This is a genomic window from Lysinibacillus sp. UBA6686 (genome assembly GCF_002455205.1).
Classification (GTDB): domain Bacteria; phylum Bacillota; class Bacilli; order Bacillales_A; family Planococcaceae; genus Lysinibacillus; species Lysinibacillus pakistanensis.
On the sequence record NZ_DKJS01000045.1, the window covers coordinates 16,081 to 73,751 of the forward strand.

58 protein-coding genes (1 of these 58 running past the window's edge) are annotated in these 57,671 nt (G+C 38.0%); 55 read left to right on the forward strand and 3 right to left on the reverse strand.

Translation table 11 applies throughout. The annotated features are described in order from the left end of the window. The first annotated feature begins 180 nt into the window (after positions 1-180). The 48 genes from B2R82_RS11435 (at position 181) to B2R82_RS11670 (ending at position 46,188) form a co-directional block, all read left to right on the forward strand. Positions 181-1,035, forward strand: coding sequence for a class II fructose-bisphosphate aldolase (locus B2R82_RS11435; protein ID WP_054770253.1), 855 nt, complete (start codon positions 181-183; stop codon positions 1,033-1,035). 184 nt (positions 1,036-1,219) lie between these two features. Then, the gene (fsa, locus tag B2R82_RS11440) at positions 1,220-1,870 is read left to right on the forward strand and encodes a fructose-6-phosphate aldolase (protein ID WP_283870710.1); all 651 of its coding nucleotides are present in this window, start codon (positions 1,220-1,222) and stop codon (positions 1,868-1,870) included. Positions 1,871-1,930: 60 nt separating this feature from the next. Continuing rightward, positions 1,931-3,217, forward strand: a complete 1,287-nt coding sequence (locus B2R82_RS11445) for a UDP-N-acetylglucosamine 1-carboxyvinyltransferase (protein WP_286924976.1) — start codon at positions 1,931-1,933, stop codon at positions 3,215-3,217. Positions 3,218-3,312: 95 nt separating this feature from the next. Then, entirely contained in the window at positions 3,313-4,272 is a 960-nt protein-coding gene (gene glpX, locus B2R82_RS11450) for a class II fructose-bisphosphatase (RefSeq protein ID WP_286924977.1), read from the forward strand. A 257-nt stretch (positions 4,273-4,529) separates the two neighbouring features. Then, entirely contained in the window at positions 4,530-5,813 is a 1,284-nt protein-coding gene (gene rho, locus B2R82_RS11455) for a transcription termination factor Rho (RefSeq protein WP_283870713.1), read from the forward strand. A 188-nt stretch (positions 5,814-6,001) separates the two neighbouring features. Next, the gene (locus B2R82_RS11460; protein ID WP_286924978.1) at positions 6,002-7,882 is read left to right on the forward strand and encodes an AraC family transcriptional regulator; all 1,881 of its coding nucleotides are present in this window, start codon (positions 6,002-6,004) and stop codon (positions 7,880-7,882) included. A gap of 200 nt (positions 7,883-8,082) precedes the next feature. Then, the gene (locus B2R82_RS11465; protein ID WP_286924979.1) at positions 8,083-9,807 is read left to right on the forward strand and encodes an ABC transporter ATP-binding protein; all 1,725 of its coding nucleotides are present in this window, start codon (positions 8,083-8,085) and stop codon (positions 9,805-9,807) included. A 92-nt stretch (positions 9,808-9,899) separates the two neighbouring features. Further along, positions 9,900-10,694 (forward strand): ABC transporter ATP-binding protein, encoded by a 795-nt coding sequence (locus B2R82_RS11470; RefSeq protein WP_286924980.1) that lies wholly within the window; start codon positions 9,900-9,902, stop codon positions 10,692-10,694. Positions 10,695-10,932: 238 nt separating this feature from the next. Continuing rightward, on the forward strand, positions 10,933-11,988 hold the full coding sequence (locus B2R82_RS11475; protein ID WP_286924982.1) for a FecCD family ABC transporter permease: 1,056 nt from the start codon (positions 10,933-10,935) through the stop codon (positions 11,986-11,988). Continuing rightward, positions 11,985-13,022: a FecCD family ABC transporter permease gene (locus tag B2R82_RS11480; RefSeq protein ID WP_286924983.1), complete on the forward strand. Its 1,038-nt coding sequence runs from the start codon at positions 11,985-11,987 to the stop codon at positions 13,020-13,022. Before B2R82_RS11475 ends, B2R82_RS11480 begins: the two co-directional genes overlap by 4 nt. A gap of 46 nt (positions 13,023-13,068) precedes the next feature. Then, positions 13,069-14,118, forward strand: a complete 1,050-nt coding sequence (locus B2R82_RS11485; RefSeq protein ID WP_286925098.1) for an NAD(P)/FAD-dependent oxidoreductase — start codon at positions 13,069-13,071, stop codon at positions 14,116-14,118. A gap of 170 nt (positions 14,119-14,288) precedes the next feature. Further along, entirely contained in the window at positions 14,289-14,492 is a 204-nt protein-coding gene (gene rpmE / locus B2R82_RS11490) for a 50S ribosomal protein L31 (RefSeq protein ID WP_004269457.1), read from the forward strand. A gap of 120 nt (positions 14,493-14,612) precedes the next feature. Further along, complete coding sequence (locus tag B2R82_RS11495) at positions 14,613-15,185, forward strand: thymidine kinase (RefSeq protein WP_286924986.1); 573 nt, start codon at positions 14,613-14,615, stop codon at positions 15,183-15,185. Positions 15,186-15,611: 426 nt separating this feature from the next. Next, complete coding sequence (gene prfA / locus B2R82_RS11500) at positions 15,612-16,688, forward strand: peptide chain release factor 1 (RefSeq protein WP_286924987.1); 1,077 nt, start codon at positions 15,612-15,614, stop codon at positions 16,686-16,688. Continuing rightward, positions 16,675-17,535, forward strand: coding sequence for a peptide chain release factor N(5)-glutamine methyltransferase (gene prmC, locus B2R82_RS11505; protein ID WP_286924988.1), 861 nt, complete (start codon positions 16,675-16,677; stop codon positions 17,533-17,535). Before prfA ends, prmC begins: the two co-directional genes overlap by 14 nt. A 44-nt stretch (positions 17,536-17,579) precedes the next feature. After that, entirely contained in the window at positions 17,580-18,161 is a 582-nt protein-coding gene (locus B2R82_RS11510; RefSeq protein ID WP_286924990.1) for a stage II sporulation protein R, read from the forward strand. A gap of 100 nt (positions 18,162-18,261) precedes the next feature. Beyond that, entirely contained in the window at positions 18,262-19,296 is a 1,035-nt protein-coding gene (locus B2R82_RS11515; protein ID WP_286924991.1) for an L-threonylcarbamoyladenylate synthase, read from the forward strand. A 168-nt stretch (positions 19,297-19,464) separates the two neighbouring features. Continuing rightward, entirely contained in the window at positions 19,465-19,962 is a 498-nt protein-coding gene (locus B2R82_RS11520) for a manganese efflux pump MntP family protein (RefSeq protein WP_286924992.1), read from the forward strand. Positions 19,963-19,988: 26 nt separating this feature from the next. Continuing rightward, complete coding sequence (locus B2R82_RS11525) at positions 19,989-20,429, forward strand: low molecular weight protein arginine phosphatase (protein ID WP_286924993.1); 441 nt, start codon at positions 19,989-19,991, stop codon at positions 20,427-20,429. A gap of 8 nt (positions 20,430-20,437) precedes the next feature. Further along, complete coding sequence (locus tag B2R82_RS11530; RefSeq protein ID WP_286924994.1) at positions 20,438-21,721, forward strand: methyl-accepting chemotaxis protein; 1,284 nt, start codon at positions 20,438-20,440, stop codon at positions 21,719-21,721. A 463-nt stretch (positions 21,722-22,184) separates the two neighbouring features. Further along, a complete protein-coding gene (rpiB, locus tag B2R82_RS11535; protein WP_286924995.1) occupies positions 22,185-22,622 on the forward strand; it encodes a ribose 5-phosphate isomerase B in 438 nt (145 codons plus the stop codon). An 80-nt stretch (positions 22,623-22,702) separates the two neighbouring features. Next, positions 22,703-23,245 (forward strand): TIGR01440 family protein, encoded by a 543-nt coding sequence (locus B2R82_RS11540; RefSeq protein ID WP_283870725.1) that lies wholly within the window; start codon positions 22,703-22,705, stop codon positions 23,243-23,245. Between the two features lie 61 nt (positions 23,246-23,306). Next, positions 23,307-24,548: a serine hydroxymethyltransferase gene (gene glyA, locus B2R82_RS11545; protein ID WP_286924996.1), complete on the forward strand. Its 1,242-nt coding sequence runs from the start codon at positions 23,307-23,309 to the stop codon at positions 24,546-24,548. A gap of 287 nt (positions 24,549-24,835) precedes the next feature. Next, entirely contained in the window at positions 24,836-26,995 is a 2,160-nt protein-coding gene (locus B2R82_RS11550; RefSeq protein ID WP_286924997.1) for an EAL domain-containing protein, read from the forward strand. Between the two features lie 120 nt (positions 26,996-27,115). After that, complete coding sequence (gene upp, locus B2R82_RS11555) at positions 27,116-27,745, forward strand: uracil phosphoribosyltransferase (RefSeq protein WP_008180557.1); 630 nt, start codon at positions 27,116-27,118, stop codon at positions 27,743-27,745. Between the two features lie 245 nt (positions 27,746-27,990). Next, positions 27,991-29,112: a non-hydrolyzing UDP-N-acetylglucosamine 2-epimerase gene (gene wecB / locus B2R82_RS11560; protein WP_286924998.1), complete on the forward strand. Its 1,122-nt coding sequence runs from the start codon at positions 27,991-27,993 to the stop codon at positions 29,110-29,112. Positions 29,113-29,649: 537 nt separating this feature from the next. Next, positions 29,650-30,021 carry an ATP synthase subunit I gene (locus B2R82_RS11565; RefSeq protein WP_283870730.1) on the forward strand — a complete coding sequence of 124 codons (372 nt, stop codon included), beginning with the start codon at positions 29,650-29,652 and terminating at the stop codon, positions 30,019-30,021. A gap of 37 nt (positions 30,022-30,058) precedes the next feature. After that, a complete protein-coding gene (gene atpB / locus B2R82_RS11570) occupies positions 30,059-30,781 on the forward strand; it encodes a F0F1 ATP synthase subunit A (RefSeq protein WP_286924999.1) in 723 nt (240 codons plus the stop codon). A 63-nt stretch (positions 30,782-30,844) separates the two neighbouring features. After that, entirely contained in the window at positions 30,845-31,069 is a 225-nt protein-coding gene (gene atpE / locus B2R82_RS11575; RefSeq protein WP_132360362.1) for a F0F1 ATP synthase subunit C, read from the forward strand. Between the two features lie 170 nt (positions 31,070-31,239). Then, complete coding sequence (gene atpF, locus B2R82_RS11580) at positions 31,240-31,764, forward strand: F0F1 ATP synthase subunit B (RefSeq protein ID WP_054770242.1); 525 nt, start codon at positions 31,240-31,242, stop codon at positions 31,762-31,764. After that, the gene (locus B2R82_RS11585) at positions 31,761-32,297 is read left to right on the forward strand and encodes a F0F1 ATP synthase subunit delta (protein WP_286925000.1); all 537 of its coding nucleotides are present in this window, start codon (positions 31,761-31,763) and stop codon (positions 32,295-32,297) included. The genes atpF and B2R82_RS11585 overlap by 4 nt, the downstream gene beginning before the upstream one ends. Positions 32,298-32,325: 28 nt before the next feature. Further along, a complete protein-coding gene (gene atpA, locus B2R82_RS11590; protein ID WP_283870733.1) occupies positions 32,326-33,834 on the forward strand; it encodes a F0F1 ATP synthase subunit alpha in 1,509 nt (502 codons plus the stop codon). Positions 33,835-33,881: 47 nt separating this feature from the next. Continuing rightward, entirely contained in the window at positions 33,882-34,739 is an 858-nt protein-coding gene (atpG, locus tag B2R82_RS11595; RefSeq protein ID WP_286925001.1) for an ATP synthase F1 subunit gamma, read from the forward strand. Between the two features lie 48 nt (positions 34,740-34,787). After that, positions 34,788-36,203, forward strand: coding sequence for a F0F1 ATP synthase subunit beta (atpD, locus tag B2R82_RS11600; RefSeq protein WP_054770241.1), 1,416 nt, complete (start codon positions 34,788-34,790; stop codon positions 36,201-36,203). A gap of 24 nt (positions 36,204-36,227) precedes the next feature. Further along, on the forward strand, positions 36,228-36,635 hold the full coding sequence (locus B2R82_RS11605; RefSeq protein WP_286925002.1) for a F0F1 ATP synthase subunit epsilon: 408 nt from the start codon (positions 36,228-36,230) through the stop codon (positions 36,633-36,635). Positions 36,636-36,739: 104 nt separating this feature from the next. Then, complete coding sequence (locus tag B2R82_RS11610) at positions 36,740-36,979, forward strand: DUF1146 family protein (RefSeq protein ID WP_286925003.1); 240 nt, start codon at positions 36,740-36,742, stop codon at positions 36,977-36,979. 628 nt (positions 36,980-37,607) lie between these two features. After that, entirely contained in the window at positions 37,608-38,921 is a 1,314-nt protein-coding gene (murA, locus tag B2R82_RS11615) for a UDP-N-acetylglucosamine 1-carboxyvinyltransferase (RefSeq protein WP_286925004.1), read from the forward strand. Positions 38,922-39,098: 177 nt separating this feature from the next. After that, the gene (spoIID, locus tag B2R82_RS11620) at positions 39,099-40,034 is read left to right on the forward strand and encodes a stage II sporulation protein D (protein WP_286925005.1); all 936 of its coding nucleotides are present in this window, start codon (positions 39,099-39,101) and stop codon (positions 40,032-40,034) included. Positions 40,035-40,071: 37 nt separating this feature from the next. Continuing rightward, complete coding sequence (locus B2R82_RS11625; RefSeq protein ID WP_286925006.1) at positions 40,072-40,737, forward strand: M23 family metallopeptidase; 666 nt, start codon at positions 40,072-40,074, stop codon at positions 40,735-40,737. Between the two features lie 214 nt (positions 40,738-40,951). Then, positions 40,952-41,212 (forward strand): sporulation transcriptional regulator SpoIIID, encoded by a 261-nt coding sequence (locus B2R82_RS11630; RefSeq protein WP_010858004.1) that lies wholly within the window; start codon positions 40,952-40,954, stop codon positions 41,210-41,212. A 222-nt stretch (positions 41,213-41,434) separates the two neighbouring features. Continuing rightward, positions 41,435-41,581 (forward strand): hypothetical protein, encoded by a 147-nt coding sequence (locus tag B2R82_RS11635; RefSeq protein WP_286925007.1) that lies wholly within the window; start codon positions 41,435-41,437, stop codon positions 41,579-41,581. 1 nt (position 41,582) lies between these two features. After that, positions 41,583-42,578, forward strand: a complete 996-nt coding sequence (locus B2R82_RS11640; protein ID WP_286925008.1) for a rod shape-determining protein — start codon at positions 41,583-41,585, stop codon at positions 42,576-42,578. Between the two features lie 21 nt (positions 42,579-42,599). Next, a complete protein-coding gene (locus B2R82_RS11645) occupies positions 42,600-43,433 on the forward strand; it encodes a flagellar hook-basal body protein (protein ID WP_286925009.1) in 834 nt (277 codons plus the stop codon). A 24-nt stretch (positions 43,434-43,457) separates the two neighbouring features. Continuing rightward, positions 43,458-44,297, forward strand: a complete 840-nt coding sequence (locus tag B2R82_RS11650; RefSeq protein ID WP_286925010.1) for a flagellar hook-basal body protein — start codon at positions 43,458-43,460, stop codon at positions 44,295-44,297. A 46-nt stretch (positions 44,298-44,343) separates the two neighbouring features. Further along, positions 44,344-44,628, forward strand: coding sequence for a DNA-directed RNA polymerase subunit beta (locus tag B2R82_RS11655; RefSeq protein ID WP_286925011.1), 285 nt, complete (start codon positions 44,344-44,346; stop codon positions 44,626-44,628). Between the two features lie 61 nt (positions 44,629-44,689). Beyond that, on the forward strand, positions 44,690-45,127 hold the full coding sequence (gene fabZ, locus B2R82_RS11660; protein WP_286925013.1) for a 3-hydroxyacyl-ACP dehydratase FabZ: 438 nt from the start codon (positions 44,690-44,692) through the stop codon (positions 45,125-45,127). A 173-nt stretch (positions 45,128-45,300) separates the two neighbouring features. After that, positions 45,301-45,684, forward strand: a complete 384-nt coding sequence (locus tag B2R82_RS11665) for a hypothetical protein (protein ID WP_286925014.1) — start codon at positions 45,301-45,303, stop codon at positions 45,682-45,684. 108 nt (positions 45,685-45,792) lie between these two features. Continuing rightward, positions 45,793-46,188: a hypothetical protein gene (locus B2R82_RS11670; RefSeq protein ID WP_286925015.1), complete on the forward strand. Its 396-nt coding sequence runs from the start codon at positions 45,793-45,795 to the stop codon at positions 46,186-46,188. Between the two features lie 93 nt (positions 46,189-46,281). Here the strand turns inward: B2R82_RS11670 and B2R82_RS11675 are convergent, their stop codons facing one another. Next, the gene (locus B2R82_RS11675) at positions 46,282-46,707 is read right to left on the reverse strand and encodes a YwpF family protein (RefSeq protein ID WP_283870744.1); all 426 of its coding nucleotides are present in this window, start codon (positions 46,705-46,707) and stop codon (positions 46,282-46,284) included. 316 nt (positions 46,708-47,023) lie between these two features. Here B2R82_RS11675 and B2R82_RS11680 point away from each other — a divergent pair, with 316 nt between their 5' ends. Then, positions 47,024-47,446, forward strand: a complete 423-nt coding sequence (locus tag B2R82_RS11680) for a single-stranded DNA-binding protein (protein ID WP_286925016.1) — start codon at positions 47,024-47,026, stop codon at positions 47,444-47,446. Between the two features lie 269 nt (positions 47,447-47,715). On the opposite strand, the gene B2R82_RS11685 is transcribed toward B2R82_RS11680, so the two are convergent. Continuing rightward, entirely contained in the window at positions 47,716-50,478 is a 2,763-nt protein-coding gene (locus B2R82_RS11685) for a DEAD/DEAH box helicase (RefSeq protein WP_286925017.1), read from the reverse strand. After that, positions 50,475-52,049: a hypothetical protein gene (locus B2R82_RS11690; RefSeq protein WP_286925018.1), complete on the reverse strand. Its 1,575-nt coding sequence runs from the start codon at positions 52,047-52,049 to the stop codon at positions 50,475-50,477. The genes B2R82_RS11685 and B2R82_RS11690 overlap by 4 nt, the downstream gene beginning before the upstream one ends. Positions 52,050-52,260: 211 nt before the next feature. On the opposite strand from B2R82_RS11690, the gene B2R82_RS11695 reads away from it, so the two are divergent. From B2R82_RS11695 to B2R82_RS11720, 6 genes are all read left to right on the forward strand, one after another. Then, positions 52,261-52,734 (forward strand): transcriptional regulator, encoded by a 474-nt coding sequence (locus B2R82_RS11695; RefSeq protein ID WP_283870748.1) that lies wholly within the window; start codon positions 52,261-52,263, stop codon positions 52,732-52,734. Positions 52,735-52,973: 239 nt separating this feature from the next. Then, positions 52,974-53,819 (forward strand): flagellin, encoded by an 846-nt coding sequence (locus B2R82_RS11700; protein ID WP_286925020.1) that lies wholly within the window; start codon positions 52,974-52,976, stop codon positions 53,817-53,819. Between the two features lie 77 nt (positions 53,820-53,896). Further along, positions 53,897-54,850, forward strand: coding sequence for a nuclease-related domain-containing protein (locus tag B2R82_RS11705; protein WP_286925021.1), 954 nt, complete (start codon positions 53,897-53,899; stop codon positions 54,848-54,850). Between the two features lie 270 nt (positions 54,851-55,120). Then, complete coding sequence (locus tag B2R82_RS11710) at positions 55,121-56,392, forward strand: nucleotide sugar dehydrogenase (protein ID WP_286925022.1); 1,272 nt, start codon at positions 55,121-55,123, stop codon at positions 56,390-56,392. Then, positions 56,389-57,102 carry a WecB/TagA/CpsF family glycosyltransferase gene (locus B2R82_RS11715; RefSeq protein WP_286925023.1) on the forward strand — a complete coding sequence of 238 codons (714 nt, stop codon included), beginning with the start codon at positions 56,389-56,391 and terminating at the stop codon, positions 57,100-57,102. The genes B2R82_RS11710 and B2R82_RS11715 overlap by 4 nt, the downstream gene beginning before the upstream one ends. A gap of 444 nt (positions 57,103-57,546) precedes the next feature. Continuing rightward, positions 57,547-57,671, forward strand: partial view of an S-layer homology domain-containing protein gene (locus B2R82_RS11720; protein ID WP_286925024.1) — the start only. 3,835 nt of this gene lie beyond the right edge of the window; only the first 125 of its 3,960 coding nucleotides appear in the window; the start codon lies at positions 57,547-57,549; the stop codon falls past the right edge of the window.

The window sequence follows — 57,671 nt, forward strand, 5'->3', positions numbered from 1 at the left end:
AAGCCCCTGCTTTTCAGGGGCAGACCTTCGTTGCGTTGCACTGCACTACGGTGGCACTGCCGCTTCGCTTTCGTGCAGAAAACAAAGTAACCTGAAATGCTTTTCAGGTTACTTTGTTTTTGCTATGATTAAATAGCATATTTATGTAGAAAGAATAGTCCTAAGAGGAGGATTTTTAGTATGGCATTAGTATCTATGAAAGAGATGTTAATTAAAGCAAAAGCAGAAGGTTATGCGGTTGGTCAATTCAACATCAACAACCTTGAGTGGACTCAAGCAATTTTACAAGCAGCAGAAGAAGAAAAATCTCCAGTTATTCTAGGTGTTTCTGAAGGCGCAGGTAAATATATGGGTGGATTTATCTCAGTTGTTCACATGGTAAAGGGATTAATGGAATCTTATGGTACAACAGTTCCTGTAGCAATTCACCTAGACCATGGTTCAAGCTTTGAAAAGTGTAAGGAAGCTATTGATGCTGGCTTTACTTCTGTTATGATCGATGCTTCTCATCATCCATTTGAAGAAAATATTGAGATTACTTCAAAAGTGGTTGAATATGCACATTCAAAAGGAGTTTCTGTTGAAGCAGAGCTTGGAACAGTTGGTGGTGATGAGGATGGTGTCATCGGTGGTATCATGTATGCTGATCCAGAGGAATGCCGCAAGATGGTTGAATTAACTGATATCGATTGTCTAGCACCAGCACTTGGCTCTGTGCATGGTCCTTACAAAGGTGAACCAAACTTAGGCTTTAAGGAAATGGAAGAAATCTCGAAATTAGCTGACCTTCCATTAGTTTTACATGGAGGTACAGGTATCCCTACAAAAGATATTCAACGCTCCATTTCATTAGGTACAGCAAAAATTAACGTCAATACTGAAAATCAAATTGCTGCAACAAAAGTAATCCGTGAAATTCTTGATAACGATAAAGTTGTTTATGACCCTCGTAAATTCCTTGGGCCAGCTCGTGAAGCGATTAAAGCAACGGTTATTGGAAAGATCCGTGAATTTGGCAGTGCAAAAAAAGCATAATTTTTGCATCTAATATGTTACAAAAGCATAGATGAATACACATAATATAAGAGAAGTGTTGATGCAACTATCGACCTTCTCTTGTTTTTGAAATAATGGTATTTTGGTAAAAATTCAATTATATGGCTCCGATAAAACAATATAAATCAATACATTTTGATATCGAGCCCAGGAGGAAATAATTATGAAATTTTTCATTGATACAGCAAACTTTGAAGAGATTAAAGAAGCACATGCATGGGGGATTTTATCTGGTGTTACAACAAATCCGTCATTAGTAGCTAAAGAAGAGAATGTTTCTTTCCATGATCGTCTTCGTGAAATTGCAGAGCTTGTAGATGGCTCGGTAAGTGGGGAAGTCATTGCACTAGATGCAGAAGGTATGATCAAAGAAGGATTAGAATTGGCTGCTATTGCTCCAAACATAACAGTTAAACTACCAATGACGCCCGCTGGATTAGAAGCGTGTCGCTATTTTGCTGATAAAGGTATTAAAACGAACGTAACCTTAATTTTTAGTGCAAATCAAGCATTAATGGCTGCTCGTGCAGGTGCTACATATGTATCACCATTCATCGGTCGCCTTGATGATATTGGACAAAATGGTGTAGAACTAATTGAAACAATTGCAGATATATTCACTATTCACAATATCGAAACACAAATTATTGCTGCATCTGTTCGTCATCCTCAGCATGTAACAGCAGCAGCACTTGCAGGTGCACATATTTCCACTACTCCTTATAAAGTATTAAAGCAACTTTTTAACCATCCATTAACGGAAAAAGGAATTGAAGGATTTTTAGCGGATTGGAATAAGAGAAAAGGCGAATAATAAGATTATAGAGTGAGCAAACCGCAAAAATTACTTTCCAATCATGAGGGAGAACGCAAAATGGATGTTTATAAAATTACAGGCGAAAATCGTCTAAAAGGTACAATTAAAGTTAGTGGTGCAAAAAATAGTGCAGTCGCCTTAATTCCAGCATCAATTTTGGCGAACTCTCCAGTGACAATTGGAGGGATACCAGAAATTTCAGATGCATGGACATTAAAGGCTTTATTAGAGGAAATTGGTGGGGAAGTTACATTTGAGGATGGTAAAATGACCATTGATCCAACTGATATGATCGCCCTTCCATTACCAAATGGCAATGTGAAAAAGCTTCGTGCTTCTTATTATTTAATGGGAGCGATGCTTGGACGCTTTAAAAAGGCTGTTATTGGTTTACCTGGTGGTTGCTTCTTAGGACCACGCCCTATAGACCAACATATAAAAGGTTTTGAGGCATTAGGAGCAAGGATTACAAATGAGCATGGAGCTATTTATTTACGTGCAGAAGAATTAATTGGCGCAAAAATTTATCTAGATGTTGCAAGTGTTGGTGCTACGATAAATATTATGCTGGCCGCTGTCCTTGCAAAAGGGCGTACAGTTATTGAAAATGCAGCAAAAGAACCTGAAATTATTGATGTGGCGACACTGCTAACGAATATGGGTGCTAATATTAAAGGCGCAGGTACAAGTGTTATTCGGATTGATGGTGTTGAGGAGCTTCATGGTACGGAACATACAATTATTCCAGATCGAATTGAAGCAGCTACTTTTATGATTATGGCCGCAGCAGTTGGTGAGGGCATTACTATTGATAATGTGATTCCATTGCATTTAGAGGCAATCATTGCCAAGCTACGTGAAATGGGTGTCAAGATTGATATCGGAGAGGAAAGTATTTTTGTCCCTAAAACTGACCTCAATACGTTACATGCTGTTGATGTAAAAACATTAGTGTATCCTGGATTCCCAACAGATATTCAGCAGCCACTTGCTGTTTTAATGTCTCAGGCGTTCGGCTCTTCAAAGGTGACAGATACAATCTATACAGCTCGATTTAAGCATATCGATGAACTTCGACGTATGAATGCCAATGCCCGTGTAGAGGGAAATACAGCTATTATTACAGGTCCTAGTAAATTACATGGCTCAACTGTAACTGCCACAGATCTTCGAGCAGGTGCTGCGCTCGTATTAGCGGGTCTTTTAGCTGAAGGTGAAACGGAAATTCAAGAGATCTATCATATTGAACGTGGTTATAGCTCACTTATTGAAAAATTACGTGATTTAGGCGCTGATATTCGACGTGAAACAAATGTAGCACGCGTAGCAGAAACAAAGGAATAATGAGAGCTAAAAGTTTCGAACCAAATATGTTACAATAGAGATAATTTGAATGTTTCGGCGAAAGATCGATGCCGATAACGGGAGGCAAAACAATCATGGAACGTAGTTTATCGATGGAAGTAGTACGAGTAACAGAGGCAGCAGCAATAGCATCTGGTAAATGGATGGGTCGCGGTTTGAAAATTGAGGCAGATGATGCAGCAACAACTGCGATGCGCTCCATGTTCGATACAATTCCAATGCATGCTACAGTAGTAATAGGTGAAGGCGAAATGGACGAAGCACCAATGCTTTATATTGGTGAGGAACTTGGCTTACGTAATGGAGGTCCTCAAGTAGATATTGCGGTCGACCCATTAGAAGGGACAAATATTGTGGCAAAAGGTACAAATGGTGCTATGACAGTACTGGCGATTGCTGATAAAGGTAATTTGTTAAATGCACCAGATATGTATATGGAGAAAATTGCTGTAGGACCAGAAGCAGCGGGTAAAGTCGATATTAACGCTTCTGTTACTTATAATTTATTACAAGTAGCTAAAGCTAAAAATAAAGATATTTCAGACGTGGTAGCTACACTTTTAGATCGACCACGCCACCAAGCAATAGTAGATGAGATTCGAGAAGCTGGTGCACGTATTAAATTTATTCAAGATGGTGATGTTGGCGCTGCAATTAATACTGCTTTTGATGAAACTGGTATTGATATTATGTTTGGTACAGGCGGTGCCCCTGAGGGTGTTATTGCGGCTGTAGCATTAAAATGTCTAGGCGGAGACTTCCAAGCGAAGCTAGTACCAGAGGACGAAGAACAGTTAGAACGTTGCAAAAAAATGGGTGTTGACGTAGAAAAAGTGCTATACTTAGATGACCTAGTTAAAGGCGATGATGCTATTTTTGCAGCAACAGCAGTAACAGATTGTGAGCTGTTAAAGGGTGTTCAATATAAAGGTGCCTACGCTTTAACGCATTCAGTTGTTATGCGAGCTAAATCGGGAACTGTGCGTTTTGTAGAAGGTCGTCACGCACTTGATAAAAAACCTAGCTATAAATAAAGATTTCTTCTAAAATATACCTAGTGCATCTTTTGCGCTAGGTACCTTCTTCTAAATTTTAAACCATCCCTTAGTTTCATAAGGCTATGTTATGCTTCATTGTTTTACAATTGAAGTAATATCCGTAGTTTTGATTTTAGTAAAAAACGCTGATAGCTATGGAAAATAATAACTTGAAAACAAAGCCTTTCGTAAAAATAACTTCCATGATAACCCCATTAAAGTATTATATTTTGAAAAAGACTGGAGTTGTGCATATGTCTGCATTGACAATCGCTCAATTAGAAAACATGACGTTAAAAGAGCTTTACGCCCTTGCACGCCAATATAAAATTTCATATTATAGCAAGCTAACGAAAAAGGAATTGATATTTGCTATTTTGAAAACGCGTTCAGAGCAAGAGGGCTACTTCTTTATGGAAGGCGTACTTGAAATTGTTTCGCAAGAAGGCTTTGGCTTCCTTCGACCAATTAACTACTCTCCTAGTAAAGAGGATATTTATATTTCGGCATCACAAATTCGCCGCTTTGACCTACGTAATGGGGACAAGGTGTCGGGTAAGGTACGTCCACCTAAAGAAAATGAACGCTATTACGGGCTATTACAAGTGGATGCGGTGAATGGTGAAGATCCTGAAGTAGCAAAAGAACGTGTGCATTTCCCTGCTCTCACACCATTATATCCAGATCGACAAATTAAGCTTGAGACAACACAACGTAATTTATCGACGCGTATTATGGATTTAGTAGCACCAGTAGGCTTTGGTCAGCGTGGATTAATCGTTGCACCACCAAAAGCAGGGAAAACATCATTATTAAAAGAAATAGCCAATGCCATTACAACCAATTATCCAGAGGCTGAGTTAATTGTTTTACTTATTGATGAACGTCCTGAGGAAGTGACAGATATTGAACGTTCTGTGAATGCAGATGTCGTAAGCTCTACTTTTGATGAGGTTCCTGAAAATCATGTGAAAGTTGCAGAAATAGTATTAGAACGAGCACGTCGTTTAGTTGAACATAAACGTGATGTAATTATTTTAATGGACTCTATTACTCGTTTAGCCCGAGCTTATAACTTAGTTATTCCGCCAAGTGGTCGTACGTTATCAGGGGGGATTGATCCTGCTGCCTTCCATAGACCAAAACGCTTCTTTGGTTCCGCGCGTAATATTGAAGAAGGCGGCAGTTTAACGATTTTAGCAACAGCTTTAGTGGATACTGGATCGCGAATGGATGAAGTAATCTACGAGGAATTTAAAGGGACAGGCAATCTAGAGCTTCATTTAGATCGTCAATTAGCAGAGCGACGCATTTTCCCTGCGTTAGATATACGTCGTTCAGGTACACGAAAAGAGGAGCTTCTTCTTGAGCCTGAGCAGCTTGAAAAACTATGGGCAATTCGTAAAACATTCTCAGACGCACCTGATTTTGCAGAGCGTTTTTTAAAGAAATTACGAACAACCAAATCAAATGAAGAATTCTTTGAAAAATTAAACGAAGATATGAAAAAGGCTACTAAAGGTAAAGGGTTGCTATAAAGGGAAACCTTCATAGATTGTTAGTTATACCATTAGTTTAAATATAAAATCATCATTAACTAAAAAATAGTTGATGGTGATTTTTTTTTGCAATTAGTCAGGAATCATGATGTATGATATATGTATTGAAATTGATAATCGTTATCAATATAATGATAGCATATAATTCTGAATTTGAGGAGAGAGATATGAATTATGAGGCCTATATGCTGCTATGGCAAAATGCATATATCAAGTTAAAGCAAATTGACTATGTACAGAATACTCCTGTACGAATGACGAAAGTAATGAAATATAGCACATTATTAATAATTACTGAAGGTGCTGCAGAAATAATGATTGATGATCAACCTTATTTTGTACAGCGCTTTACTATTTTTCATATTGGAAAATCGCAATCCTTACATATTACAGCTCAAGATAAATTGAGTTATTATCTCATCTACTATAGAGGGGATATTGTTTACACAGATGCATTTATGCAGCACTTACAGATGCAATATCAACCATTCCAAACGTCTTTTTCATGTATATCAGCAAATCCTATCGCTATTCATTCTTTGCTGCAAGATATGTATATCAAATGGCAGTCCGGTTCTATTCAAGAGCATTTATCAGTAAAGGCTTCTTTTTATGAGCTTATTTATCGTGTTTTTCAAGAACTTGTGGAGGGATATGGAGAGCCTCACGAAATTGATAAAGCTGAAGTAGCCCGCCTATATATTGAGCAACACATTAATGAATCTTTATCCATTCAAAAACTTGCGGATTTACTCAACATTAGTACACGGCATTTATTACGAATTTTTAAGGCTCGTTTTGAAATTGGTCCACAAGTTTACTTACAGCAATTGAGAATAGAACACGCAAAAAAATATCTTCTTGCCAATCAATTTAGTATTAAAGAAATCGCTGTTTCATTGGGATTTGAGGATGAATACTATTTTAGTCGAGCCTTTAAAAAAGTGACGAATATGGCTCCAAGTAATTACAGGCTGAATTATCCATCCGATATGTCCGAAATCACCATTACAATTGAGAACAGTTTTCAATACAATGAGAATCAGCTAGCGCAAGCAAATCGATTCAAAAATGAAGAAATGATAACAAATAGAATCCAACATCTAAAGCTACCTTTTTTACTTAAATTATTGGTTTTACTTTCGGCATATGGTGGAGAAAGTAAACACCATACCCGTAGACTTACAACAAATGAAGCGATGACAAAAACGGTCATAGATGATAGTGGACGTGAGGTAGTTATACCCATGAAAGCAGAACGTATTGTAACAGACTGGTACCTTGGTCAAATTCTAGCGTTAGATGTAGTACCAGTAGGAGCTGTAACAGCAAATTTAGACTTTGCAGCATTCTTGAAACCATATTACAAAAATAAAGATATTTTAAATGTTGGAACAGATGGTAATGTGTCGATAGAAAAAACGGCAAAATTAAAGCCTGATTTAATTGTTACGTGGAATCCAGAAGATGTAGGGAAGTATGAAAAAATTGCACCAACTATTGTATTCTCTGATACAGCCTATAAAACAGCTACAGATGAAATTAAGGCAATGGGGGAATATTTAGGAAGACAGCAGGAAGCGGATGCCTTTATCAACGATTTCGAGAGTCGGATAGCCAAGGCACAAGAGAAAGTAAATGCTGTTGTATCAGAAGATTCCACATTTACTATATTTGATTTATTCGCAAAGAAAGCTACAGTTGTGGGGAATAAAAGCGTGTTGGGTGGAAGGGCGTTATATCAAATTCTTGGTGTAAAACCTCAGGAAATGGTGCAAAATCTTTTCGATACAAAAGATCCTAGTCTTGGGCGTTATGAAATTCCCTATGAAGTCGTGGGAGACTATGTTGGGGATTATGTTTTTGTGATAAATTTCTTCAATAAAGAAGGAGAGTTTCCATCAACCTGGACCAATCTAGATGTTGTAAAGAAAAGGAAGACGCTTCAGTTAGCATCAGAATTTTATTTTGCCTCTGATCCACTTTCTGGATTACATCAAGCTGAAGATTTAGCTGACAAAATTATAGAATTTACACTAGCAAAATAATCATTAGGGGATTCCTTGTAAGGATACTCATTGCGAAGCTGACAAAAAATTAGGGAGGTAAGCTACCTGTTGTAATCAGGTAGCTTATTTACTAGATTTCATAACTAATGAAATTGATAATCATTATCATTTGAGTTACAATTATCTTTAATCATTGATTCTTTAGAGCTTGCGGACATTAAAAATAGGAGGATGCATCCATGTTATTACAGCGTTTCTTTTCTTATTACAAACCTTACAAGGGATTATTTATACTGGACTTTTCCTGCGCAATTTTGGTGGCGCTCATAGAATTGGCTTTTCCAATTGTGCTAAACAAGGTAATCGATGATGTTCTTCCAGATGGAGAATTAAAGTGGATTATAATGGCAAGCTCATTGCTATTTGGGCTCTATATTTTAAACTCTATTCTGCACTTTATTGTTTCTTATTGGGGGCATATGTTAGGCATTAATATTGAAACTGACATGCGAAAGGAAGCTTTCAGCCATGTACAGAAGCTGTCATTCCGATATTTTGATAATAACAAAACAGGGCATCTTGTTTCACGTCTAACAAATGATTTAATGGATATCGGAGAGCTAGCCCATCACGGACCAGAAGATATATTCATTGCTATTATGACAATTATTGGGACGTTTGGCGTTATGTTTTATATTGATCCAACCTTTACAATTCTTATATTCCTGCTTGTGCCAATTATTTTAATCCTAACGATTATTTTTGGAAAGCTTATGTCAAAGGCATTTCGTCAAATGTTTGGGGATATTGCTGACTTTAATGCACGGGTTGAAAATAATGTTAGCGGTATTCGTGTTGTACAAGCCTTTACAAATGAAGAGCATGAAATTAATCGCTTTAAGGTAAATAATGAAAGATTCCGCATGACGAAGCTATTTTCTTATAAAGTGATGGCTTGGAATGAAGCTATCTCAGGAATTTTAACGAAGGTTTTATCATTGTTTACATTATTCATTGGTGCGTATTTTGTGTTAAATGGTTATTTAACAAATGGTGAATTTATCGCATTTATCTTATTATCTAATATTCTATTAGGCCCTATTAATAAAATTAATATGTTTATTGAAAGCTATCCTAAAGGCATGGCAGGCTTTAAGCGCTATGTTGATTTTCTTGAAACAGAGCCTGAAATTGCTGATCGTCCACAAGCGAAGGCAATTAAGGGCATTGAAGGGGAAATTACATTTAACAATGTATCTTTTGGCTATACCGAGGACAAGAGAGCTTTAAACCAAATTAATTTAAAGGTTCGTCCTGGCGAAACGGTTGCACTTGTTGGACCATCAGGCGCTGGGAAATCAACAATATGTAGTTTGCTGCCACGTTTTTATGAGGTGAATGAAGGGTCTATTACAGTTGATGGAATAGATATAAGAGATTTCAAGCTTCACTCTCTACGCTCTCATATTGGGATTGTACAACAGGATGTATTTTTATTTGATGGCACAATAAGAGAAAACATTGCTTATGGTGATTTAAATGCAAGTGAAGAAGACATATGGTATGCAGCGCGACGAGCACAACTAGAAGATGTTATCAAAGCTTTACCAGAAGGAATGGATACATTGATAGGTGAGCGTGGTGTGAAATTATCAGGTGGACAGAAACAAAGATTATCAATTGCAAGGATTTTCTTAAAAAATCCTAAAATATTGATTTTAGATGAGGCGACATCAGCCTTGGATACAGAAACAGAGCAAGCAATCCAACAAGCATTAAACGAGCTTTCAGTAGGACGTACAACCCTAGTAATAGCCCATCGTTTAGCAACCATTAAGGATGCTGATCGTATTGTTGTTGTGTCGAAGAAGGGCATTATTGAAGAAGGCCCGCACGATGAATTGATGAATAGCAAAAAAGCATACTATGGACTGTATACAGCACAATTCGGTCTACAAATATAGAATTCAAATTGAAGAAATGACTTATCTATCATTATGAAAAAACTGTATGCTTTGAATTTATAACTTCATACCTAAAGGAGAGAAATTTTTATATGGCAGTCCTTGAAATAGAACATATTGCTATTGGTTATTCTTCTACTTTAATTGTAGATGATTTAAGTGTAGAAATTCCAAAAGGGCAAATTTCAACAATTATAGGTCCAAATGGATGTGGGAAATCTACTTTATTAAAGGCTGTGGCACGTATGCTAAGAACGCAAAGCGGTGCAGTTTATTTGGATGGGAAGGCAATCCATCAGTTAAAAACTAAGGAGGTTGCGAAAAGAATGGCGATATTGCCTCAAACAGCAACAGCACCAGGAGGTTTAACTGTTTTTGAATTAATATCCTATGGTCGTTTCCCACATCAAACAGGTTTTGGCACTCTACGCAAAGAGGATTATGAATATATTCATTGGGCAATAGATGTTACTGGTTTACGTGAATTTAGTGATCGTCCTATTGAAGCCTTGTCTGGAGGACAGCGTCAGCGTGTTTGGATTGCCATGGCATTGGCACAAGGGACAGATATCCTAGTATTGGATGAGCCTACTACTTATTTAGATTTAGCCCATCAACTTGATATTCTGCTGTTATTACAAAAGCTGAATAAAGAAGAGGGACGTACAATTGTGATGGTCTTACACGATTTAAACCACGCTTCCCGTTTTTCTCATTTTATGATTGCGATGAGAAATGGACAATTAATTGTAAATGGAAGCCCTGATGAGGTCATGACTAAAGAAAATCTACAAAAGGTATTTAGTATCGATGCAGAAATGGCTACTTGTCCTTTTAGCGAGAATCCGATTTGTTTATCTTACCAATTATATGGAAGGGAAAAGTAGTGGTCAATAATTCCAGTAGGAAGAAATAGTAGGATTTATCTTGATTCAGCAGAATACTCCCACCTCTATAGGTGGCGAGATAAATGCATTTTTTCTATTTAGCGGGCGTACAAACACCCGCTGAATCAAGATAAAGCCCCCGGCGGATGTCAACGGATTTTGAAGAGGAGCTTTTCGAGCGAGCTCGAAAAAATCCGGACGCCATTACGCTGGGGCGTAATTGATAAGGAGGAAACACATGGCTACGTCAGCAGAAGGACTAGAAGGACTCGAAAAATTAGAGGAGCTACAAAAACGTTCTCATCCAATACGTGCTGTAGTGGCACTTGTTGTAGGACTTGTTGGACTAGTATTTGCAATAGCTTTATCAATCTCTTTTGGGGCGGCAGATATTTCGCTAAGTACTGTATGGAAGGCAGTCTTTAATTTTTCATCTGATTTAACTGAACATCAGATTATTCATGAGATACGCTTGCCGCGAGTATTAGGTGCTGCATTAGTAGGTGCGTGCTTTGCAGTATCTGGTGCTATTATGCAAGGAATGACTCGCAACCCATTAGCGGATTCAGGTTTGTTAGGGTTAAACGCTGGGGCAGCATTTATGCTTGCAGTCTGCTTTGCATTTTTTCCAGGTCTATCATATATGTATATCATTATGTGGTCATTTTTAGGTGCAGGATTAGGGGTAGCTATTGTTTATGGAGTCGGCTCCATAGCTAAAGGTGGCTTAACACCGATGAGACTAGTACTTGCAGGGGCTGCAGTAAGTGCACTTTTAGGGGCATTAGGTGAAGGAATTGCTCTTTATTTTCGTATTGGACAAGATTTAGCCTTTTGGTATGCAGGTGGGGTTTCAGGGACTAAGTGGAGTCATCTACAAATCATGGGACCTTGGATACTTGCAGCTATGATTGGGGCACTAATTCTGTCACGTTCAATTACGTTATTAAGTTTAGGAGAGGAAATTGCAATCGGCTTGGGACAGCGAACAGGTATCATTAAGGTATGGGGTATGATTATCGTGCTTGTTTTAGCGGGTGCGGCTGTTTCTGTTGTCGGTGCAGTTGGCTTTGTAGGACTAATTGTTCCGCATTTAACAAGATACATAGTAGGACATGATTATCGTTGGATTATTTCCTGTTCAGTAGTGTATGGTGCACTACTTGTTGTACTGGCTGATTTTATTGCCCGTATCATCAATCCTCCATATGAATCACCGATTGGGGCATTAATTGCCTTTATAGGCGTACCATTCTTCCTATACTTAGCACGTAAAGGAGGAAAAGAGCTATGAGTCATTATAGTTATTTAACAGCTAGTCAGCAAAAGACGAGGAAAAAGAATCTTTTCATTTTAAGCATCTTAACGATATTAATTATTATTACTTTTATTATTAGTATGAATACAGGGGTTATTAAACTAACACCTATGGAGGTTCTAAGTACTTTATTTGGTCAGGGCGACGCGCAGCAGCAGCTTATTTTATTTGAATTTAGGCTTCCACGTATCATAGTTGCTGTGTTAGTAGGGATGGGACTAGCAATCTCTGGTGCTATTTTACAAGGGATTTCAAGGAATGCTTTGGCGGATCCTGGTATTCTTGGTATCAATGCCGGTGCTGGTCTTATGGTAATGTTATTTATTTCCTTCTTTCCGGCTACAGCAGCAGCTCCTGTTTTCCTGCTCCCAGTATTAGCCTTTATTGGATCGGGTATGACTGCAATTCTTATTTATGCACTTTCCTATAAACGTCATGAGGGTATCACACCGATGCGCTTGCTTCTTACCGGGATTGCTGTAGCAGCCGGGATTAGTTCAGCAATGATTGTGCTAACGCTCCGCCTTTCACCTGAAAATTATCAATTTGTGGCAACTTGGCTTGCAGGTAGTATTTGGGGCTCGAATTGGAAATTTGTTTTAGCATTATTGCCATGGATTGTAGTACTGCTTCCTTTTGTTTATTCAAAATCACGTGTATTAAATGTCTTGAATTTAGGTGAGTTAACGGCAGTTGGTTTAGGTGCTTCGATTGAAAAAGAACGTCGCTGGCTATTAGCAGCATCTGTCGGTTTAGCAGGAGCAAGTGTTTCAGTCAGCGGAGGAATTGGCTTCGTTGGACTAATTGCTCCACATTTAGCACGGCAACTAGTAGGAGCAAAACATCAAATTTTACTTCCTGCTTCAGCATTAGTTGGTGGTTTACTTGTACTGATGGCAGATACCATTGGTCGTTCCTTACTAGAGCCTTCTGAAATACCTGCTGGGATAGTTGTTGCTGTTTTAGGAGCCCCATATTTCCTATACTTATTAGCTCGATTAAAACAATAAATAATAAAAAAACATAAGAGTAGATTGAATGGAGGAATATAGAAAAATGAAGGAAGAACTGTATGATGTGACGATTGTTGGTGGTGGTCCAGCGGGGCTCTATACGGCTTTTTATAGTGGAATGCGGGATTTAAAGACGAAAATTATTGAATATAGCTCTCAGCTTGGGGGTCGTATGTTAATCTATCCTGAGAAAATGATATGGGACGTCGGTGGGGTGCCACCAATTTTAGGCGGTCAGCTAATCGAGCATTTAATCGAGCAGGCGAAAACGTTTGATCCAACAATTGTGTTCAATCAGAAAGTCGAGCAATTAGAAAAGCAAAGTGATGGTACATTTATTTTGACGTCAACCACAGGTGAAAAGCATTATTCGAAAACAGTTATTTTGGCTGTTGGGTATGGTGTCCTTTCGATGCAAAAGCTTGAAATAGAGGGTGCTGATAAATATGAAGTAACGAACTTGCATTATACTGTGCAGGAATTAGAAATATTCCGCGATAAGCATGTTTTAATTTCTGGCGGCGGTAATTCTGCTGTGGACTGGGCAAATGAATTAGAGTCAATTGCTGCTAGTGTAACAGTTGTTCATCGACGAGATGAATTTGGCGGACATGAAAAAAGTGTCTTAAAAATGAGGAAATCCTCAGTATGTTTAAAAACACCCTATGAAATAGTTCAGCTACATGGGGATGGTGAATTAATACAATCTGTTTCAATAGAAAATAAGGAAACTAGCGTAATTGAACGTATTGAATTAGATGCGATCATTGTGAATCATGGCTTAAAATGTGATTATGGTGCACTTGAAAAATGGGGATTAAACATTGAGGATGGCGTTGCAATTGTCAATGAAAAACGTGAAACGAACATTGAAGGGATTTATGGAGCAGGCGATTTTGTAGATCATCCTAGTAAGGTTCGATATATAGCAGGTGCATTTACGGATGGTATATTAGCGTTAAATAGCGCTAAATTGTATTTAGAACCAGATGCACCAAAAGTAGCGTATGTTTCATCTCACAATATTCGTTTTAAAGAACGTAATAAAAAAATAGGTTTAGTAGATAATGATTATCGGGAAGTACAAGGATAATGAGATAAGATACATTTTTTACTTGAAAAAATTTAAAAGAATATGCTATACTTCAAAAGTATGCAACGTGTACATATATAGCTGATGGTTTCACTCATATTCGGGCTATGTAAGGTACAGTTCGATAATACTCTGTTCCAGATGGTTCAGGGCGAGAGGAGAAAACGAATATGAAACAAGGAATTCATCCAGACTACAAAGAAGCAACAGTAACTTGCTCTTGTGGGAACACTTTCAAAACTGGTTCAGTAAAAGAAAACATCGTTGTCGAGTTCTGCAACGAATGTCACCCATTCTATACTGGCCGTCAAAAATTCGCGTCTGCTGATGGTCGCGTGGATCGTTTCAACAAAAAATACGGTCTTAAAAACTAATGTTAGTTTAATACCTGCCAAGCATGTGCTTGGCAGGTATTTTTTTCAGTATATGAATGAACACGTTGATGCAAGTCTTTTCAACAATCCAGATCGACAAGTAGAAAGGGAGAAGACAACATGGCACAGCTATATTTTAAGCATGGCGCGATGAATAGTGGAAAATCCATTGAAATTTTGAAAGTTGCACATAACTATGAAGAACAACAAAAACCTGTCATGATATTTACATCAGGCTTAGATACACGAGATGAAGTAGGCTTTGTTTCAAGTAGAGTAGGCTTACGTCAAGAAGCTATACCTGTTTATGATGATACAAATATATTTAATCTCGTGGAAAAAAATGCAGTTAAACCATACTGTGTTCTTGTTGATGAAGTACAATTTTTAAAAAAGGCACATGTTTTACAGCTAGCAAATATTGTGGATGAATTGGATATACCTGTTATGGGCTTTGGTTTGAAAAATGATTTTCAAAATGAGTTATTTGAAGGCAGTCAGTACATGCTTACATATGCAGATAAAATTGAAGAAATGAAGACCATTTGCTGGTTCTGCCATAAAAAGGCAACGATGAATTTACGTGTTGATGAAAGTGGAAAGCCTGTGTATACAGGTGATCAAATTCAAATTGGTGGTAATGATTCCTACTATCCCGTTTGCAGAAAATGTCACGCGCATCCACCACTATAACACAATCAAGCGTAGAGCTAAGAAAAAGTAGCGTACATGTGAAAATTTCCTTATACTAAGTAGTGGAAATCAATTACGTCCCAGTATAATTGTGCCCGGATTTTTTCGAGCTGACCATCGCTGAATAGGGAACTCGCATTCAGCTCACAACATACAGATGTGTGTAAGTATTCTGAACCTGACGCTTTGCTATCGGGGGACAAAAAATCTGTTGCTGTCGCACAGTTTTTGGGGTCAGATCACAGCGCGAGTGAAGCGGCTCATCGGACGCCCCCTGGAAAGCACACTGGCGGAGCGGAAGTCAACCACAAGTTATGCTGAAGAGCTATTTTTGCTAAACAAGATAAAGAATGGTAATTACGCTAAGTTTCTTTTTGACTTGAGAAAAGAAGAAACTTCTTAAAAAACTAAATAGAGGTGAAATTCATGTTTGATCGATTGCAGGCAGTGGAGGATCGTTATGAAAGGCTAACAGAGCTTTTAAGTGATCCTGATATTGTGAATGATAGTAAAAAATTACGAGAATATTCCAAAGAGCAATCAGATATCCAGGAAACTGTAGATACTTATCGTGAATATAAAAATGTAAAAGAGCAATTAGCTGATGCTCGTGAAATGCTAGACAGCGAAAAAGATCCTGATATGCATGAAATGGTGAAAGAGGAATTTAATCTATTAAAAGCACAGCAGGAAGAATTTGAAGAACGTTTACGTATTTTACTAATTCCAAAAGACCCGAACGATAATAAAAACGTTATTATGGAAATTCGTGGTGCAGCAGGTGGGGATGAGGCAAATATTTTTGCGGGAGATTTATTCCGTATGTATTCTCGCTATGCAGAGACACAGGGCTGGAAAATTGATATTATGGAGGCTACTCCAAACCCAATGGGCGGTTATAAAGAAGTGATCTTTATGATTAATGGACAAGGTGCCTATTCTAAATTCAAATTTGAAAATGGCGCGCACCGTGTACAACGAGTTCCTGCTACAGAATCTCAGGGCCGTATCCATACATCAACTGCAACAGTAGCATGTTTACCTGAGGTAGAAGAAGTAGATGTTGAAATTCATGAAAAAGATATTCGTGTAGATACATTCGCATCTTCTGGTGCGGGTGGTCAATCTGTTAATACAACGATGTCTGCCGTTCGTATGACCCATTTACCAACAGGTGTTGTAGTATCGATGCAGGATGAGCGTTCCCAAATCAAAAACCGTGAAAAGGCAATGAAGATTCTTCGTGCTCGTGTTGCTGATATGTATATGCAAGAAGCACAAAAGGAAATCGATGCCACACGTAAATCAGCTGTAGGTTCAGGAGATCGCTCTGAGCGTATTCGTACTTACAATTATCCACAAAACCGTGTAACAGACCACCGTATTGGATTAACGATTCAAAAGCTAGATCAAATCGTCGAAGGTAGACTTGACGAAATTATTGATGCCCTTATTTTAGAGGAGCAAGCATCAAAGTTAGAGCGTTTAAATGATGATTTATAAAAATGTGATGGAGGCCCTTGCATGGGCTTCTTCTTTTTTAGTGGATAATGGTCGGGAGGAAACTGCTGCACGTATTGTTATGCAGCATATATTAGGGATTAGCTACTCAGGAGTAATGCTGCATCTTCAGGATATGCTAACGATAGAACAACAAATGAAATTTAAGGAGCTTATTGAGGAGCATGCGAGTGGTCGCCCTGTACAGTATTGTGTGGGTAGTGAGGAATTTTATGGTCGTTCATTTATTGTGGATGAGTCAGTGTTAATTCCTAGACCTGAAACAGAGGAGTTAGTACTTGGAACAATTAATCGCTTAGACAAACTGTTTAATAAGCAAACATTAAAGCTAGCTGATATTGGAACAGGGAGTGGAGCAATTGCTATTTCTATGAAGCTAGAATGTCCAGAGCTTTCAGTTGTAGCTACTGATTTATCCAAGAAGGCGCTAATGACTGCCCAAAAGAATGCAGAAAATTTAGCAGCTACTATTGATTTCAGACTGGGCGATTTAACGGCACCACTTGTAGGCGAGCGATTCGATATCATTTTATCCAACCCTCCTTATATTGCCTTTAATGAAGCAAAGGAGATGTCGAGCATTGTGCTTGAACATGAACCACATAGTGCGCTTTTTGCGGAGGAAGAGGGACTTATTTTATATAGAAAGTTGGCTGAACAGCTGCCAGCCATTGTGAATAAACCCGCACTTATTGGACTAGAGATTGGTTATACACAGGGAGAGCAGGTTGCAAAGTTCTTTAAAAATAGTTTTCCACAGTCTATAATTTCGATAGAAAAAGATATTAATGGTAGGCCTCGAATGATTTTTTGTGAAATACATGTATAAAGTATCTCCTTCTTGCCAACAATGTTGAGCAAGGAGGGATTTTTATGTTAAATGAATACAAGATTATAAGATTACCAAAACAGAATATCTTACTAGCTTTTGCTAGACTAGTATTAATAGCCATTGCTTTACAACTATGTATTTTATATATTCCTTCATTAGTAGGATTGGCTAAGGAAAATATGAGTCAACAACAAGAACAAGATTTTCGTATAAGAGTAATTGCAAATAGTAATACAGCACAGGATCAGCTTGAAAAGGAGCTTCTTGTTAAAGATTTAAAGCCATATTTTATGCAAGTATCTGCTGCTACAATTGTGGATAATGAGCAAATACAGTTATTAAAGCGGGAAATTGAAACACAAATAAACGAAAATTATCCACAGCTTGATACACAGGTTCAGCTTGGGGATCATTTATTTCCACCTAAGAGACAGAATGCTGTTCTTTATCCACAAAGCATGTATCATTCAATTGTTGTAAAGATTGGTAATGCGCGTGGTGATAACTGGTGGTGTAGCATATTTCCATCAATTTGTGAACCAGACAAGAACGAAGAGCCAGAAGAAGAAAAGGAAGAGGTTACATTTTTTATTTGGGAATGGATAAAGGGTTTTTTTGAATGAATTGTGCACAAATTCAGATAACTTATACACAATTTTTATAAAGTTATTAACAATATGTGGATAATTCAATGAAAATGATAATTGAAGGAAGGTTTTAATCATGGAAACCGTTTACAAAGTTGTGGACAGTAATGTGAATAATCAGTTAAATTATGCACAGGCTGTGGATATCTTAAATGCAGGAGAAGTGGTAGCTTTTCCAACTGAAACGGTTTATGGCTTGGGTGCAGTTGCAACAAATGACGAGGCAGTTAAAAAAATATTTGAAGCAAAAGGTCGCCCATCAGATAATCCATTAATCGTCCACATCGGTACGAAAGAGGAAGTTGGGCTTTATATTAAACATATTCCGGAAGTAGCCAAAATATGTATGGAGCTATTCTGGCCTGGTCCACTGACACTTGTTATGCAAGTAAAGCCAAATATATTGGCAAAAAGTGTGACAGCTGGGCTTGACACAGTGGGCATTCGTATGCCAGATCATCCAGTTGCGCTCGCGTTACTTCAACAATTAAAAAAACCACTCGCTGCACCTAGCGCTAATCGTAGTGGAAAGCCAAGTCCTACGGAAGCAGTACATGTTCAGGATGATTTGGGTGGGTACATACCTTATATATTAGATGGTGGTTCTACAGGAATTGGACTAGAATCCACAGTATTGGATGTAACACATGAGCCACCGGTTATTTTACGTCCAGGTGGAATTACAAAGGAAATGCTAGAGTTTGAGATTGGACCTGTTATTCAGCCAACCAAAAATGAGCAAAACTTAGTATCAACACCAAAAGCGCCTGGTATGAAATATACACATTATGCCCCGAATGCCCCTGTGTTATTAATAGACTGTGATGTAGAAAAAGTTAAGAAGGCTGTACAACAATTACAAGCACAACAGCAAAAGGTAGCACTACTTGCTCCTGATAATTTTAGGGATATAAAGGCAGATTTTTATTTCTCAATTGGAGTGGCACATCGGAAAGAAGAGATGGGTGCTACATTATACCATGCATTAAGAGCATGCGATAAAACAACGGCTACCATTATATTAGCAACTACTACATCATCTGAAGGAATGGGTGCCGCCATTATGAATCGATTAGAAAAGGCTGCTGGTGGGAAATGGTATACACCATAAAAATGAATGAATAAGCATACTAGTTATTATTACTGGCATGCTTATTTTTTATGAAGAAGAATAGTAAAAAACATATCTTTAGACAAGGAAATGTCTATTGAATAACGATGATAATAATGTATTTTCGAGCATAAAATGATAAAATATTAGTGAAGAAGGAGTGCTTTCTTGCAGGTCATACTTGCAGGTATCTTAACGTCTATTGATGTAATAGGTCTATATGTCTTAATTCCGAATGTCCGATATAAGTTCTTTTTATCAGTGTGGACGGCTGCTTTGCATATGCTTTTCCCGTTACTAGGCTTTGAATTAGGAAGCTATTTAACTCATTTCCTGTTAGAATGGGGACAATGGGTTTCAAGTATTTTATTATTCGGGATTGGAATGCATTTGCTCCTGTTCTCACAAAAAAATGAAAAAGTAACAATTTCACCGGTACTTTTAGCTGTGACTGCAAGCCTAGATACCTTTTCAGTAAGTGTCTCTTTTGGTATGCTAAACTTAGAAGAAACAATATTTATTGTCAGTGCAGGTGCAAGTGCCCTAATTTGCTCTTATGGGTCTTTGGTCATTGCTAATAAAAGTCAGTTGTTATTAGGTAGTAAAATTCAAATGATTGCAGGTATTATTTTTATTATAATGAGTATTTTAGCTATTCAACAATAGAAAAAAGAGATTGGAAGGTGATAAGTGTGAAAATACTATTTGTTTGTACTGGGAATACTTGTCGCAGTCCAATGGCAGAGGCTATTTTAAAACATCAACAGCTGGCTAATGTTGAAGTTCAATCAGCGGGTATTTTTGCAATGCCCTATGCTGAAATGTCCGCACATGCGCAACAAGTAGTCAATGAAGCGAATATGAGACATCAACATTCAGCTACACAACTATCTATTTCTGAAATAGAATGGGCAGATTTAATTTTAACAATGACAACAGCTCATAAAGATACAATCATTGCTCAATATCCAAATACAGAACACAAGGTTTTTACTTTTAAAGAATATATAATTGAAGGTAGTGTGGAAAATGTTGTAGATCCTTATGGTGGGAATAAAGAAATATATGAAGCAACATTTGCAGAATTAAAAGAATTGGTAGAACGATTAGTAAAAAAACTTGAAAAGAATTGAGGGTCGCTATGAAAAAACAGTTTGGCTTACGACTTAAACTAGCATTATTTGTCGGTATTCTTGCACTAATCACCTACAGCATTAGCTTTATATTTATCGAATTTTTACAACCTACCTTCTTTCCAGAGATTAATCGTAAACTGTTTGAAATAGTTACTTATCTATTAGGTATAGTGTGGTCAGGCATTTTAGCTTGGGGATTCTGCGGAGTCTTAATCAAACCACTACAGCAGCTAGAATTATCAGCATCACGTGTCGCAGAAGGAAAGATAGGACAAGATGTAGAGTTGCCGAAAACAAATGATGAGATTCGTTCTGTTGCAGAGGCATTCCAGCAAATGGTATTAAACTTACGACAAATGGTTGAAAGTATAGACCATAATTTCCAGCAAACAAATCAATCGATTATTCAATTATCGGATGAGGCAGCTATTGCTACGAAAAAAGCAGAAGGTATTGCTTCTACAGTAAAGCATATTTCTACTGGAGCAGAGGCCTCTGCTATAGCAGTACAAGATACAGCTGAAGCTATTGAAGATGTACGGGCACTTGCCACAGAAGTAAATAGTAGAGCCGAAGCATCGGCAACCCAAACGAAAGAGATTTTACATAATCTCACGAACACAACAATGGCTATTGAAACATTAGTTAATAGTATTCAACAAATCGCTACTGGTAACAATGAAGCATTGGAGAGCATTCGTGCATTAGAGGATAATGCTGGACAAGTGGAGCGTATCATTAGTTTAGTAGGAGATATTGCAGCACAGACAAATTTACTAGCATTAAATGCTTCCATTGAGGCAGCTCGTGCCGGTGAGCATGGTAAGGGATTTGCTGTTGTTGCTGAAGAGGTTCGTGGTTTGGCTGATGAAAGCGCCAAAGCGGTACAAGGCATTACAAGCTTAATACAATCCATGCAACAAAATGTGGAGATTGTTGTTAGACAAATGAATCAACAAGTAGCTTTTGCAACGAAGGAAGCTGCCCGTGTGTCAGAAACAACTACGGCTGTAGAGGGAATGTCTTCGAGCGTACACGAAATGGCGACAGCGATTGTAGAAATATCTTCATTAATAGAACAACAAATGCACAATATTGAAACAACTGCTCGCCAATCTCAAGAAGTTGCTGCTATTGCACAAGAAACATCAGCGGGTGCCGAAGAAGTACGCGGAGCAGCAGAAGAACAAGCTTATGCTATGGAACAGGTGGAGCAATTAGCACAGGGATTAAAGAAGCAATCGGAAGAGCTGCATAAAATGATTCAACAATTTGATAGACAAGCATAAGATTTTTGACTGTAGTTCAACTCGGATGAATCGAGTTTGCTACAGTTTTTTTATTGATGGATAGAACAGCAAAAGTAAAGGATAGATTCTTTAAAATGACGGATAGAACCTCGAAAGCACTGGATAAATTACTAAAAGTGGCGAAGAGAACATTAAACCGAGAGGCTTCTCAATACAGTGTTCACATTTGATGTACTGATAAAGGATGTCCACTGTAATTAAAAAGGTGAAAAAACTATAGAAGATAGAATATTACAACAAATGACTGTTATCCGAATTTAGAAGAATAAAATTCTATTTATCTTTAAAAAATTAACTTTAAAAGTGAATGATCTTATATTAGTTTACAAGAAATGTTCGTCTTTCGGGAGAAATCAGCATAAAAATGCAAGAAAAATCATGTTATTCTTGAGATAGAAGTGGTACACTAGTGTTGACTATAAATTCGAAATGAGGGAACCCAGTGAGAATAGCAATTTCTTCTGATCACGGAGGCAATAACTTACGTCGTGAGATTATGCACCTGTTAGATGAGCTAAATATTAGCTACGAAGATTTTGGTCCACAATCTGCGGATTCAGTAGACTATCCTGATTATGCAAAACCAGTTTCTGAAGGTGTTGCTAGCGGGGAATTTGATAAAGGTATTTTAATTTGTGGCACAGGTATTGGTATGTCCATTGCTGCAAATAAAGTGAAGGGAATTCGTTGTGCTTTAGTGCATGATGTATTTAGCGCAAAGGCAACTCGTTGTCATAATGACTCAAATGTTTTGGCTATGGGAGAACGCGTAATCGGACCTGGTCTTGCTCGTGAAATTGTCCAAACATGGCTTGGAACAGAATTTGAGGGTGGACGTCATGTTCGTCGCATTGAAAAAATTACCGAACTTGAACAATAATGAAAGCTAATTATTACACACATGATTATTTCTTGTTCGTGTGTGGTTTCTAATTAGATATATAAAGGAGCTGAGGCATAGTGGTTACACAACAAATACGGACACATTTGACTCAGTTGCTCAGTGAATTTGAAGAGCAGGTAACCTTACGACCAAATACTATTTTTGTCGTAGGCTGCTCGACATCTGAGGTGATTGGTCAGAAAATTGGCACAGCGGGTGCGCTTGAAATTGCTGAGGCGATATTCGAGCCTCTTCAAGCATTTGCAAAGAAACATCAGCTGTATCTTGCATTCCAAGGCTGTGAACATATAAATCGCGCTATTACAATGGAGGCAACAATTGCAGACCGTTTTGGCTATGAACCCGTATCTGTAGTTCCTGTTCGAACAGCAGGTGGCTCAATGTCTGCGTATGCCTATACACAATTTGACAATCCAGTTGTTGTTGAAACAGTGAAGGCTAGTGCAGGAATTGATATAGGCCAAACATTAATTGGCATGCATTTAAAGGCAGTAGCTGTCCCAGTTCGTACATCGGTTCGGATGGTGGGAGAAGCAGTTGTAACTATTGCTACAACACGTCCAAAGCTAATTGGTGGAGAACGTGCAGTATATAAATAATATTACCTTTCTTTTAAAGGGGTAAATATAAATAATAATCATACTAGGAGGCTTTTCAAACATGGCATACGAAAAATTAGCAGTACAAGACAAAGCAGTTTTAGAGGGGATCCTTGCAGAAAAAAAACGTCAACAAGCAAATATTGAGTTAATCGCATCAGAGAACTTTGTTTCTGAAGCTGTAATGGAAGCACAGGGCTCTGTTTTAACAAATAAATATGCTGAGGGTTATCCAGGTAAACGTTATTATGGTGGCTGTGAACATGTAGACGTGGTAGAGGATATTGCACGTGACCGTGTAAAAGAAATCTTTGGTGCGGAATATGCAAACGTGCAACCGCATTCTGGTGCACAAGCTAACATGGCAGTTTACCATACAATTTTAGAGCCAGGTGATACAGTTCTTGGTATGAACCTTTCTCATGGCGGTCACTTAACACATGGATCTCCAGTAAACTTCTCAGGTATTCTCTATAATTTCGTAGAATATGGTGTAACAAAAGATACTCAAGTAATTGATTATGAAGATGTACGTCAAAAAGCGTTAGAGCATAAACCAAAATTGATTGTTGCAGGTGCATCCGCTTACCCACGTGAAATCGATTTTTCTAAGTTCCGTGAAATCGCAGATGAGGTAGGAGCATACTTTATGGTTGATATGGCACATATCGCTGGCCTAGTAGCTGCTGGAGAACATCAATCACCAGTGCCATATGCTGATTTTGTGACATCCACAACACATAAAACATTACGTGGTCCGCGTGGTGGATTAATCCTTGCTTCGAAAGAATGGGAGCAAAAGCTAAACAAATCTGTATTCCCAGGTATTCAAGGCGGTCCTTTAATGCACGTTATCGCTGCAAAAGCAGTAGCATTCGGCGAAGCGTTACAGCCAGAGTTTAAAGAATACGCAAAACAAATTAAAGCGAATGCCAAAGTATTAGGTGAAGTATTAGTGGCTGAGGGCGTTGAAATTGTATCTGGTGGTACAGATAACCATCTATTGCTTCTTAATGTGAAGTCTCTTGGCTTAACAGGTAAAGTAGCAGAGCATGCACTAGACGAAGTAGGGATTACAACAAATAAAAATACAATCCCTTATGATACAGAATCTCCATTTGTTACTTCTGGTATCCGTATTGGCACACCTGCAGTTACATCGCGTGGTTTCAAAGAGGAAGATATGAAAGAAGTTGGCGCAATTATTGCAGCAGTTCTAAAAAATCCAGAGGATGAAGCTGTGAAAGCTGAGGCAAAAGCCCGCGTTAAAGCTCTAACAGACAAACATCCTTTATACGCATAATTATTAATCGGGGTTGTGTTTAAAGTGCAATAGGTCACTTTAAACATAGCCTCTTTTGTTTTGTAAAATAAGGCTAAAACTGTAAGAAGTATCTTTTTTTCTAACAAAAAAATAAAATCCTCTTATTTTTGAATTAATTTACATAAACTGATTAGAAAAAGATATAGTATAGTGGGTCGAGGACAGATACTGTCCTAATAAAGAAGATTTTTTTATAAAAGTGACAATTTATTGAATTTTTATGTACAATGTAAGAAAGAAGAAGTGATCGAGACGGGAGGGGTTGGATGGTTACTAAATCGATGGACATACAAAATGAAATGTTATTAAACACAATTCGTAAATTAGGGGATAATTCAAAAGAAAGCTACGTTATTTTTGACGTAAAAAATAATCATAAAATATTGGAATGTAATGATTCTTTTTGTGCGCTAACAAATACTACACATACACAAATTGTAGAAAGTGATTACTTTTCATTGCTATTAAATGAGGAGCAGAAGGCAACTATTGAAATGATTAAGCAGAAAATACATAGTGGGGTCATGGTACAAGCAAAATTACATCATAAATGCTTGGACAAACCTCCTTTTTGGGCTGAAATACAAGCGCTGCCATTTCAAAATAGTAAAAATGAAACATTATATGTACTATTACTTGTAAAGGACGTTACGTATTACCACACTGAAGATTTTTTAATGCGCCTTGAAAAAGCTATGTATGAAGCAATCGAAAAGGATAATCCATTTGATAAAAAGATGAGCATTATTTGTAGTGGCTTAGATGAATTTTTTATGCCGAATATTGTAAGTATGGTACTAGTTAAAGCAGAGTCAAATCAATTTCAAGTTTTTACAGGGAAGAGTAAAGTAAAAGGGATGTCTGAACGCTGTGAAAGTAAAAATTTTTATGACCAAGTTATACAAGAGGGAAAATCTATTTTTATTACAAATTTGGATGATATTGATATTCCATTAGAACATAAAAACTTTGCCAATGCCTCTAAAAAGACAGCTGGATGGTTTGTACCGATACGAAATCAGCAACAGCAATCAATAGGGTTGTTTGCAATATTTTTAAAGCCTTATCCTAATGACAAAGAGTTTTTTGAAAACATGTTTAGTAAAATTGGTTCATTGGTGGCGTTAGCATATTCTTATGCAAAAACACAAAAAATGATATGGGATTTGGCCTATATGGATATTACTACTGGGCTACCTAATCGACACAGCTTCTTGAATAAGGTAGAGAAAGATAAAGAGCGTGGTCAATGTGGTTATATTAAAATCTTAAAACCTAGTGAATTTCATCAAATAGTTGAGCTATATGGTCGAGAAGCAGGAGATGAGCTATTAAGACAAATTGCTAAACGACTAAATGAAGAAAAAGATGAGTATAATGAATATATTGCTAGATTCACAAGCTCTAGTTTGATTCTTTTAAGTGTGACATCCCAAGCTACTTTTCAAAATTACGAGAAACGTATTAAAGAAATTATTCGTCAGCCTTTTATCATTGGTGGAAAGCACATTTTTATTACATTGAAAACAGGCATTGCTTTTTATAATGATGATATAAAAATTGCTGATGCAATTCGCTTTGCAGACAATGCCTTATCCTTTGCAGCTAATAAACCAGGTACCCATATGGAAATTTTCACGCAGGAAAGAAATGATGTCCTTGAACAGCAAATGACGGTGTTAAATCATTTGTCACAGGCATTAAAAAACAAGGAGATTTCTGTTAACTTACAGCCAAAGGTTGATTTACGTACCGGGGAAATCCAAAGTATTGAAGCGCTTGCCCGCTGGATTTCTCCAAAGCTTGGTTTTGTGTCACCAGCAGTTTTCATTCCTGTTGCAGAAAGTGCGGGGAAAGTGCGAGAAATTGATGTTCAAATATTAGAGATTGTTCTTTCATGGTTAGCCGAACGCAAGAAAATGGGTAAAAATTTAGTAAGGGTTGCAGTAAATATTTCGCCAGATCATTTTTATTATGTTCACTTTGTTCAAGATATTGTGAATTTAGTTCGAAAATTTGATATTGATCCAGAATATATCATATTAGAGGTGACTGAAAATATTGGCTTGGTCGATTTTCAATCAGCCTTCACCATCATTCAGGAGTTGAAGAGCTACGGGTTTAAAACATCAGTAGATGATTTTGGAACAGGATTTTCATCACTAAGCTATTTACAAAGGCTCCCGTTTACAGAATTAAAAATTGATCGAAGTTTTATCAATGCTATTAATGATGCTGCTACGCTTGCAATTGTCCGTTCTATTATACAATTAGCATTAAATCTAGGAATGACTTCAGTGGCTGAAGGTATTGAAAACGAGGAGCAGGTTGAAATATTACGTGCACTTGGTTGTACTGTGGGACAAGGCTATTTTTATTACAAACCTATGCCTATTGAGCAATTAGATAAAATACTAGATGAATAATCGCTCTTAGGTAACATTTTAGAAATGGAGTTGTCCCAAATTTAATTTTGAGACGACTCCTTTTTTCTGTTATACTAGGTGAGATAAAAATGAAATCCGAACGGTTAGGAGAGAATTCCTTTGAGCAAAGTATATGTATTTGATCATCCACTAATCCAACACAAGTTAACTTATATTCGTGATAAGAATACGGGAACAAAAGAATTTCGTGAGCTAGTTGATGAGGTAGCTACTCTTATGGCATTTGAAATTACTCGTGATATGCCAGTGGAAGAAATCGAAATTGAAACACCTGTCACTATAGCGAAAACAAAAGTTCTTTCTGGAAAAAAACTTGCGATTGTCCCAATTTTACGTGCAGGAATTGGGATGGTAGATGGTGTATTAAAGCTAATTCCAGCGGCAAAAGTAGGTCATATCGGTCTATATCGTGACCCAGAAACATTAAAGCCAGTTGAATATTACGCAAAGCTTCCAGCAGATGTTGAGGAACGTGATTTCATCATTGTAGATCCAATGCTTGCAACTGGTGGTTCAGCAGTGGAGGCTATTAACTCCCTGAAAAAACGTGGAGCGAAAAATATTAAATTTATGTGTTTAATCGCTGCGCCAGAGGGTGTAAAAGCAATTCAAGAAGAACATTCAGATGTGGATATTTATATTGCTGCTCTTGACGAAAAATTAAATGACCATGGCTATATTGTGCCAGGTTTAGGAGATGCAGGGGATCGCCTATTCGGTACGAAATAAGGTAGATCTCTAGTGTATGACTTTTTTAGGCAACTTATAAAACTTCAAAGCGTCCTTCAATATTGAAGGACGTTTCATCGTATGTTTAGGTGGCTCCCACTTGAAGTTCCGCTATTTCAGTAGGTGTTTGGACACCCACGGAAAAGTAACCAAGTCCACTCCATCATTTGCTGAATGAAGACAAATGCATTTCAACGGGGAAAAACACTTTTCATACAATAAAATAAAGGACGGTGCAAATCGTTTTGACGAAAAAATGGAAAGTAATGACGATTTTTGGTACAAGACCAGAGGCAATTAAGATGGCTCCTCTTGTATTAGAATTACAAAAACATCCTGAGCAAATAGAATCGATTGTGACTGTAACTGCTCAACATCGCCAAATGCTAGATCAAGTTTTAGAAACATTTAAAATCGTACCTGACTACGACTTAAATATTATGAAGGATCGTCAAACATTAATCGACGTGACAACGAATGCATTACATGGTTTAGATCAAGTCATGAAAGAGGCTAAGCCAGATATTGTTTTAGTACATGGCGATACAACGACTACTTTTGTTGCAAGTCTTGCAGCATTCTATAACCAAATTGCAATTGGTCATGTGGAGGCAGGGCTACGTACGTGGAATAAGTATTCACCTTATCCAGAGGAAATGAATCGACAATTAACAGGAGTCATGGCTGATCTTCATTTTGCACCGACTGAAGTATCAAAGAAAAATCTATTAGATGAAAATAAAAAATTAGAAACTATTTTTGTCACAGGTAATACAGCAATTGATGCATTAGCTACGACCGTCAGTGAACAGTATACACACCCTGTATTAGAGAAAATTGGTAAGGATCGCATGATTTTATTAACAGCGCATCGTCGTGAAAATCTGGGTGAACCAATGCGTCATATGTTCCGTGCAATTACGAGAATCTTATCCGAGCACGAAGATGTACAAGTTGTGTATCCGGTGCATATGAACCCAGCCGTACGTGAAATTGCTAATAACATTTTAGGGGATCATAAGCGCGTGCATTTAATTGAGCCGCTTGAAGTATTCGATTTCCATAATTTCGCGGCTAACTCTTATATGATACTTACAGATTCAGGTGGTATTCAGGAGGAGGCGCCTTCATTAGGGAAACCAGTTCTTGTGCTAAGAGATACTACAGAGCGTCCAGAAGGAATTGCGGCGGGCACTTTAAAGCTAGCAGGGACAGAAGAAGAAACAATCTACTCTCTTGCAAAGGAATTATTAGAAGATACAAATGCCTATGAAACCATGGCAAAAGCATCAAATCCTTACGGTGATGGACATGCCTCTGAGCGAATTGTAAAAGCTCTCTTAGATTTTTTGCATAAAAGCAAATAATATACTATTTTAATGAATAAAAATGAGTCTATTTTACCTAGTTTGATGGGTAGGCTAATTTACGAGCGAAATCCTGTCGTAAATTAGCTTTTTTTTGCATAATTCTAAAAATAAATTTTGAATCTATGAAATTTCATACACAAATTTGTCAACAATTTGACAAGAGTATAGTGGCTGTGAAGTTTTTCTCCTTTACTAATTGACTTCAAATACCTCCTATTGTATGCTTACAAAGGGTAAGAATGATAAGGGTTTCTATTCGTTGAAAGGCGTTGAAACACTTGTTATATCAAGTTTCTACTAAATTGACAGTTCAAAATAAAAGCTGTCGATTTGCAACGTTTTGTGCGTTTCGGTTTTTTACCGAAGTAGGTAAGGGGTGTAAGGCATTTTTTAGGGATTTACACCTGTAATTGAAATGACTCTCCCGTTACTATTCCGCTGTGAGTAGTGTTTTTCACTGCTCTTTTCTGATTTCACATGGTGGTCAGCAAACGTTTTCAATACTCGAAAAAATGATTCAGGAGATTACAACCAATGCTAGATTTGCATCACATTTTTGCTATGCAGAAGAGAGCGTTATTTTTTTTGCTCGCACTCTGCGCACTAGGTTGGGGCTTTACGCCTTATCAAACGGTTTTTGCGGGCATCGCAATCGGTGCATTCTTTGGTACGTATAATTTTTGGATTTTAGTTCGCCGTATGGAGAAGTTTGACAGGTCCATTAGTGAAGGGAAGAAAATAGGCTCACTTGGTACAGCGCTTCGCTTTGCATCAGGTGTGGCGGCAGTCGCTATAGCCATCTCGTTGCCAAACTATTTTCACTTAATTAGCACGGTCATAGGGCTAATGATTCCGTACGTTTTTCTCTTTGTCGAGAGAATTGTGTCACATGTAAGGAACCGCTAATGTGCTTAAAATTAGAAAGAGAGGTGAAAAAATAACAATGAATCACGAAGCTCCGTTATACCCTGTAGATTTAGGTTTTACAACATTAACATTTAACTTATCTACAGTGATGATGTTACTAGTTGCAGCAATTATCGTATTTCTAATTGCGTTCATTTCAACTAGAAGTTTAAAACTAAAGCCAACTGGGATGCAAAACTTTATGGAATGGATTATGGATTTCGTAAAGAATATCATCAAAAGCAACATGGACTGGAAAACTGGTGGGCGATTCCATATTTTAGGTATCACACTTATTATGTTTATCGCAGTATCCAACTTACTAGGTCTTCCATTCTCTATCATTTATAATGATAAGCTATGGTGGAAATCTCCAACAGCTGACCCAACAGTAACAATGACTCTTGCGACAATGATTTTATTAATGACGCACTACTATGGTATTAAAATGAAGGGTACAGGCCATTATGTTGGGTCATACTTCAAACCAATGGCATTCATGCTCCCATTAAAGCTTGTGGAGGAGTTTTCCAATACGCTAACTCTTGGTCTACGTCTTTACGGTAACATTTATGCTGGTGAGATTTTACTTGGCTTACTTGCTGGTTTAGCAATAACAGGTCCTATGGGCTTCATTGGAGCAATTGTTCCTATGATGGCATGGCAAGGTTTCTCAATTTTCATCGGCTTTATCCAAGCCTTTATCTTCACAATGTTAACAATGGTTTACATTGCTCATAAAGTGAGCGATGACCATTAATATAAAGCATATATCCTATGCTTAAACCACAAAAACAAACAATTCCAAGGAGGAAATTTTCAAATGACAGGTTCATTAGGTTTATTAGCAGCAGCAATCGCAATCGGTTTAGGTGCACTTGGTGCAGGTATCGGTAACGGTCTTATCGTTTCAAAAACAGTAGAAGGTATCGCTCGTCAACCAGAAGCACGTGGCGTTCTTCAAACTACAATGTTCATCGGGGTAGCATTAGTTGAAGCCCTACCAATCATCGCAGTAGTAATCGCATTCATCGTAATGAACAAATAATTCAGTTGTATACTGAATTCTAGTGGCGAAGCAGGAATCTCCAGATGAAACTTCGCCCTTCATTTTGGAACTGATAAAAGCTATGTGAAAATATAGCTTTTTAAAATAGGTAGTTTTTCAAGTTATTAAATAATGTTGAAGTCAAAGCTCTTGAAGGGAGTGAAACAATCGTGTTTTTAGATTATCTTGTACTAGGTGCCAGCGCTGGTGAAGGATTTAACAATGGTGACATCATCTCAACATTGGTTATCTTCTTATTATTAATGTTTTTACTGAAAAAGTTCGCTTGGGGTCCTCTTATGGGCATCATGCAACAACGTGAAGAATTAGTAGCTAGTGAAATCGAAGCAGCTGAAAAAGCGCGTAAAGATTCGCACCAATATTTAGAAGAACAAAAGAGCCTTCTTAAGGAAGCTCGTACGGAAGCACAATCGATTGTTGAAAGCGCTAAGAAGCAAGGCGAACTACAAAAAGAAGAAATTCTTACTGCAGCACGCAATGAAGCGAACCGCTTAAAAGAATCGGCTTTACGTGAAATTGAGTCTGAAAAAGAAAAAGCTATTGCAGCTGTACGTGATGAAGTCGTTTCATTATCTGTACTTGCAGCATCTAAAGTCCTTAGCAAAGAGATTTCTGAGGCAGACAACCGTGCTCTAATTGAAGAGACGATTGCGAAGGCAGGGGAAGCTCAATGAGTAATTCAACTGTAGCAAAACGTTATGCTCAAGCACTATTTGAATTAGCGCAACAAAAAAACATTCTTGCTGAAGTTGGGGCAGACTTAAACGAGCTTACAAAGGTTGTCAAAGAATCTCCTGATTTTTTAACACTTTTAAATGCTCCTAAGTTCTCTATCGAACGTAAAAAACAAATGCTAGCAGACATCTTTGCTGGTTCAACACCAGAGGTATTACACACAATTCAATTACTTGTTGAGAAAAAGCGTGTAAACGAAATCAAGCTAATTGCAAAAGAATATGCTGAGCTAGCTGCACAAGCACAAGGTACAGCAGATGCAACGGTATTCTCTACTCGTGAACTTTCTGCTGAAGAAAGCGCAAAAATTTCTGCAGTATTCGCGAAACTTGTTGGTAAACAATCATTAAACATTACAAACGAAATTGATCCATCACTTCTTGGTGGAATTCGTGTTCAAATCGGTAATCATATTTATGATAGCTCAGTAGCAAACAAACTTGAGCGCTTAAAACGTGAATTAATCGGTTAATAATTTAGAAATGTGAGAGGTGACATACATGGGCATCAAGGCTGAAGAAATCAGCAGTCTGATTAAACAACAGATTGAGAATTATGAATCTGAACTTAAAGTAAGCGAAGTTGGTACAGTTATCCGTATTGGTGACGGTATTGCTCTTGCTCATGGCCTCGACAACGCCATGGCTGGAGAGCTTTTAGAGTTCTCTAACGGTGTTATGGGTATGGCTCAAAACCTAGAAGAAGGTAACGTTGGTATCGTAATCTTAGGTCCATACACTGACATCAAAGAAGGCGATGAAGTTCGTCGTACAGGTCGTATCATGGAAGTACCAGTTGGTGAAGAACTAATTGGCCGTGTTGTAAACCCACTTGGTCAACCAGTGGATGGACAAGGTCCTATCAACACTACAAAATCTCGTCCAATCGAAAGTCCTGCTTTCGGTGTAATGGCTCGTAAATCAGTACACGAACCACTACAAACTGGTATTAAAGCGATTGACGCATTAGTACCAATCGGTCGTGGTCAACGTGAGTTAATCATTGGTGACCGTCAAACTGGTAAAACATCAGTAGCTATCGATACAATTCTTAACCAAAATGACCAAAACATGATTTGTATCTATGTAGCAATCGGTCAAAAAGAATCTACTGTACGTGGTGTAGTAGAAACGCTTCGTAAAAATGGTGCTTTAGATTATACAATCGTTGTGACAGCTTCTGCTTCTCAACCAGCTCCATTACTTTTCCTAGCACCATTAGCTGGTGTATCTATGGCAGAAGAATTCATGTTACAAGGTAAACACGTGTTAATCGTGTATGATGATCTTTCAAAACAAGCATCAGCTTACCGTGAACTTTCACTTCTTCTACGTCGTCCTCCAGGTCGTGAAGCTTACCCTGGTGACGTTTTCTACTTACACAGCCGCTTACTTGAACGTGCTGCGAAGTTAAATGAAACATATAAAAATGGTTCGATTACAGCTCTTCCATTCGTTGAGACACAAGCTGGGGATATTTCTGCATACATCCCAACAAACGTAATCTCAATCACTGATGGACAAATTTTCTTACAATCTGACTTATTCAACTCAGGTGTACGTCCTGCGATTAACGCTGGTCTTTCAGTATCACGTGTAGGTGGATCTGCTCAAATTAAAGCGATGAAAAAAGTTGCTGGTACGCTACGTCTTGACTTAGCAGCATTCCGTGAGCTTGAATCATTCGCTCAATTCGGTTCAGATTTAGATAAAGCAACACTTGCTAAACTTGAGCGTGGTAAACGTACGGTTGAAGTTCTTAAACAAGACCTTAACAAACCACTTAAAGTTGAAAAACAAGTGGCGATCCTTTATGCATTAACTAAAGGTCATTTAGATGATATTCCAGTACAAGATATCGTTCGTTTTGAATCTGAATTCTTAAGCTGGTTAGATACAAACCACACAAACGTTTTAGATCATGTTCGTACTACAAAAGAACTTGCTCCTGATGCGGATTACGTAGCAGCTTTAACTGAGTTCAAAAAAACTTTCGCTAAATCAGAATAAGTTCGAGCTAGTCACTTGATTAAAAAACAAAAGGTGGTGAAATACCAGTGGTAAACTTACGCGAAATAAAAGGTCGTATTACTTCTACAAAGAGCACGAAGCAAATTACGAAAGCGATGCAGATGGTTTCTTCTTCAAAGTTACGTCGTGCAGAGCAAAACGCTAAAGCTTACGTTCCTTACATGGAAAAAATCCAGGATGTAGTTGGCGCGATTGCTTCCGGGACAAAAGACAGTGGACATCCAATGTTAACTGCTCGTCCTGTTAAGAAAACAGCTTACTTAGTCATTGGTTCTGACCGTGGACTTGCAGGTGCTTACAACTCAAGTATTCTGCGTCAAGTACAGCGTACAATTAACGAACGTCATAGATCAAAAGACGAGTACGTTATTTTAGCTGTTGGACGTGTTGTTCGTGACTACTTTGTGAAACGTGATCATAATGTTATCAGCGATGTTGTCGGTCTTCCAGACCAGCCAACCTTTGCTGATATTAAAGAAATCGCTCGTAATGCTGTTGGTATGTTCATTGATGGTACATATGATGAACTTTATATGTACTACAATCACTTTGTCAGCGCTATTGCCAGCGAAGTGACGGAGAAAAAACTTCTTCCATTAACAGATATTGCACCTGCAAGCGGTAATGCCTCATATGAATTTGAGCCATCGGGCGAAGCAATTCTTGAAGTATTACTGCCACAATATGCGGAAAGCTTAGTGTACGGGGCATTATTAGATGGAAAAGCAAGTGAACATGCTTCTCGTATGACGGCTATGAAAAATGCAACAGATAACGCATCTGATCTTATTTCAGATCTATCATTGCAATACAACCGTGCACGTCAAGCGGCGATTACACAAGAAATTACAGAAATCGTTGGTGGAGCTGCAGCCTTAGAATAGGCCAGCTTCCCAATGTCGTATAAGAATACGATAGGAGGGTACACAGTAATGAATAAAGGACATGTTATTCAAGTAATGGGTCCAGTTGTTGATGTAAAATTCAGCAATGGTCAATTACCAGCAATCTATAACGCATTATCAGTTAAGATTGAACGTCCTAATGAAGAACCAACAATTCTTGCATTAGAAGTTGCGCTTCATTTAGGTGATGATTCTGTTCGTACAATTGCGATGTCATCTACTGATGGCTTACAACGTGGAGCAGAAGTTACAGACTCAGGAAAAGCAATCTCAGTACCAGTTGGTGAAGTTACGCTAGGTCGTGTATTCAACGTACTTGGAGAAGTAATTGACTTAGGTGAAGAGATTCCAGCAGATGCACGTCGTGATTCAATTCACCGTGAAGCACCATCTTTCGAGAATCTTTCAACTTCAGTTGAAATTCTTGAAACAGGTATTAAAGTAGTAGACTTACTTGCACCATATATCAAAGGTGGTAAAATCGGTCTGTTCGGTGGTGCCGGTGTTGGTAAAACAGTATTAATCCAAGAATTAATTAATAACATCGCACAAGAGCACTCAGGTATCTCTGTATTCGCTGGTGTAGGTGAGCGTACTCGTGAAGGGAACGACTTATTCTTCGAGATGAGCGATTCAGGTGTTATTAAGCAAACAGCGATGGTATTCGGTCAAATGAACGAACCACCTGGTGCACGTATGCGTGTAGCGTTAACTGGTCTTACAATGGCAGAATACTTCCGTGATGAACAAGGCCAAGACGTACTTTTATTCATCGACAACATCTTCCGTTTCACACAAGCAGGTTCTGAGGTTTCTGCCCTGTTAGGTCGTATGCCTTCTGCGGTAGGTTACCAACCAACACTTGCAACTGAAATGGGTAAATTACAAGAACGTATCACATCTACGAACAAAGGATCTGTAACTTCTATCCAAGCGATTTACGTACCAGCCGATGACTATACTGACCCGGCTCCAGCAACAACTTTCGCCCACTTAGATGCAACTACTAACCTTGAGCGTAAATTATCTGAAATGGGTATCTACCCAGCGGTTGACCCACTAGCTTCGACTTCTCGTGCATTATCACCTGAAATCGTTGGTGCTGAGCATTACGCTGTAGCTACTGGCGTACAACGTACAATCCAACGTTACCGTGAATTACAAGATATCATTGCTATCTTAGGTATGGATGAATTATCTGATGAAGATAAACAAACAGTAGAACGTGCTCGTCGTATTCAATTCTTCTTATCTCAAAACTTCCACGTTGCGGAACAATTTACTGGTCAAAAAGGTTCTTATGTACCTGTTAAAGAAACTGTTCGCTCATTCAAGGAAATCCTTGATGGCAAATGGGATCACCTACCAGAAGATGCTTTCCGTCTAGTTGGTTCTATTGATGAAGTAGTTGAAAAAGCGAAAAGCATGGGCGTAGAGGTTTAATACTAGGGACGAGGAGGAAAAAATATGAAGACAGTTCAAGTCAATATTGTCACTCCCGACGGCCCAGTATACGATTCTGAAGTATCAATGGTAATCGCTAAAACAACTTCTGGAGAAATCGGTGTTCTTGCTGGCCATATTCCTATGGTTGCTCCACTAGCAATTGGTGCTGTGAAGCTTAAAAAAGAAAACGGTTCTACTGAAATTGTAGCTGTAAGCGGTGGTTTCATTGAAGTTCGTCCAGAAAAGATTTCAATTTTAGCTCCTTCTGCTGAAGTTGCTGAAAACATCGATGTTCAACGTGCAAAAGAAGCCGTTAAACGTGCTGAAGGACGTCTTCAAAGTAAACAAGACAACATTGATTTCAAACGTGCTGACCTAGCATTAAAACGTGCGTTGAATCGTATCAACGTTCATGAGGGTAATATCTAATTCAAATTTTAACGGGCAGATTCAACATCTGCCCGTTTTTTAACATTATTCAGTGTTTTGAGCAAGTGAGATAAATGACGCTTAATGAATATGGAGGGATTACAATGGAATTATATGAATCGATAGGACAAGAAGCTTTGTTAGGTATTTTATCTCATATTTTTTTTGTCGCTATTACTTTTTATGCACTACAAGCCTTTATGCTTGAGAAAATATTCAAGAAAAATAAAGTATTTCAAATTCAGTTGATCTATATATTATTGAGTATTGCGATTGGAACAACTGTTTCGAATTTTTTCCTCCAAGTGTCAAATTGGTCAGGTAAGCTCCCTTATTTATTTTAATATATTATATAGCCCCTTATTACTAACCTAAAATGAAGAAAATGAATATACATATTTCACAGGGCTTTATAATAAAAATGTAATCCCTGCATAAAATCGGCAGTAATTTTTCTATACAGAAAGCTTTGTCAGGTAGATCCCATCTCAAGATTTAAGTGAAGTTGGGGATCAATAGCCTGTAAAAGCCCTATTGAGGCCAACACGATGTTGGTCACACAAGCGTTTCTTGCAGGATGAGAGTACTGAGCTCGTGTTAATCTACAGCATTCAAGGGGATTAAGTAAAACCTCTACTGATTGTAGTTTCACTTATGTGGTCCTTTGAAATATGTAAAAAATATGGATTATTAATTTTAATAGATGTTGTTTTTTGTTCATAAATCTTTGGGTATGTATTAGAAAATAACGCTTTCGTTCTATGTTATTGGTCATTCACAAAATAAAATTTCATGCGTACAATAAATAAATAGCAAAATATTAATGAATGGCTTAAAATAGTGATTTTGATGCTTGAATGAGCGTTAGAAAAGTTGTACTATAGAGTTGTTTGTTTACTGATTATGACATTATACTTCTTTTTTAAAATAAAATTTTAATAGCTTAATAGATTAAATTCGGAGGGACATAGGGTGGAAAAAATAATAGTGACTGGTGGCCAAAAGCTACAAGGAAAAGTACGTGTAGAGGGCGCAAAAAATGCAGTGTTACCAATCCTAGCGGCGGCTTTACTTGCTTCTGAAGGAGAAAATGTAATTAAGGAAGTCCCTAACTTAGCAGATGTCTTTACAATAAATGAAGTACTTAAAAGTTTAAATGCAGCAGTTACATATATACCAGAAGACAACGCAGTATATATAGATGCAACAAAAGAACTTTCCAGTGAGGCCCAATTTGAATATGTAAGTAAAATGCGTGCATCTATTTTAGTAATGGGTTCCTTACTTGCTCGCAATGGCTATGCTCGGGTTGCTTTGCCAGGAGGCTGTGCAATTGGTTCTCGCCCAATCGAATTGCATTTAAAGGGCTTTGAAGCAATGGGTGCGAAAATATCATTTGGTCACGGATATGTAGAGGCAAAAGTAAATGGCCGTTTAAAAGGAGCAAATGTGTATTTGGACTTCCCTAGTGTTGGTGCTACAGAAAATATTATGACAGCTGCATCATTGGCACAGGGAACAACTGTAATTGAAAATGCAGCGAAAGAGCCTGAAATTGTAGATCTGGCAAACTTTATTAACAGTATGGGTGGTCGCGTTATCGGCGCAGGTACCAATACCATCCGTATTGAAGGTGTCGAAACATTATATGGAACAGAGCATCATATTATTCCTGATCGTATTGAAGCTGGCACATTTATGGTTGCAGCAGCCATTACCAAAGGGGATGTGACGATTGAAAACGCAGTCCCTGAGCATATGACAGCATTAATTGCTAAAATGCGTGAAATGGGCGTTGAAATTATCGAATTAGATGAAGGCATACGTGTACGAGTTCCCGATAAATTAAAGGCTGTGGATATAAAAACAATGCCACATCCAGGATTCCCTACAGACATGCAATCACAGATGATGGCTTTAATGCTAACTGCTGAAGGTACGAGTATTATTACGGAAACTGTCTTTGAAAATCGTTTTATGCATGTTGAGGAGTTCCGTCGCATGAATGCGGGTGCTAAAATCGAAGGGCGCTCTGTCTTTATTGAGGGACCTGTAAATCTTCAAGGTGCTGAGGTCATGGCAACAGATTTACGAGCTGCAGCTGCTCTTATTTTAGCTGGCCTTGTATCTGAAGGCGTGACACGTGTGACAAAACTTCATCACTTAGATCGTGGTTATGTAGATTTCCATGAGAAATTGGCTGCACTTGGTGCTCATATCGAACGTGTACCAGTTGAAGATGTTGTAATGAAAGAGAAATCTACAATGGAATTACCAACAAACTAAATAGTTGATTGATACCCTATGACTATAAGCATAGGGTTTTTTTATTGAAGGATCAGGAAGCCATTTGGAAGACAAAATAGCTCATTATGTACTTAAAAATAGTAATTCTCAATAACCTACTCAATATTGTTTTGCTAAGGTTCACATATTTAGAAGAATTCTAGCATATTATTCCTTATGAAAAAATGGATAATGAGTGTTGGTATCATTTGTTTGATTGGGTCATTATATGTACTTCCTGTGGCATTTAGTGAAAGACGTGCAACTGAGGAATCAGTCCAAACCACAGACAATGCTTGTGAAATATTTATAGAAGTGGAGGGACAACAGGAGAAAATCCCTTTAGAAACATATGTTACGGGTGTAGTAGCTGCTGAAATGCCTGTTTCATTTAAAAAAGAGGCGTTAAAGGCACAGGCCATTGCAGCAAGAACTTATGCATTAAAATCGACAAATTACGGTAGAGAAGCAATTGCTCCCACAGTTGCTAGACAAGTCTTTTATAACAAAGAGCAAAGAAAAGCGAATTGGACTAGCAATTTCCCAGGAAATGAAAAGAAAATTGTCGAGGCGATTAATGAAACGAAAGGACAAGTTCTTCTTTATAATAATCAATTAATCACAGCTATGTTCCATTCTACCAGTAACGGTAAAACGGAAAGTGCCTATGGTTATAGTGGTAATGATCTTCCATATTTGCAAAGCGTAGCAAGTATGTCTGATCAATCCTCTCCAAAATACTCTGCGGTCAAGGAATGGACATTAGCAGAGTGGAATACAATCTGGCCTGATAAATGGCAGGTAAGTGATTTCTCTCGCATCCAGTATTTTTTTAATGATTCAGGACGAGTTGAACGTTTACAGCTAGGTAAAAATGTATGGTCAGGACGAGAGGTTCGAACACTTTTGCAAATACCATCTACTGATTTTAATATTTCCTATGATACTAATACAGGAAAAATACAAGTAAGTACGAAAGGATATGGTCATGGCGTAGGGATGAGTCAATATGGAGCTGAGGCAATGGCAAGTGAAGGAAAAACTGCTGACGAAATTTTACACTATTATTATCAGGATATTGAGATAAAAAAGATAGATGCATGTTTAAAATAACTTCTAGTTGTTCACACTGCAACTAGAGGTGATGAAAATGAGAGAGGATAAAAATAGTAAAACTTCTCAAAAACAAAATGAAAAAGGTCAATTACAGAAGAAACCTTGGTTTTGGCCAGCAGTTTATGCTGGTGGTGCACTTATGCTAGCAGGTATGTTATTTGGTTACAATAGTCTCGTATCAAAGGTAGAAGAGGCTCCATTACCAGATTTGGCAGAAGTAGATCCAGGTCCTGTAGTTGAAACAAATGCTCGTGCAGAAACAATGAAGTACCCATTCAAAGAAGCAAATCTTAGTAAAGTACAAGTTTTACAAGAATTTTACGAAGTAGAGGCAAATGCAGAGGCACGTGAAAATGCACTAATGGTATTTAATCAAACATTTACAACGTCATCTGGTATTTCTCTTGCTATGAATGGTGAAGAATTCGAAGTACTAGCTGCTCTAAGTGGTAAAGTACTAGAAGTAAAGCTAGATGCATTTACAGGCAATAAAATTGTTATTGAGCATGCAGATGGTAAGCAAACACATTATAGCTCAGTAAAAGATATTGCTGTAAAAGAAGGCGATGAAGTTACACAGGGTCAGGTATTAGGAAAAGCGACTGACAATGAGTGGAATCAAGCAGCAGGCGTTCACTTACATTTCGAAGTACTTGAAAACGGAAAATATGTGAATCCGAAAAAATCACTAGCCTTTTAAAATAGGAAAAATCAGCTGCCACAATGACAGTTAAAGATATTTATGATATATGAAAACTTACTGTCAATTGATGCAGCACAAATCATCAGCAATTTATCGAGAAAGTGTAAAACGTGTTCTGAATAGCTTTGTCCTTACATAAGGTGAAGAAATGCGCATACGTGCATCTGATGCCAAAGCCATTTTGTGAAATTGTGTGGAAAGGACGAAGAACGTGCACGAGCACATTCGGAAGCGCTGCATACGCCTCGGTGAATTATTGATTGAGACGCGTGAGACTGTGCGTGTCCTCGCGAAAATGACAGGTTATTCAAAAAGTACGGTGCACAAAGACTTAACAGAGCGATTGCCAACAATTCATGAAGGATTAGCAGAGCAGGTGAAGGAAATTCTCGCCTACCATAAGGCCGTACGTCATATTCGCGGAGGAGAGGCAACAAAAAACAAGTGGAAAGAAAGAGCGAGTCAAGAATGATTCGTTCTTTTTTTGTGGTTAAAAAGAAGGAGATGGAACCATTAAAAGATTATTTTAAACGTATTATTGTTTTCTAGAATTGTTCATATAATTTAAAGAAAACAGCCACATTCACTAAATTTAGGTGAAATTACCAATAGTGTATGATAAAATATTCTAGATAAAGAGATAAAGTGAAGCTTCAATCAGTGTGGATTATCCTCATCTCACACTGATTCTTAGGTGAACGAACCGAACTATTACGGGCAGTTGATTTCCCAATTATATGATTTACTTGACTTACGTCTGGAAGTGGGAGTCTACTGTCCGTTTATGCGGGATAAAAATGAACGTTATGTAGTGGGAACTGGCGGGAAGGAGAAATTATAGAATGTTTTCGAAAGATATTGGCATTGACTTAGGAACTGCAAATGTATTAATCCACGTTAAAGGTAAAGGAATTGTTTTAAATGAACCATCTGTAGTGGCGATTGATAAAAAAACAAATAAAGTATTAGCAGTAGGGGAAGAAGCCCGCCAAATGGTAGGGCGCACGCCAGGTAACATTACTGCAATTCGACCATTACGCGATGGTGTTATTGCAGACTTTGATGTTACTGAAGCGATGCTAAGACATTTTATCAATAAATTAAACTTAAAGGGATTCTTAACGAAACCACGTATTTTAATTTGTTGTCCAACTAATATTACTAGTGTCGAGCAAAAAGCTATCCGTGAGGCAGCAGAAAAATCTGGTGGTAAAAAAGTATATTTAGAGGAAGAGCCAAAAGTCGCTGCTATTGGTGCAGGAATGGATATTTTTCAACCGAGTGGCAATATGGTAGTGGATATTGGTGGTGGAACAACAGATATAGCAGTTCTTTCAATGGGAGATATCGTAACAAGTGAATCCATTAAAGTTGCAGGTGACGTTTTTGATAATGATATATTACAATATATTAAAAAAGAATATAAATTACTAATTGGTGAACGTACTGCTGAAGCAATAAAAATGACAATTGGTACCGTATTTAAGGGCGGTAGAAATGATTCCATGGATATCCGTGGTCGTGACATGGTGACAGGTCTCCCACGCACAATAACGATTCAATCAGAGGAAATTGAACGTGCTTTACATGAATCAGTAGCTATGATTGTTCAATCTGCAAAAAATGTTCTAGAAAAAACGCCACCAGAGCTATCAGCTGATATAATTGATCGTGGAGTTATTATTACTGGCGGTGGTGCATTACTACATGGTATGGACCAGCTCTTAATTGAAGAGTTAAAGGTACCTGTTTTCATTGCAGAGCAACCAATGGATTGTGTAGCAATTGGTACAGGCATTATGCTTGAAAATATTGATCGAGTGCCTGCATCCTTATAAAAATAAAATGAGGTGATTCCTTTGTTTAAAGGGTTCTATACAGTTGCAACGGGTATGATTGCACAACAAAGACGAACAGAATTATTAACAAATAATTTATCAAATGCGAATACACCAGGATTTAAAGCGGATCAATCAACAATTCGTTCATTCCCAGACATGCTAATGTCAAGTGTCGGAAATACGAATGCAACTGCCAAGCAACAAATGGGCTCTCAATATATGAGTCAAGTGGGAGCATTAAATACTGGGATTTATATGCAAGAAACATTGCCAAACTACATACAGGGTCAAATCTATAATACAGATTTTTCAACAGATATGGCCTTGATCGATGGATACTTACCGCAAAATGAAGAGGGCATCACCGGGTCTATTTTCTTCCGTTTAGCACATCCAGATGGTGGAGAGGCATATACACGAAATGGGAATTTTACGTTGGATGGTCAAGGCAATTTAGTCAATGCACAGGGACTGTATGTTTTATCAGATACTGGCCAACGCATCCAGCTTCCAAATGATGATTTTCGTCTAGATGAGACCGGAGCGATTTACGTCAATGAGCAGCAAGTAGCACGTGTTGGCGTATCATTTGCGGCTAATCCGAACATGCTACGTAAACAAGATAATGGCTTAGTTCGAACAGAGAATGGAGAAAACTTGCCTACTGCTTATGGTGCTAACGGTGTCGCATTTTCACTTCGTCAAAATTATCTTGAGCGTTCAAACGTAGATTCTGGTCGCACGATGACAGATTTAATGACAGCTTATCGCGCATTTGAAGCCAATCAAAAGGTGCTACAGGCTTATGATCGAAGCATGGAAAAGGCTGTCAATGAAATCGGAAAAGTATAATATGCGAACTGGAGGCGTTAGAGAATGCTACGTACAATGATTACTGCAACAAATACAATGGGACAATTACAAAATAAATTAGATACGATTAGTAATAACATTGCTAATAGCAACACACATGGCTATAAGACAAAAGAGGCTTCTTTCAACGAGCTTCTTTATCAGCAGTTTAATAATGACAAGCAAGATCGTGCAGAGCGTCTATCTCCGCTAGGTATTCGATACGGTTCGGGTGCAATGCTTGGACAAATACAATCAAATGAAAAGCAAGGCTCATTACAAACAACAAACCGAGATTTAGATTTAGCTTTCAATAAAGCAAAACAATATTTCAATATTTTAATGCCAGATGGTGAAAATGGTACAAAAACAGTGTATACTCGTCAGGGTGACTTTTATTTATCACCATTAAATAATGGAACAGTAATGGTTGTGAATGCAGATGGATATCCATTAGCTAATGCTACAGGACAAGCTATTACATTACCGGATAATGTAAAAAACTTTGCTGTACGTAATGGAGGCGTCTTAGAGGCTTCCTATCCAAATGGAGATATTATCCGTACAGATTTAGCCGTGACAGAATTTCAAAAGCCACAGCTAATGGAGCACATTTCAGGCCAGTATGTTGGATTGCCAGATAATCTCGCTCAACTGGGATATACGCAAGCTGAGGTCGTTACCGAATTACAAGGTGCAAATCGCCAGCTGATTGGCATGCAAAGTGGTACGCTAGAAATGTCGAATGTAAATCTTTCAAAGGAAATGACGGATTTAATTCAAACACAGCGCTCTTATCAATTCAATGCAAGAGCTGTAACATTAGCAGATCAAATGCTTGGGCTTATTAATGGCATTCGCTAGTAAATCCATGATTACTGTTTAGTAGGAATGAAGAGGAGTACAATCTATGACAAACGATTCACGTCGACGTTCTGTGCCGACAAAAGAAACCGATACGCCACCAGAAGAGAAGGAACGCCGCTCAAATGGAGAGCGACGAGAGGTTCGATGGGTGCAAATACGGCTGATTCCGATTTGGCTACGCGTTGTACTTGTTCTCGTATTAGTCGTTGTTGCCGCAGTTTTAGGTGCAATATTTGGCTACAGTGTTATTGGACAAGGGCAAGCTATGGATGTATTTAAAACAGAAACATGGCAGCATATATTTGATATTATGAATGGTAAAGAATAAATTTTATTCTTTACCATCCTTTATGTTTACATACTTTATTAATAATTGAGGGGGAAAAGAAATGTTATCAGCAGAGCAAATTCAAGCGATTTTACCACATCGTTATCCTTTTTTATTTGTTGATCGTATTGTTGAATTAGAAGAGGGAAAACGTGCAGTAGGTTTAAAAAATGTATCTATCAATGAGGATTTTTTCAATGGACACTTCCCAGGCTATCCTGTAATGCCTGGTGTTTTAATTGTTGAGGCGCTAGCACAAGTTGGTGGTGTTGCATTATTAAATGCGGAAGAATTCAAAGGTCGCTTAGCCTTCTTAACAGGTGTGGATAAATGCCGTTTCAAACGTCAGGTAGTACCTGGGGATCAGCTTCGACTGGAAGTAGAATTTGTTAAACTAAGAGGTGCAATGGGCAAAGGTCACGGTGTAGCAACAGTTGATGGAGAGCTGGTTTGTGAAGCAGATATTCTATTTGCTATAGGACCTGAACAGCCAAAATAGGCTTAATTTGCATTTATAGGCTAAAAGTTATAAAATATTTATGTCGAATCATGTCCTTACTGTTAATTTTTTTTAGCAGTTTATTTATGTTCTAAAATGCGATGGCGTATGAGCGATTGTAAATTGAAATACATGTAATTTTAGGTTTTTTAAAACGTAGGAGGATTATATAGATGTATAAGGATCTGTCTTCAGGTGTTAAAATTAGCATTACGCGTTCGATTTCAACATCTTTTGAATCATACTTAGCAAGTATTGGTTGGGATGAAAAGCGTTTCTCTATGGAAGACTTCATTGCTAGCTGGCAGACTTATTTTCAAGAGAATGCCGCATGGATTGAAAAAATTCCAGCAAATGTTTTGCTGAGCACTGAATTTCATGAAGAAATGGCGCAAAAAATCGATGAAGTAATTGCGAAAATTTTAAATGAAGAGCCCACAGCTAAGCAAATCGAAACAATCGAGGCATTGCAAAAAGAGCTAGGTACAAAATATACGTATGACTGTAAAGCAGAAGCAGCTTTCATTGAACAATTGTTAAAAGAAAAACAAAAATAGTTTTTACGAAAATCGGATAGTTCCCTCCTTTCCCGGGCAATCTATGTAGGATCACAAATGCACCTGTTGTATTTGCTGACATAGCACCCAAGAAAGGAGGTTTTTAATATGTGGAAAATGTCATTTTTGACTATTCTTTTTGCTACGCTATTCCTTGGAGGATGTAACTGGGGAAACAGAGCGGTTGAAGAAAGACCTGTGGAGAACGTTAAAAACGATGTTCGCCGAGGTGTTGACAGGGTAGAAGATGTGGTAGAACCAGCTCGAAGACATGATGTTTACGATCGTAATGTGAATGGTGTTGAGCGACGTGGTACAGTTAACGAATCTACTGTAATACCTGAAGCTACAGCACCAGGTACAAACGCAGATTTAAACGGTACAAATGGCTATGACAACGTACCAAATGCAAATGGCGTTGAACGAAAAAACAATGTTATAAAAGAAAATGTTGTGGAAGAAAAAGTAGACGTTCGTGAGCGTAACAACATGAATACGCGATAATAATAAAAAGAGTGTATCCAGAAATGGAACACTCTTTTTTTACAGTTAAAATAGATCGAAAAAATAACGGTGCAATTAGACAGCAACGTTAATTTAATCATTTTTAAGTTTTGGACGTTCTTTCATATCATGGGAGAAGCGATCAAGTAAATTATCTAAAGAAACGCCTTCCGCTAGAAGTTCAGCTAATAATTGTTCTGCATATTTTGAACGTTTTGTTTTAAGTTTACCCTTTAAGAGCACAGAAATATGTTCTCCGATTTCTTGAACAGTATGTACGGCAACCTGAAAAGGAGCAGGCTCATTATCTGGAAATGAAATTACAGCACGCACATTAAAGACAGCAGCTTTTTCTAATAGATGTTGAAAAGTTGAACGATATTGTCTATCCATAAACAGTTCAAGAATCCATGATTGATGGCTGTTTTCCTGATTAATAATAATGCCATCGACTAAAGGAAATGTTTGTATGCCATCTTTTGTGACAAGGTCAAAGGAAAGCATTTTAAATGTTTTCATTATGTATAATCCTCCTAAGTCTGTCATCTTTATTAGTATAACACATTCAATTGGGCCATGTGATGATGAGGCCTTTGCTTTGCTCCTAGCCAATAATGAAAAAGAAAAAACTGTGAAATTTCATATTTCTTGAAATAGCATTTGCTATTACAATCAAAAGCATTCAGCCAATAAATTAATTTGATTTTTGCAAAAGAAAACGGCTAATATAACCAATTTATGATTAAAAACAAAAGGAAATGATAAAAACCGACTTTTGCCAATTCAGTATACGTCCTTGTAAGATGAGAACATCAAAAGTGAAGGAGGTGAATTGATGAATCAAGTCGGACTGGTTGGAAGATTAACAAAAGATCCTGTGTTACGACACTTATCTGAGAATCGCGTGCAAACACATTTTTCTTTAGCCATTAATCGCAATTACAAAAACAATCGTGGGGAAGTAGATGCTGACTTTATTCTTTGTACAGTATGGGGAAGACTTGCAGAGCATATCGTCAAATATTGCGGGAAAGGCTCATTAATTGGAGCAAATGGCCGTATCCAATCAAGGTCATTTGTAAATGAACAAAGTACGAAGATTTTTATAACAGAGGTAGTCGTTGAAGAGGTCCGATTTTATCACCTTAAGCCAAGAGACAGTGACGAGACTATTGTACCCACAAAGCTGTCTGATGAACAGGAAGGCTTGAAGGATTTTGTGTTACCAGAGGCAGAGGCTGTATTACCAGTAGTTTAGCAGTATGCCAAGTGTTACATACGGGGCAAGTGATAATGTTCTGATCCGCCATTCTCCTAAATTTGCTTGCACCGTAATGCATGAAGAAAAGAAAGGAATGATGTATACCTATTATTGAAGTTCATTGCTGAAGACCGCACAGCGATGAGTATTTTACAACTTAATAAATGTATGAAGTAAGCAGGAAAAGAAGTAATCAAATTGTCCACTGATATTCTCAAAACTAAAAGAGCGCCAAGAACATTTTTGCTCTTGGCGCATCTAAATAATTAAAAATCAAGTGTCATTAATGCTCGAAGCTCATCATCTTCAAGTTCAGTTAACCACTGACTTGATTGAATTAATTCTTCTGATAATGCAGATTTCTGCACCAGCATTTTATCAATTTTTTCTTCAATTGTTCCAATCGTCACAAACTTATGCACTTGCACAAATTGTGTTTGGCCAATTCGATATGCACGATCTGTCGCTTGATTTTCCACAGCGGGGTTCCACCAGCGATCTGCATGTAAAACATGATTTGCAGCAGTTAAATTCAGCCCTGTTCCACCTGCTTTTAAGGAGAGGATAAATATAGGGAAATCTCCTGCCTGAAAAGCCTCAACTAAGCGATCTCTCTGTTGCTTAGGCATTGCGCCAGTTAAAAATGGTGCATCAACGTTATATAGCTCGCTAAAGCAGTGCTGGAGTAATTGACCCATTCCTATATATTGTGTAAAAATGAGACACTGCTCCCCATTGTCCACGATTTCTGCTGCCATTTGCACGATACGCTCTAATTTGGTAGAGCGTGTTAGCATTGTTTCAGCATCCTCGAAAGGTTCTTTTAAATACAAGGCAGGATGATTACATAATTGCTTTAATTTACTGAGCATCTTTAAAACGCGCCCTTTTTTCTGAAAGCCTGTTAATTGCTCAAGCTGATCGAGCGTTTCTAGAATATATCCTTCATAGAGAGACGCTTGCTCAGTTGTTAATGGGCAATAAGCATGAGATTCTTGTTTATCTGGTAAATTAAGCTGTAAATTCGGGTCCCTTTTTGTACGACGCAATAAGAAAGGCTGTATTTTTGCACGTAGCTTTTGTTTATGAGACTCTGAATCATCTCTTTCAATTGGTAAAATAAATTCTTCATTAAAACGACCAAAGCTACCAAGGTATCCCCTATGAATAAAGTCAAATATTGCCCAAAGCTCAGATAAACGGTTTTCAACAGGCGTTCCTGTTAGTGCAATATGGTGAGCACCATGTAATTTACGGATCGATTTTGATTGTAATGTCTGCATATTTTTAATATTTTGCGCCTCATCAAGTACAACTGTTGCCCAATTCATTTCTTGCAAAAAATTTGCATCCTGTGAAACGGTACCATAAGTTGATAAAATCACATGTGGTTTATCTCTTTCCACTAGCTGTTTAAATACATCCTCCTTTGCTCGATTGGCCTGATAATGTGTATGCACAATTAAAGAAGGCGCAAAGCGGGCAATCTCCTTTTGCCAGTTACCCAGTACTGACGTAGGACAAATGATAATAGAGGGCTTTGTAAGATCGGCTGTTTCATATAGATGAAGCAAATAAGAAATAAGCTGAACCGTTTTTCCAAGACCCATATCATCAGCTAAGCATGCACCAAAGCCCTGTTCACGCATAAAGACAAGCCATTCAAAGCCCTCCTGTTGATAGGGCCGTAATTCAGTCTGTAATGTTGAAGGAGCTGGTACTGTTGGAAGACCCTTTTTCTCCTGAAGCTGCCCCATATAGGATTTAAGGGATTGCTGTAACTCGAATGCAAAAATTGGATCATCTCGCATTTCATCATCAGCTTCCTCTTCTTCAGGGGGGGAAGATAAGCTTTCTGGCAGCTCACGGAAGAGTAATTCACGAACTGTCCAACTCTCATCCTCTGCTTGCTGCATCAGTGCTCGCATTTCCTGCATCCAGTTTGCATCCACTCGAAACCATTCGGTACCAATACGAATAAATTCACGTTTTTCATCTACAAGCTTTTTAAATTGTTCAGGTGAAATGGATTGTCCATTCATTGAAAATTGCCATTTAAATGTTAAGATATCATCTAGCCCAGCTACCCTTTTGGTTGCTACATTACTAGTACTCACACGTACACGGATTTTGGATTGCTTTAAATCCTTAAGCCAAGCGGGAAGTACCACCTCATAGCCCAGTGCCTGTAATCTAGCCAGATCCTCACGTAAAAAAGTTCGTACTTGTAAATCCTCTAACATCACCCGGATAAAAATATCACTACGTAACTCTTCTAAGGAAAGAAGCTCAGCAATTTGGGCTTGCTGCTGTTCAATGTCCTCAGCGAATATCTGCCATTTTACAGGTAGGGCTTCAACTATTGGATGAGACTGCTTACGAATGGCAGGTGTCCAATAGTTTTTAGTTGTAGCAGTGCTAAGGACCGTTTCTAAAAGCCAAACATCTGCATCCTCCTCCGGTTCACTCAAGCGTAAGGAGACTGTAACTGCACCAGCCTGACGATTCTGTTCTAATGGCCAGCCACCACGTTGGAAAAATGGCATCAGCTTTGGTAAATCAGCTAATACAAGGCCAGCATGATTGAGCTTTTGCTGAACAGCTATTTCTAATAATGCTGTATCTATACCTGCAATAGAGAAAGTCAGCGCGGAAAAGTCATCTGCTATATCGGCGTATGACCAAAGTTTTGGCTCTTGCCAATACGCTTGCAAAATTGAGATTTTTTCTAGCCAAATGTTACTCTCAGTATTTTTCCCACGCCACTCTATAAATGGATGCTGATAGCGTGGTGAAACTATATCAAAAAGCTCTGACGAGGAAACTTCAACAGTAAAATCTGTCCGATTACTTAACAAACCATAGACATTTTCTTCATAGTTAAAAAATAATGAAGAAATAAGTGCATCTGCTTCTAGTGCCACGTCATCAGCTGTAAAGCCTTGTAATGTAAAATAACCTTCCTGAGCGACTTCAATCTGAAGCTGTAGTTTTTTTGAAAATGGGGAAGGAGCATTGATAGTCATCATCCTAAGTTTCCTTTCTCAATTTCTTCCTGTAATGCACGAAGTCGTTTAAATTCACTACGAATTGTTTGCATATAGGTTTCAAAATAAGCCACTTTGCCAGCCCGTTTTGCAGCGCTGCGCATACTTTTCCAAATTCGAACTGCTTGCTTATAGTTCATGCGAGATTTTTGCGTTATTTCAGCCATGGCATATAGATGGTATAAGGGCATTACAGTCGCTGGGGCAACTTGTAGAACATCCTTTAATCCACACATTTCTAAATAAGATAGAGAAGAAGGATTTAATTGGTGAAGGGCAGCCCAATCCTGATAACGTCCTTTTCTAATTAGAAAGAATGAAAATGGCTGAAGCCCATAAACACCAAAGGCACTATACAAGAGGGCCTCCTCTTCGTCTGTGAGCTGTATATCTTCGTACAAAAGCTGGAATTGCCGTACATATTGAGCTCTCTGAACAACTGGCACAATTTGCTGTAGAAACACTTCAGTAAATGGTAGCATGGCTCGCAGTATAATCGTTTGAGCAGGTAACTCACCAGCTCTTTTTGCAAACGTAGCAAGCTCAACTAAATCAGCCATTTGCTGCAACTGAATAAGTGAAATACCCTCTTGCAATAATTCTTCTTTTTGTAACAGTACATAAAATAGCATTTTTAATGACTGTAAAGAGATCTCTGAGGAAGGCTCATCAAGTTTGTTTAAGAGTGCTAATTCCTGTTCACGCCTTGGCTTCTCATAAAATAATACTGCCCAAAGAAGCATATATATTTGTAATCGATTAGCAAATAATCCTTGACGCTCCAATAAAATTTCTCTCACTAAATGCTGAAGTGCATCATAAAATGGATCAGTGGCAAAAAGTCGTGATCGCCCAGTTAGCTCTGTCAGTATACTTTCCAATGATTGAACACTTTGATCAATAAAATATTTCATATATGGAGAATCTATTGAATGTCCTTGTGTTTCATTGACATGACGCCAAATGGTATTAAAGATCGAAAGCTCTACAAAAAGCTTATAAAGTGGCTGCCATTCACGTTCGAAGGGCATATGACGTTGAAGTCGTTCTAATACATCTGTTCGTATTGCAGAGATACCATAGCCCTCTAAAATACGACCTGGTGGTAATAGGCGACGCATCACTTCATGGACCATTCGCTGCCAGCTTTCCGGACTACGTTCATCTGCTAAAAATTTGAGCTGAACTGTTTTTTGGGAGCGCCAAGCACTGGACCAGTTTTGAACAGAATCAAAATATTGATAAAGGGCGAGCAATGCACCTACCTGATGCCGACACCATTTTAGCTGAGGGCAGTTACAGTTTAAATGCTCATTCGCAAAATCGATTTCTACTGAGGCAGGTCTGACATCCTGTACGCTTGCATATAATATAGAACTTGCCCCATTAAAACGTTCAAATATCACTGATTTGTTCCGTACTGAAAAAACAGCACGACGCACTAGCTCTTCGTCTTCAGTAGAGGAAGGGTGTAACGCCTGTTCAGCTTCCTTCAATTTGGTAAGGACAAATTCTTGATGCTCCTTAGCTATTTGAGAAATAGACAATGCCATAACCTCACTCCTTTCAAAAATATAGCTAGTGGCTTATGCTTTTTTAGCATCTACGTATGGAAGAAAAAAGACTGTCCTTCCATTATACGATTAAAATCCGTACATGATAAGCTGAATGGTTAGAAAGAAAAAAATCATGGTTCAGATAGTTAACAAGCTAATTGATTTGTGTTAAAATCTGAATAATCAGATAAATAGGGAGGGATGAAGGATGATGCAAGTTCAATATATGAAGCCATTCTATACAAAAATCACGGGAGACAAATTACGTCTCGTATTTGCTTATCAATATTTCTCTATTTTAAAAGAGAATGAGATTTTCCATTTCATTCCCATAGAAGGTAAAGAGATGATTATCAACTTGAATACACAGCAAATTGAAAATTTATCTGAGGTCTTTGTTTTCCAAAAGGGTAATCGCTTTATTCGATTACCATTATATCAATTATTACTAATCACAAATGTTCATGAGCATCTAGCACCAATTCTTGAAAACGCTACACCAAAGCCACAGCTACCTCTTATTTCCTCTGTAACTGCTGGTGAAATCGATCAGCTTATTGCAGAATTGGAGCAAAAAAACCTAGATTATTTAATTGATCAGGCATTACTAGATCACAATAAAACACTCTTTTTTGAGCTTCTACATCAAAAGAGCCATCAACCTGGGGGTTTCGAAAATTGAATACACGGTATTTTAGTTAGGCACCTACTTTTCGTATACGAGAAGCGGGTGCTTTTATATACTAACGCCCGCGCTCGAAAAAAAATTGGACGCAATTACGACTAGGTCTAAAGTCAAAACGGTAAGAATAAATTAGAAATTTTTACTATATAAAACCCATTAAATTAGAATACATTACCAAAAAGACTAAAAAGATTTTTAGGTATTCCGATATAAAGAACAATAAAGGTGGTGAAATCATGCTTGGAAAGTGGTCAGCTACAGGTATGTCAATTTTGAATAATATGAACAGGCATTACGATACTATGAGCAGGGCCATGCTTCGAATTTCTTCTGGTTATCGAATCAACAGTGCAGCCGATGATCCTGCAGGACTTGCAATTTCTGAAAAAATGCGTGCCCAAATTCGCGGACTGAATATGGCTGCAAAAAATATTCAGGATGGAATTTCACTTGTGCAAACAGCTGAAGGTGCATTGAATGAGACACATGATATGATTCAGCGCATGCGTGAATTGGCAATTGAAGCAGCCAATGATACATTGACAGATGATGACAGGCAAAAGCTTGAGCTTGAGTTCCAAGAGTTAAAAAAGGAAATCCAACGCATCTCAACTGATACAGAATTTAATACAAAGACATTACTGAATGGGGATCATGCTACAAAGGGCATAAAAATCCAGGCAGGGGCAAATTCAGGTCAAAACATTGAGCTGTTCATTAATGGTATGGGTTCAGAGGCACTAGGCTTGAAGGATGCTTCTATAGCAACCCAAGAAGATGCTGATAAAGCCATTTCCACAATGGACGAGGCTTTAAAAGGAGTATCAAACGAGCGCTCTCGACTAGGTGCCTATCAAAACCGTCTAGAGCATGCCTATAATGCGAACGTGAACACTGCAGAAAATTTACAAGCAGCCGAGTCTCGCATTCGTGATGCCGATATCGCAAAAGAAATGATGAACATGGTCAAAGCACAAATTTTAATGCAGGCGAGTCAATATGTGCTGGCAATGCATATGCAGCAGGCACAGTCCATTTTAAAATTACTTGAAAGTGGAACAATGAGGAATCCCCGATATTAATGGTGATTCCTTTTTATTTAGGTGAATCAGAGAAAAGATTAAAAAGCGACTGATACTATAGAAAAGGAGAGTATTAATTGATTATAAAACCCTTCGAACCATCTCCGTTGACAAAAGGACTTCAAGCGCTTGTGACTCGTTTACACCCCACTCATCCACAATATCAAAAACTTCAGCAGGAACTTAAAAATAAAGAAGCGGGTGATTTTGGTGAGGAATATGTAGTGAAAGAGCTACTGCAAATGGCCCTCCTTAATGAATGTTACATTTTCCACAATGTTATGCTTCCCTCTGTTTTTCCCATGCAAATTGATATTTTAATCATCGTCCCCAACGCTATCATAATACTAGAAATCAAAAACATTCGAGGAACAGTCCATTTTAAAAATAATCCTCGTCAGCTCATTCGTACTTCTGAAATAGGAGAAGTTCAAGTCTTTACACATCCTGAAATACAGCTTGAACAATATATCCAAGGATTGAAGCATTTTTTAGGAAAGCATCATATTACGATACCTGTATATGGGGCTGTTGTGTTCCCATTTAATAATGTAAATATTCTTAGAGCGTATGAGGGGCTGCCTATAATAATGGCAAAAGAGCTACCGTTATTTCTGCATAAACATATAGGAAAAAGCAAAGAGACAACAACAGAAATAAAACAAATTATTTTGTCACAGTTACAGCATAGAACACCATTTCCGCTTTGCCATTATTATCAGATTGACAGTTCGGCTTTGCAACAAGGCGTTTATTGTGAGAGCTGTGGTCAGTTTGGCATGTTGAAGTTACGCATGACTTGGTATTGTCAGCATTGCCAGTATACATGTACAAACGCACATATACAGGCACTACTGGATTATTACATGCTTATCGGAGAAACGATTACGAACGGGGAATGTCGAGAATTTTTAAAAATTGAAAGTCAATATGTTGTAAAACGCATTTTACAAAAAGTTTGTGCAACTAGTACTGGTTCAGATCGATATAGGCAGTACAATTTATCCAGTTTATATTTGAATCACCGCTAATTGCTTATGTTTCGCCACTTATTTTGTGTGGAACGCCGCTAAAACCTTTGCTTGCGCCACTTAACTTGTGAAAATCGCCACTAAAACTCATAATTCCGCCACTAACAAACAAAACTTTTGCTAATCAGACACAGAAAGCCTCTTCAATATAACAAATTGATTCACACTTTCCTTTGAAAGATGTATACTATAATGCAGAACAAAAATGTATGATACATTTACAGAACATATATAACTACTCGTTTTTGATAACGGAAGGAAGAATAGAGAATGACGAAATCAATTTGTGTCGTTGGACTTGGCTATATCGGTTTACCAACGGCTGTAATGTTTGCCAACCACGGCATAAAAGTACATGGGGTGGACGTAAACCCAGCAGCAGTAAAAAGTATTCAAGATAAAAAACTTCATATAGAAGAAAATGGCTTGCAGGAGCGTTTGAACAAAGCCGTTGATGAAGGTTTCCTTACAGCATCAACAACGCCTCAGGAAGCAGATGTATTTATCGTTGCGGTTCCATCGCCGATTAATCCTGACAATACAGCAAATTTAGAATATGTACGTCAAGCTACAGCTTCAATCGTGCCATACTTGAAAAAAGGCAACCTTGTAATTCTTGAATCAACAGTACCTCCGAAAACAGTGGAACATGTGATGCTGCCTGAACTAATCAAGGCAAATCTTGAATTTGGTGTGGATTTATTTGTATCTCACTCCCCAGAACGTGTAATTCCAGGTCGCATTTTTGAAGAATTAGTGAACAACGACCGTATCGTTGGTGGTATTGATGAACAATCTGCACTAATGACAAAAGAGCTTTATCAAACATTTGTTAATGGAACAATCCACCTAACAGATGCAACAACAGCTGAGCTTGTGAAAGTAATGGAAAACACTTATCGTGATGTGAATATTGCATTTGCTAATGAGCTAGCAAAATTAGCAGAGAAACTGGACGTTAATATTTGGGAGGCGATTAAATTCGCAAACTACCATCCACGTGTGAATGTCCACTTCCCAGGACCAGGTGTAGGGGGTCACTGTATTGCTGTTGACCCATGGTTCTTAGTAGAGCTTGGGGGCGAGCAGGCACAAATTATTCATCTATCACGTAATACGAATGATAGTATGCCGAGCTTTACAGCACAACAAACACAGGCTATCTTAAATCAAAACAAAATTGCTGGTGGAAAAGTGGCAGTACTTGGACTAGCCTTCAAAGGAAATGTCGATGATATGCGCGAAAGCCCATCAACAATTGTTATTGAAGAATTACAAAACCTTGGATTAGAGGTTATTTCATACGATCCACATATTAAAGAGAACAAGCATGCTACACAAACACAAAGCATAGAGGAAGCAACTAAAGATGCAGATATCATTGTGGTTCTAACAGATCATAATGAATTCAAGGCATTAAATGCTGCGGATATCACAGCACAATCAAAAATCGTCTTCGATACGAAAAATTGCTTAAACCGTGAAAAATGGGAGGATGCAGGCTTCCAGTTCCACCTATTAGGAGATGCGAAAAACCGATGAAGGAAACAGTACTTGGCATAAACGTCAATACAGAAGGCTACGATGAATTAATGGAATTGGCATTTGAGCGCATTGAAAAAAAGCAAAAGGCGCTTGTCGTTGCCATCAACCCAGAAAAAATCATTAAAGCAAAAGAGGACCCTGCTCTCAAGAAACTTCTAAACGAAGCGGAATTTCAAATTCCTGATGGCATAGGTGTTATACTTGCCTCAAAGATCCAAAAAGGGCAAATACGTGAACGCGTTACAGGTGTTGATATGATGATGAAGCTGTGCGAGGAAGCGTCAAAACGAGGCAAGCCTATTTTCCTTTATGGTGGCAAGCCTGGTGTGGCAGATGCAGCTAAAGCAAAGCTAGAATCATTATTTCCTTCTATTAAAATAGTCGGCACACAGGACGGCTATGAAAAAAATGAACAAAAGGTAATCGACCGTATTAACGAAGCACAGCCTGATTTACTTTTTGTTGCAATGGGCAGTCCGAAGCAGGAAAATTGGATAAACGCAAATCGAGATCAATTGCATCCGACTATTTATCAAGGTGTGGGGGGATCATTTGATGTACTCGCAGGCACAGTGAAGCGAGCACCAGAAATTTTCCAGAAATTTGGCCTTGAATGGTTTTACAGATTATTGAAGGAACCCAAGCGTATCAAGCGTCAAATCGCTCTTCCATTATTTTTATTGGAAGTTGCTAGAAAGAAACATTAGTAATTTTTGAAAATTGGTATTGTCGTTTTAGAATGAAAGTGTTAGACTGTATGTGTATAGGAATTTCCTCTATGAAATAAATAGAATTCCCTGCAAGGAAACAACGGTTGGTAGCCCAAGCGAAAAAAGCTCAAGCATTTATATGCTTGAGCTTTTTTCGTGCTTTAATATGTGCAACACTAGAATTTTTGAACATTTATTGATAGGGTATCAGAATTTTGTTGGAAAAGTTGCGTAATATCACTTGAAAAAATAGCGCAAATAGATAACAATGGTAAAAGAGAGTTGTGTGTCCTTATTTTTCCGGAAACGAATTAGAAACTTTCCCAAAATATGATTGACAACTTTTAGGGATACTACTATACTTTTATGTGTAGTTGTTTATTTACTGCATTTCTATGTAGTAGAGACATAATTTTTGAACTTAGAGGAGGAAATTTTTCTATGGCTAACCAACCAAAGAAATACAAAAAATTCGTAGCTACAGCTGCGACAGCTACATTAGTAGCTTCTGCTATCGTACCAGTGGCTTCTGCTGCAGGATTCACAGATGTAGAAAACAATACTCA

What these genes read in the sequence shown, in the direction of transcription:
- fsa (WP_283870710.1), top strand. Translation starts at nt 1,220, where the DNA reads ATGAAATTTTTCATTGATACAGCAAACTTTGAAGAGATTAAAGAAGCA.
- B2R82_RS11530 (WP_286924994.1), top strand. Translation starts at nt 20,438, where the DNA reads ATGAAAAAACAGTTTGGCTTACGACTTAAACTAGCATTATTTGTCGGT.
- spoIID (WP_286925005.1), top strand. Translation starts at nt 39,099, where the DNA reads ATGAAAAAATGGATAATGAGTGTTGGTATCATTTGTTTGATTGGGTCA.
- B2R82_RS11485 (WP_286925098.1), top strand. Translation starts at nt 13,069, where the DNA reads ATGAAGGAAGAACTGTATGATGTGACGATTGTTGGTGGTGGTCCAGCG.
- prfA (WP_286924987.1), top strand. Translation starts at nt 15,612, where the DNA reads ATGTTTGATCGATTGCAGGCAGTGGAGGATCGTTATGAAAGGCTAACA.
- atpA (WP_283870733.1), top strand. Translation starts at nt 32,326, where the DNA reads ATGGGCATCAAGGCTGAAGAAATCAGCAGTCTGATTAAACAACAGATT.
- B2R82_RS11610 (WP_286925003.1), top strand. Translation starts at nt 36,740, where the DNA reads ATGGAATTATATGAATCGATAGGACAAGAAGCTTTGTTAGGTATTTTA.
- rpmE (WP_004269457.1), top strand. Translation starts at nt 14,289, where the DNA reads ATGAAACAAGGAATTCATCCAGACTACAAAGAAGCAACAGTAACTTGC.
- B2R82_RS11475 (WP_286924982.1), top strand. Translation starts at nt 10,933, where the DNA reads ATGGCTACGTCAGCAGAAGGACTAGAAGGACTCGAAAAATTAGAGGAG.
- B2R82_RS11460 (WP_286924978.1), top strand. Translation starts at nt 6,002, where the DNA reads ATGAATTATGAGGCCTATATGCTGCTATGGCAAAATGCATATATCAAG.
- B2R82_RS11510 (WP_286924990.1), top strand. Translation starts at nt 17,580, where the DNA reads ATGTTAAATGAATACAAGATTATAAGATTACCAAAACAGAATATCTTA.
- B2R82_RS11655 (WP_286925011.1), top strand. Translation starts at nt 44,344, where the DNA reads ATGACAAACGATTCACGTCGACGTTCTGTGCCGACAAAAGAAACCGAT.
- B2R82_RS11565 (WP_283870730.1), top strand. Translation starts at nt 29,650, where the DNA reads ATGCTAGATTTGCATCACATTTTTGCTATGCAGAAGAGAGCGTTATTT.
- atpB (WP_286924999.1), top strand. Translation starts at nt 30,059, where the DNA reads ATGAATCACGAAGCTCCGTTATACCCTGTAGATTTAGGTTTTACAACA.
- glyA (WP_286924996.1), top strand. Translation starts at nt 23,307, where the DNA reads ATGGCATACGAAAAATTAGCAGTACAAGACAAAGCAGTTTTAGAGGGG.
- B2R82_RS11515 (WP_286924991.1), top strand. Translation starts at nt 18,262, where the DNA reads ATGGAAACCGTTTACAAAGTTGTGGACAGTAATGTGAATAATCAGTTA.
- B2R82_RS11700 (WP_286925020.1), top strand. Translation starts at nt 52,974, where the DNA reads ATGCTTGGAAAGTGGTCAGCTACAGGTATGTCAATTTTGAATAATATG.
- B2R82_RS11685 (WP_286925017.1), bottom strand. Translation starts at nt 50,478, where the DNA reads ATGATGACTATCAATGCTCCTTCCCCATTTTCAAAAAAACTACAGCTT.
- glpX (WP_286924977.1), top strand. Translation starts at nt 3,313, where the DNA reads ATGGAACGTAGTTTATCGATGGAAGTAGTACGAGTAACAGAGGCAGCA.
- B2R82_RS11650 (WP_286925010.1), top strand. Translation starts at nt 43,458, where the DNA reads ATGCTACGTACAATGATTACTGCAACAAATACAATGGGACAATTACAA.
- B2R82_RS11675 (WP_283870744.1), bottom strand. Translation starts at nt 46,707, where the DNA reads ATGAAAACATTTAAAATGCTTTCCTTTGACCTTGTCACAAAAGATGGC.
- B2R82_RS11695 (WP_283870748.1), top strand. Translation starts at nt 52,261, where the DNA reads ATGATGCAAGTTCAATATATGAAGCCATTCTATACAAAAATCACGGGA.
- B2R82_RS11445 (WP_286924976.1), top strand. Translation starts at nt 1,931, where the DNA reads ATGGATGTTTATAAAATTACAGGCGAAAATCGTCTAAAAGGTACAATT.
- B2R82_RS11715 (WP_286925023.1), top strand. Translation starts at nt 56,389, where the DNA reads ATGAAGGAAACAGTACTTGGCATAAACGTCAATACAGAAGGCTACGAT.
- atpE (WP_132360362.1), top strand. Translation starts at nt 30,845, where the DNA reads ATGACAGGTTCATTAGGTTTATTAGCAGCAGCAATCGCAATCGGTTTA.
- B2R82_RS11435 (WP_054770253.1), top strand. Translation starts at nt 181, where the DNA reads ATGGCATTAGTATCTATGAAAGAGATGTTAATTAAAGCAAAAGCAGAA.
- prmC (WP_286924988.1), top strand. Translation starts at nt 16,675, where the DNA reads ATGATGATTTATAAAAATGTGATGGAGGCCCTTGCATGGGCTTCTTCT.
- fabZ (WP_286925013.1), top strand. Translation starts at nt 44,690, where the DNA reads ATGTTATCAGCAGAGCAAATTCAAGCGATTTTACCACATCGTTATCCT.
- B2R82_RS11550 (WP_286924997.1), top strand. Translation starts at nt 24,836, where the DNA reads ATGGTTACTAAATCGATGGACATACAAAATGAAATGTTATTAAACACA.
- B2R82_RS11495 (WP_286924986.1), top strand. Translation starts at nt 14,613, where the DNA reads ATGGCACAGCTATATTTTAAGCATGGCGCGATGAATAGTGGAAAATCC.
- B2R82_RS11465 (WP_286924979.1), top strand. Translation starts at nt 8,083, where the DNA reads ATGTTATTACAGCGTTTCTTTTCTTATTACAAACCTTACAAGGGATTA.
- B2R82_RS11710 (WP_286925022.1), top strand. Translation starts at nt 55,121, where the DNA reads ATGACGAAATCAATTTGTGTCGTTGGACTTGGCTATATCGGTTTACCA.
- B2R82_RS11470 (WP_286924980.1), top strand. Translation starts at nt 9,900, where the DNA reads ATGGCAGTCCTTGAAATAGAACATATTGCTATTGGTTATTCTTCTACT.
- B2R82_RS11625 (WP_286925006.1), top strand. Translation starts at nt 40,072, where the DNA reads ATGAGAGAGGATAAAAATAGTAAAACTTCTCAAAAACAAAATGAAAAA.
- B2R82_RS11605 (WP_286925002.1), top strand. Translation starts at nt 36,228, where the DNA reads ATGAAGACAGTTCAAGTCAATATTGTCACTCCCGACGGCCCAGTATAC.
- B2R82_RS11480 (WP_286924983.1), top strand. Translation starts at nt 11,985, where the DNA reads ATGAGTCATTATAGTTATTTAACAGCTAGTCAGCAAAAGACGAGGAAA.
- B2R82_RS11680 (WP_286925016.1), top strand. Translation starts at nt 47,024, where the DNA reads ATGAATCAAGTCGGACTGGTTGGAAGATTAACAAAAGATCCTGTGTTA.
- B2R82_RS11585 (WP_286925000.1), top strand. Translation starts at nt 31,761, where the DNA reads ATGAGTAATTCAACTGTAGCAAAACGTTATGCTCAAGCACTATTTGAA.
- B2R82_RS11640 (WP_286925008.1), top strand. Translation starts at nt 41,583, where the DNA reads ATGTTTTCGAAAGATATTGGCATTGACTTAGGAACTGCAAATGTATTA.
- B2R82_RS11670 (WP_286925015.1), top strand. Translation starts at nt 45,793, where the DNA reads ATGTGGAAAATGTCATTTTTGACTATTCTTTTTGCTACGCTATTCCTT.
- B2R82_RS11665 (WP_286925014.1), top strand. Translation starts at nt 45,301, where the DNA reads ATGTATAAGGATCTGTCTTCAGGTGTTAAAATTAGCATTACGCGTTCG.
- atpD (WP_054770241.1), top strand. Translation starts at nt 34,788, where the DNA reads ATGAATAAAGGACATGTTATTCAAGTAATGGGTCCAGTTGTTGATGTA.
- B2R82_RS11690 (WP_286925018.1), bottom strand. Translation starts at nt 52,049, where the DNA reads ATGGCATTGTCTATTTCTCAAATAGCTAAGGAGCATCAAGAATTTGTC.
- rho (WP_283870713.1), top strand. Translation starts at nt 4,530, where the DNA reads ATGTCTGCATTGACAATCGCTCAATTAGAAAACATGACGTTAAAAGAG.